The sequence below is a fragment of the Corynebacterium sp. MSK150 genome (assembly GCF_030229215.1).
Classification (GTDB): domain Bacteria; phylum Actinomycetota; class Actinomycetes; order Mycobacteriales; family Mycobacteriaceae; genus Corynebacterium.
In genome coordinates this window covers 1-46,791 of record NZ_JASPHM010000017.1, presented here as the reverse complement: position 1 = coordinate 46,791, position 46,791 = coordinate 1, and the positions used below count along the sequence as shown (strand labels likewise).

The window sequence follows — 46,791 nt, the reverse complement described above, 5'->3', positions numbered from 1 at the left end:
GCATATACTTTCCGGAAACCTACAGGTCAATCCGTGAAAATCCGCGATTCCGGACACACTTTTTGACCCTTAACCCGATAGCGATGCCCACGGCCGCGCCGCTGCCCATCGCTTGCGAGACTTGGTCCGGTGAGCTGACCACATTGCCGGCCGCCCACAGGCGCGATACCGAGGTCTGGCCATGCTCTACGCTGACCCACCCGTTGGCTGATTCGCAGCCAGCATCCTGCAGCAGTGCGTCATTGGGCAGAAAATCGGGCCCAGTAAAGCATGCTTCGTAGGCGTCTTCACCAGTAGTGCTTTGCACTACTACGCCGGTTGACGATGTCTCCTCTGGCCGGAGCTGTGTCACTTTCGCATCGTTTACCTTTACGCCTAATCCGGCGAGTTGAGTGCGATCAAGATCGGTGAGCTCAAGGCCGTTGGGGTAGAAGGTCAGTGTGCTCGTCCACGTGGACAGCAGCTTGCTGATCCGGATGGTAAAAGGCGGATTCGCGCCGCCGATGAGCGCAACCTTCTTTCCGGTGACTTCGTAGCCATGGCAGTAAGGGCAGTGAAAGACCCTGGTGCCCCACAAATCGCTGAGGCCGGGGACGGCAGGGAGCTTGTCCGTGAGCCCCGTCGCGACGAGAACGTGGCGGGATTCGAAAACCTCGCCGCTGCCAAGCTTTACCTGCCAAGGCTCGCACTCAGAATCCCGGGTGAGTTTCTCCACCGAGCCCTGGGTAAGGGTTCCACCGAATTTCTTGACCTCCGCGTGGCCGCGCTGAAGCAGTTCGGCGGGAGGCGCGCCATCGAGGCCAAGGATGCCATGGGCATGTTCGCTGAAGCGATTGCGGGGAGCCCCGGAATCGATTAACTGAATTTTTCGGTTAGCGCGGGCCAAGGTGATGGCCGCAGCGGTGCCGGCAAAGCCACCGCCGATGATGATGACGTCCGAGTACATTGCTCCTCCTTTATAGGAAGTGGGTAGCATGGTGCGCAGCCGAGTATATGCAGTCAACATCGAAGGGGCTCGCGCGCAGAATGACTGATGAATCCACAGGGTTCTTTACACGCGAAGCGCTCTATGGGGCGTCGCCTGTACAGGCGGTGGGCAGGTTCTTTGTAAAGTACTTCAACTTTCGTGGTCGGGCGTCCATGAGTGAGTTTTGGTGGGTTTTCGGTTTCCTGGTGCTGAGCTCTGTGGCAATCGGCATTATCGATCGGCACTTTGGCGTGGACATTGAGACTATCGCTGAGGCGGTACTTGTGATTCCAGTCGTTTCTTTGATGTGCCGGCGGCTGCACGATTCCGGGCGGACGGGGTTGTTATGCCTGATTGGGCTCATTCCGGTGTTCGGTGGAATCGCGTTGCTCTTTATGATGGCGCTGCCCACGCGCGAGCATGCGGCGCTTTAAAAGTTTCCTTGCCTGATTAGGCTGGGCGACATGCAGACTTTTTCAAAGCGAGTACGCGGCAGAGATCAAGCAGGTGCCGAGGCTGCCGGACTGCGGTGGCTCGGGGAGGCCACCGACGCGGTGGTCAACGTCGTAAGCGCTGACGGGCTAGAAATCGTTACCGAGCGCGTGGACGAGGTCATGCCCACGCCGGAGGCGGCGCGGACATTTGGTGCGGAGCTGGCGCGCATGCACGGTGCGGGAGCCGAAGCGTTTGGCGCGCCTCCTACCGGGTGGGAAGGCAAGAACTTCATCGGCAGTATCGAACAGGACTGCATCCCGACGGATAATTGGGGCGAGTTCTATGTTGAACAGCGAGTGCTGCCCTTTGCGGAACTGGCGGGGATCAGTGCAGCGCAGTTGAACCTGGTAAGGCGTGCCTGCGACGCCATCGCCGCGCGCAGTTGGGATGTGGCGCCGGCGCGCATCCACGGCGATCTATGGGCGGGCAATCTGCTTTTTGGAGCGGATGGCGGCATCATGATTGACCCCGCCGCCCATGGTGGGCACCCGCATACGGATTTGGGAATGTTGGCGCTTTTCGGGGCACCGTACCTTGAGGAGATTTTCCGGGGATATGGTGCGCCGAAGGACATCGAGAAGTGGATTCCCATGCACCAGCTGCATCCGTTGGCGGTGCATGCGCTGACGCACGGCGCCAGCTATAACCGGCCGCTGGAGCGCGCGGCGGCCGCTACCTTGGAGGCACTGGCCTAAAGATTCGGCCCTTGCGGCATGATGCGTTTGTGGGCGCCGCGGCGCCATAAGGTTTCGATGCGTTCGCGGGCGGCGTCGGGAATCGCTTTGCCCTCTAGGTAGTCATCGATGTGGGCGTAGGTGACGCCGAGGGCCTCTTCGTCGGGAAGCTGGGGCTTATCGTCCTCCAAGTCCGCGGTGGGGACCTTCTCCCAGGTAGAGCGCGGGGCGCCGAGGTGCTCTAGGAGGGCGGCGCCTTGGCGCTTATTGAGGCCGGCCAGGGGGAGAAGATCCGCCGCGCCATCGCCCCACTTGGTAAAGAAGGCGGTGACGTTTTCCGCCGCGTGGTCGGTGCCGATGACTAGCGCGCCTACCTCGCCTGCGATGGCGTATTGGGCGGTCATGCGCAGGCGCGCTTTGGTATTGCCGCGGTTGAAATCGGTGACGTCGGCAAGCTGCAGCGCATCCGTTACCTGTTCGTCGAGGGCCAGGGTAGCCGGCTTGATATCGACGGTGGGGCGGTGATCGGGCTGGATGAAATCCAGAGCAATCTGGGCATCGTCCTCATCGGCCTGCACGCCGTGGGGCAGGCGCACGGCCCAAAACTCCGCGCCGTCGACGCGGTCCACCGCCATCTGCGCGAGCTTTCCCGCCAAGGTGGAATCCTGGCCGCCGGAAATACCCAGCACGTAGCCTTTAGCGCCGGTGGTGCGCAGGTAATCAACCAGGAAATCCACGCGGCGCTGCACTTCGGCTTCTGGATCGATAAAGGGACGCACACCCAGGGCTTTTATGATGGTTTGCTGCAGTTTTTCGGCATCATTCGACATGACGTTCATGGTAGCCGCCTGACACAATATTGTGCTGTGAATAAGGAAGTTTATGTCAAGGTAGTAGCTGGCATAGCGGCCCTGGGTGGGCTGCTATTTGGATACGACACCGGCGTGATGTCAGGTGCCTTGCTTTTTATTAGCCCCGCATTCGACATGAGTGCCCACCAAGAGGGTTGGGTGACCTCGATGCTGCTCGTGGGTGCTGCAGTAGGTGCGCTGACGGCTGGGCGCATCGCCGATAGGTATGGACGCCGCTTCACGCTGATTGCAGGCGGCATCATTTTCGTGCTGGGTTCCATCTGGTGTGCGCTTTCCGGCTCGGTGGGAATGCTGGCCACGGCGCGCACATTTTTGGGCTTTGCCGTGGGTGCAGTGTCCATCGTGTCTCCCATGTACATCGCGGAGATCGTGCCCGCCAAGGTGCGCGGGCGCATGGTCTCGCTCAATACCCTCGCGATTGTGGTGGGTCAGTTGATGGCCTACCTGGTCAACTCCGCGCTGGCCTCCACCGGTAGCTGGGAGTGGATGCTGGGCCTAGCCGCCGTGCCGGGCCTAGCGTTAGCTCTCGGAATGGCTTTCCTGCCAGAGACGCCGGTATGGCTGGCAACCAACGGGCGCATGCCCCGCGCCCAAGAGATTGCCGGGCGCGCCGGGATGGATATCTCGGAGCTGACCTCGCAGGAGACCGCGCGAAAATCCAGCGGATCCGAATGGAAGGCGCTGAAGGCCAATCGGTGGATGCAGATTACGGTGTTGCTTGCCATGCTGATGGGCTTGACGCAGCAGATTACCGGCGTCAACGCCATTGTGTACTTCGCGCCGACCATGATGAACCAGGTGGGGATATCCACTGCCAACTCGGTTTATACCTCCATCGTTATCGGCACGGTATCCGTGCTGGCCTGTTGGGTGGGGCTCAAGGTCGTGGACCGCATTGGGCGAAAGCGATTGTTGTTGATCGGCCTGACCGGCAACGTGGTCTCGCTGTTTATCCTCTCCTTTGCCTATTCCCATGCGCAGGATTCCACCGCTATGGCGATGGTCTCGTTGGTGTTTATGGCGCTGTTTATCGCCTTTCAGCAGGCGGCAGTGTCGCCCACTACCTGGCTACTCATCTCCGAGCTGGTGCCGCTGCAGGTGCGCGGCCTAGGCATGGGCATTGCGGGGCTCTCGCTATGGGCCACCAACTGGGCCGTGGCGCAGTACTTCCTGCCGCTAGTGGAGTGGCTGACCGGCCCGGTGGCGTTTATCGTCTTCGGGGTCTTTGGTCTCATCGCCATCGGCTACACCAAGGTTTTGGTTCCAGAGACTATGGGACGTAGCCTGGATGAGGTAGGCGAGGAAATGAAGTCGCGCTACGAGCGCGAGTCCGCACCCGTGAAGCCTTAGTGTTTTGGTATTGACGGCCGTGTGAGGTAACATTTTTCCTCGTGTCATGGCTGGGGATTCCCAGTCCGTGCTTTACTTATTCAACCGCATGTAGATTGCGCATAACGAAAGGAGCGCCCGATGAAGGTCCGTAAGTCCCTTCGGTCGCTGAAGAAGAAGCCGGGCGCCCAGGTTATTCGCCGCCACGGTAAGGTCTTCGTGATCAACAAGAAGGATCCCCGTTTCAAGGCTCGTCAGGGCTAATTGAGACGCGATTCCATCCGCTCCCTCCGGACTCCCGGAGTGGGGCGGATTTTTTCATGCGTGAGCTCGCGCGCAAAGGATAAATTCTTTTAAATCCAAGTGAACATAAAGACAAATATATGAATATAATTATTTTGTCTATCCATGCCGTGAGAAAGAAGAATAATGTCCCAGCGAATCGTTGCCACACTCACTGCCGCCGCACTCGGATTTTCTGCCACAGTGGCTCATGCCACAGGGCCACAGTGGGAATCCTCTGCGCCGGAGTCCCTTGGTATCAATGACCCGTCCTGTGTGCCTTCAGGGGACATCACTGAGCCTGTTGTGTTGCTGCATGGAACCTCAAATAATGCTTCCGTATGGGGAAACTTGGTTCACCTCCTGCAAGATCAGGGGGCGTGCGTGTGGGCCTTTGACTACGGCGCCGATGATGTCACCTTGCAGAATATGATTCCAAGTGTCAAAGCCATCGCGGACCTGGATGATTCGGCCGCGGAAATTGCGGATCAGGTGGACTATGTCCGCGAGGTCACTGGCTCGGACAAGGTGAACTTGGTGGGCCATTCTCAGGGCGGTATGCACATCAAGACCTATACCCAGATGCACGATGGGGCGGACCATGTGTCCCATGCGGTGGCGCTGGGCGGCAACTTTCACGGCACCACGCTCAATGGGCAGGGGGAGACGCTTTCCAAATTCATTGCCTTCGCGCCGCACTTCGCTGCTTTCCTGGCAAGTACGGCCGGCATCCAGCAAGTGGTGGGGTCGGAGTTTATGCAACGGCTCAATGCGCTGCCAGATACCGCGCCAGGCGTGCTTTATACCTCCATTTATTCGCCGGGGGATACGACGGTGACTCCGAATAGTTCTTCGCAGCTGGCGCTTGGCGACGGCGCCGATGTGGTCAACCTAGACCTGGGCGAGGTCTGCGGCGTGGCCCCTCGTCACGACAAGCTGCCGACCGACCGGACGGTGTTGAGTCAGGTCATTTTTGGGCTGAAGCGTACCTCAGGGGAGGGTCCGGACCCGGCGACCTGCGCCTCTGGCGAGCCTTCGACAGTCGGCTCTTAAGGTGACGTACCAGCCCTAAAATGTGAACTTTGACACACAAAATGGTGAACTCCAGGTAAACCTGCAGGAATCCCATTGGTGTAGTTTCATGGCTGTCCGTTGGTGCGGACAACATGTGGGGCCTGGGGGTGTGCCATCCTGGGAATACCACGGCTGTAACTACTACATATTGTGTTAGTTGCGGGCGTTTCCCCCAAAGTATAGTGTCGTTGATGTTGCTCAGAGCGGCGCAGGAAGCGCCCGCATAGGCGGGAAAATGCTCCCCGTTCTGACGAGTTTTCAATGCAGGAGCTTTAAGGATCTAGATGTCTATCACCGTTTACACCAAGCCAGCGTGCGTCCAGTGCAATGCCACCAAGAAGGCCCTCGACCGTGCCGGCCTCGAGTATGACCTCGTCGATATCTCGGCCGATGAAGAGGCCCGCGATTACGTTATGGCCCTGGGCTACGTTCAGGCCCCAGTGGTTGAGGCTAATGGCGAGCACTGGTCTGGTTTCCGCCCTGACCGTATCAAGGGCTTGGCTTCCGTAGCGGCCTCTGCTTAAGAGAATAGGGGAGGCCAGTAGCGATGTTGGTCGTGTATTTTTCCTCCGCGACGGAAAATACGCACCGGTTCGTGCAGAAACTGGGCTTTCCTAGCGCGCGCATCCCGTTGCGCCGCACGGACGAGCCCCTCAAGGTCAACGAACCCTATGTTTTGGTGTGCCCCACCTATGGAGGGGGTGCGTCCATTAGCCACCAGAACTCCCGGCCCGTGCCCACGCAGGTAATCAAGTTCCTGAACGATGAGCACAACCGTAGTTTCATTCGCGCGGTAATCGCGGGTGGCAATAGCAATTTTGGTGCCGACTTTGGCAAGGCTGGTGACGTCATCAGCGCCAAATGTAAAGTGCCCTATGTATATCGTTTTGAGTTGCTGGGAAACGAAGACGATATAAAAATTTGTCGTGAAGGCTTATTGGCTAACGCCGCCGAGCTCGGGCTCGAGGCCGCGGCCTAGCGCCCACTACGACTTAAATAAAGATCCTAATTTTTAAGAAAGGCCTTGTCAGCTGTGAGTACGCAATTGGGGAAGACCGTCGCCGAGCCAGTAAAGCCAGAAGAGCAGTTGGACTACCACGCTCTGAACGCGATGCTGAATCTCTACGATGCAAACGGCAAGATTCAGTTTGATAAAGACCGCGAGGCCGCTAACCAATTCTTCCTGCAGCACGTTAATCAAAACACGGTCTACTTCCATGATCTGGAAGAAAAGATCGATTACCTGATTAATAACAAGTACTACGACCCGCAGGTTATCGAGCAGTATGAGTTCTCCTTTATTAAGGAGCTATTCAAGCGCGCTTATTCATATAAGTTCCGCTTCAAGTCCTTCCTGGGCGCGTATAAGTACTACACCAGCTACACGCTGAAAACCTTTGATGGCCGCCGCTACCTCGAGCGCTTTGAGGACCGCGTGTCCATGACCGCCCTGTTCTTGGCAGACGGCGACGCAGGCCTGGCCGAGCACCTCGTAGATGAGATCATGACCGGCCGCTTCCAGCCAGCTACCCCGACTTTCCTCAACGCTGGCAAGGCGCAGCGTGGCGAGCTCGTCTCCTGCTTCTTGCTGCGCATCGAGGACAATATGGAGTCCATCGGCCGCTCCATCAACTCCGCATTGCAGCTTTCCAAGCGCGGCGGCGGCGTGGCCCTGCTGCTGTCTAATATCCGCGAGTCCGGTGCACCAATTAAGCACATTGAGAACCAGTCTTCCGGCGTCATCCCCGTGATGAAGCTGCTGGAGGATTCCTTCTCCTACGCCAATCAGCTCGGTGCCCGCCAGGGTGCCGGTGCGGTCTACCTCAACGCGCACCACCCGGACATCATGAACTTCCTGGATACCAAGCGCGAGAATGCGGATGAAAAGATCCGCATTAAGACCCTCTCGCTGGGCATTGTCGTGCCGGATATCACCTTTGAGCTGGCTAAGCGCAATGATGATATGTACCTCTTCTCGCCGTATGACGTCGAGCGCGTCTATGGCAAGGCCTTCGGTGACATTTCCGTCACCGAGCACTATGAGGAGATGGTGGAAGATCCACGCATCCGCAAGAAGAAGATCAATGCCCGCCACTTCTTCCAGACCGTGGCAGAGCTGCAGTTCGAGTCCGGTTACCCGTACATCATGTTTGAGGACACCGTAAACCGCGCGAACCCGGTGAAGACCTCGTGGATCAATATGTCTAACCTGTGCTCGGAAATCCTGCAGGTCAACTCCGCATCCGAGTTCAACGCGGACCTGACTTATGAGGAGCTGGGCAGCGATATTTCCTGCAACTTGGGTTCCCTGAATATCGCGATGACCATGGATTCGCCGGACTTCGCCAATACGGTGGAGACCGCCATCCGCGGCCTGACCGCAGTGGCGGATAAGACCTCCATCGATTCCGTGCCGTCCGTGCGCCGTGGTAATGACGAGTCCCACGCCATCGGCTTGGGCCAAATGAACCTGCACGGTTACTTGGGCCGCGAGCACATCGAGTATGGCTCGGAAGAGGGCTTGGACTTCACCAATGCCTACTTCGCATCCGTGCTGTATGCGGCGCTGCGCGCTTCCAATAAGATTGCCCGCGAGCGCGGCGAGTACTTCACGGAATTCCCGCAGTCCGAGTATGCCTCCGGCGAATTCTTTGACCGCTACGATCCGGAAGAGTTCAAGCCGAAGACGAAGAAGGTGCAGGAGCTTTTCGACGCCTCTTCGATCCATACCCCGTCCGCCCAGGACTGGGAGGACTTGAAGCAGGAGGTGGCTAAGTACGGCCTGTATAACCGCAACCTGCAGGCGGTGCCGCCGACGGGCTCGATTTCCTATATCAATAACTCCACCTCGTCCATCCACCCGATTGCCTCCAAGATTGAGATCCGCAAGGAAGGCAAGATCGGTCGCGTCTACTACCCGGCGCCGCACATGGATAATGACAACCTGGAGTACTTCAAGGACTCCTATGAGATTGGCTACGAGAAGATCGTTGATACTTATGCCGTAGCCACCAAGTATGTGGACCAAGGCCTATCGCTCACGCTTTTCTTCAAGGACACCGCGACCACCCGCGAGGTCAACCGCGCGCAGATTTATGCATGGCGCAAGGGCATTAAGACCTTGTATTACATCCGCCTGCGCCAGATGGCGCTGGAGGGCACCGAGGTCGAGGGCTGCGTATCCTGCATGCTCTAAACCGCAGGTAGGGCGCCTCGCTGCACGTCGTGGGGAAGGACGTGCAGCGAGGCGTTTAGCCGTTTTCTGCCCGGGTGCGGTCGAGAATGGTGCGGGAGGTTTCTTCGGCGGCGTCGGCAAGCCCGGCATCAATGGCGCGGGCCAGTTCCCTGTGTAGCTGTGTGGTGCCGCCGATGGGGTCGCGCTTGCGGGAGCCGAAGACGGACTTGCCCTTGAGCATCGCCACCAGGGAGGGGGCGAGCGCGGCCAGCATTTCATTTCCAGAGGCCCGCAGGATGAGGGTGTGGAAGCGTAAATCGGTTTCTAATTCTTCGCCCACGCGCGGAGACGGAGTACATTCCAGCTCGGCCAATCGCGCGGCGAGGCGCAGCAATTCCGCCCGCTGCTGGGCGGTGGCATTGCCGGCAGCTAGGCGCGCGGCCACCGGTTCGATGCCTAGCCGCAGCTCATTGAGCCGGGCCACTTGCTGTCCGCGCGTTTTATCGTTGTTTAAGCGCCAGCTAATGATCGCTGGGTCATATACCGCCCACTTTTCCATCGGCAGCACCGTGATGCCCACGCGGCGCCCGGAGCTGACCATTCCGAGGTGCTCCAGGGTGCGCATGGCCTCGCGGGCCACGGTGCGGGAGATGCCAAAGCGCTTTTCGACGTCCCCCAGCCGGAACCGGTCGCCTTCCGCGAGGTCTCCGCTTACTATATCCGCGCCGAGTTGATCCACCACGGAGCCGAGTAGGGGAGGGGTGGCGCTCATGGTGGGTGAATCCTCTCTGTGCAGGCACTCGGTATAGCTGGGATCAGTATAGGCATGAGGCATTCACCACAATGGCAAAGAGGCCGGGCGAATTGGGTATGCTGGGGAGCTAAAAGTGTCCGTTTTTAGTATTGGAGTGACGCCGCGTGTCGCACGAGTACGATGACTACGTTTCTAGTCATGAAAAGCCAGTTAAAGCCATTAACTGGAATAGCATCCCGGATGAAAAGGACCTCGAGGTATGGGATCGCCTCACCGGTAATTTCTGGCTGCCAGAAAAGGTCCCTGTCTCCAATGACCTGCCCAGCTGGAAGACGCTGACGGAGAAGGAAAAGGAAACCACCATGCGGGTCTTTACTGGCCTGACGCTGCTGGATACCATCCAGGGCACAGTGGGTGCGATTTCCCTCCTTCCGGATTCCCAGACCCTGCATGAGGAAGCGGTCTACACCAATATCGCCTTCATGGAATCTGTGCACGCCAAGTCCTATTCCAATATCTTTATGACCCTGGCGTCCACGCCGATGATCAACGATGCCTTCCGCTGGTCCGAAGAAAACGAGAACCTGCAGAAGAAGGCCAAGATCATCTTGTCCTACTACAAGGGCGATGATCCGCTGAAGAAGAAGGTGGCCTCCACGCTGCTGGAGTCCTTCCTGTTCTACTCCGGCTTCTACCTGCCGATGTACTTCTCCTCCCGCGCGAAGCTCACCAACACCGCCGATATCATCCGCCTGATCATCCGCGATGAGGCTGTGCATGGCTACTACATTGGTTACAAGTTCCAGCAGGCGTATAAGCAGCTAGATGAAGAGCGCCAGGCAGAGCTGAAGGAATACACCTTCGACTTGGTCTATGACCTCTATGACAATGAGATCGACTACACCGAGGATCTCTACGATGACCTGGGCTGGACCGAGGACGTTAAGCGCTTCCTGCGCTATAACGCCAATAAGGCACTGAATAACTTGGGCTTCGAGGGGCTCTTCCCAGCCGATGAGACCCGCGTTTCCCCGGCTATCTTGTCCTCGTTGTCGCCGAACGCCGACGAGAACCATGACTTCTTCTCTGGTTCTGGTTCGTCCTATGTCATTGGCAAGGCTGAGGACACCACGGATGATGACTGGGACTTCTAAGCATTCCCGCTGATCAGCGTGGTCTAGCGGCACACCTTCTGCTCGAACTCAACCGAAAGGTTGATAACGAGCGGGGGTGTGTTTTTGCGTTTTGAGGGTGCAAAATTCGGCGCGGATGTGACATATAGCACGGTGTATCTCTGGCGAAAAGCGAAGCCGGAAATAGTGGCCGCGCCACGTGCAGGGGCAATGTGGCAGATGTGGTCAGTGGTGAGGCTTGTCTCTGCGGCGAAGTATTGGGGGAAGCTGGAAAGAACAGGGGAAAATGGCCTAATATAAGGCGAGTAAACCTAGGTGTAGGTGGAGTCTGTCCACAGACACTTTGTTATTCAGGAGGATTTTATGACCGCTGTGGCGCCACGGGTCGACGATTACGTCGCCCCCACACGTCCAGAGCCAACCGGTAACGCGAAGACCGGTTCAAAGGCTTGGGTATTTCTAACCACCACCGACCACAAGCAGCTGGGCATCATGTACTTGATCATGTCCTTCAGCTTCTTCTTCCTCGGTGGCTTTATGGCACTGTTGATCCGCGCGGAGCTGTTCACCCCGGGTCTCCAGTTCTTGTCCAATGAGCAGTTCAACCAGCTGTTTACCATGCACGGCACCGTGATGCTGCTGCTGTTTGCGACCCCAGTTGTGTGGGGCTTTGGTAACTACATCCTACCGCTGCAGATTGGTGCGCCGGACGTGGCTTTCCCTCGTCTCAACGCCTTCGGCTTCTGGGTTACCTTGCTGGGCGGCACCGTAATGCTGCTGGGCTTCGTTACCCCAGGTGGTGCGGCTGACTTTGGCTGGACCATGTACATGCCGCTGGCTGATGGTGTTCACACCCCGGGCATCGGCGCGGATATGTGGATTGTCGGCGTGGGCGCTACCGGTGTCGGTACCATTGCCTCCGCTATCAACATGATTACGACCATCCTGACCCTGCGCGCACCGGGCATGACCATGTTCCGTCTGCCGGTCTTCAGCTGGGCAGTGTTTACCGCATCCGCCATCGTGCTGATGATTTTCCCGCTGCTGACCGCTGCGGCACTGGGCGTTCTGTATGACCGCAAGCTGGGCGGCCACATCTACGATTCCGCTAATGGTGGCGGCATCCTGTGGCAGCACCTGTTCTGGTTCTTCGGCCACCCTGAGGTTTACGTCCTCGCGCTGCCGTTCTTCGGCGTTGTATCTGAGGTTGTTCCGGTCTTCTCCCGCAAGCCGGTCTTCGGCTACATCGGCCTGGTCTTCGCGCTGCTGGCCATCGGCTCCCTGTCCATGGCTGTGTGGGCACACCACATGTTCGTCACCGGCGCTATCCTGCTGCCGTTCTTCTCCTTCATGACGTTCCTGATTGCGGTTCCAACCGGCGTCAAGTTCTTCAACTGGGTCGGCACCATGTGGAAGGGCCACATCACCTGGGATACCCCGATGATCTTCGCCATGGGCTTCATGGCAACCTTCCTGTTCGGCGGTATGACCGGCGTTATGCTGGCATCCCCGGCACTGGACTTCCACCTGGCTGAGTCCTACTTCTTGATTGCACACTTCCACTACACCCTGTTCGGTACGGTTGTGTTCTCCGCCTTCGCTGGCCTGTACTTCTGGTTCCCGAAGATGACCGGCCGCATGCTGGATGAGCGTCTGGGCAAGATTCACTTCTGGCTGACCTTCATCGGCTTCCACGGCACCTTCCTGGTCCAGCACTGGGTAGGCAACATGGGTATGCCGCGTCGTTACGCTGACTACCTGGAGTCCGATGGCTTCACGGTCTTCAACCAGATTTCCACCATCTTCTCCTTCGTCCTCGGCGCTTCCGTTATCCCGCTGGTCTGGAACGTATTCAAGTCCTGGCGCTACGGCGAGATTGTCACCGTGGATGACCCATGGGGCTACGGCAACTCCCTCGAGTGGGCAACCTCCTGCCCGCCGCCGCGCCACAACTTCGTGTCGCTGCCGCGTATCCGCTCCGAGCGCCCGGCGTTCGAGCTGCACTACCCGCACATGGTTCAGCGCATGCGCGAAGAAGCACACGTGGGTAGCCACTAAAGCGATATAACTCGCTAAAGCACTCCTGACTTAAGCCGCCTCCCAACCCGCAACGGGCCGTGGGAGGCGGCTTTGGCGTATCTTATTTGCCCTACGTGCGATAATGGGCGGCGTGAGTACCCAAGCTGATACCTATGCCGTCATTACCACCACTGGGCCGGACAAGCCTGGGGTCTCGGCGGCCTTCTTCCGCGTGCTGGCGTCTTATAGCGCCGCGCTTATCGACGTCGAACAAGCCATCTTTTCCGGCCGCATCACCCTCGCCGCCCATACCCGCATTCCCGGTACGCGCGCCGAGCAGATTGCACAGGGGTTGCGCAATACCTTGAGCATCTACGGGCAGCAGGTATCCGTGGACGTGCGAGAGGAGGAATCTAGCGCGCGAGCTCGCTCCACGCATGCGGTGGTCCTCATGGGAACGGAAGTAACCGCCCACCACGTAGAGGAGGTCGCCCGCGTATTGGCCAACTTCGATGCCAATATCGATCGCATCCGCGGGCTTTCCACCTCTCCGTTGACAGGGCTGGAGCTTTTCTTGTCCCTCGATGGTTCCGCGGCACCCGTGCGCCAGGCGCTGGCAGAGCTGGCACAGCAGATTGGCATCGACATTGCCATCGAACCGGCGGGTCTGGGCCGGCGTTCCAAGCGCCTCGTCTGCTTCGACTGCGATAGCACCCTTATCCAAGGCGAAGTCATCGAGATGCTGGCCGCGCACGCCGGCAAGGAAGAAGAGGTTGCCGCCATCACGGCCCGGGCTATGCGCGGCGAATTGGATTTTGAGGAGTCCCTGCGCGAGCGCGTGGCCGTTTTGGCTGGCCTGGATGCTTCCATCATTGATGAGGTGGCCCGCGAGATTCAGCTGACCCCCGGTGCCCGCGAGACTATTGCCACGCTCAACCGCATCGGTTATCGCACCGCTGTGGTCTCCGGTGGGTTCATCCAAGTTCTGGAGGACCTAGCCGCAGAAATGCACTTAGATTACGTCCGCGCCAACACCCTGGAGATCGCCGATGGCAAGCTCACCGGCCGCGTAACCGGCAAGGTGGTTGACCGCAAGGCCAAGGAGGAATTCCTGCGGGAGTTCGCCGCGGATTCCGGAGTGGGCATGCGCCAGACGGTCGCCGTGGGCGATGGCGCCAATGACATCGATATGATTACCGCCGCAGGGCTGGGCATCGCCTTTAACGCCAAGCCGGCGCTGCAAGAAGTGGCGGATACCTCGGTAAATCACCGGCGGCTGGATGAGGTACTACAGATTTTGGGAATCCCGGCCGAGGAGGTTGTTCGTGAATAGGTTTGAAATCGCCCACCAGCGCTTGGTAGAAGCGTGTGATTCGCGCTCGTGGCGCGATGACCCAGAAAACCCCGACGAGCCCGCCACCATACAAGCGATGCAGATTGCGCTTAACCTGCCAAAGCAGGAGCCGCCCGCGCGCTCGGAGATACTGGAGGCGGCTGCTCGCGCCGTTGTGGCCGTGTGCTTGGACGAGCGCGCGGGGGAGGACGGGGCCTTCGCCCACGCCCTGGGACAGTGGTACGGCCACCGCATCCGCAAGATCGCCCGCCGGGCGCGCAATAAGGCCTGGCGCGATGTGCAAAGCCTGCCCGGCGTGACCGTGGCGGACCGTGCCCGGGCCTTCGCGCCTTCGGCCGTGGGGGAGGTGGATCCGCTCATCGCCAAGCTGCAGATCGGGCACACCGACTTGCCCTATGATGCGCCAGGAGCCCCGCTTGGCGATGCCCCCGTCATCTACGTCGACCGCAGCCTCGACATGTCTGCCGGCAAGGCCGCAGCGCAGGTCGGCCACGGTTCGATGATGCTCGCCGCGGCGATGTCGGTGGAGGAGGCTCGTGCTTGGGATGACACGGGTTTTGAGCTTTCGGTGCGCGAGGTGTCCGGCGAAGATTTTCGCGCCGCCTGCGCGCAGGATGGCGCCGTGGTCATCGTGGACGCCGGGTTCACGGAGATTGCGCCGGACTCGGCTACCGTGTGCGCCCTGCGGCGACCAATCGCTTAAGCGCGCCGCGCACCGTATCCGCGTCGGTGGTTTGCCAAAAGCGTGGCATGGAGGCCTTGAGGAAGCTGCCGTAGCGCTTATATTCTAAGCGGTTATCGAGCACGGCCACCACGCCGCGGTCGGTCACGTGGCGCAGCAGGCGGCCTGCGCCCTGTGCCATGAGCAAGGCGGCGTGGTTGGCGGAGACCTCCATGAATCCGGAGCGGCCCGCAGCATCGGCCGCCTGGGCGCGCGCCTGCATCAGGGGATCGTCCGGCCGGGGGAACGGAATGCGGTCGATGATGACCAGCGAACAGGCCGGCCCCGGCACGTCTACGCCTTGCCACAGGGTAAGCGTGCCGAAGAGGCAGGAGTTTTCTTTCTGGGAGAACTTCTCTACCAGTGCGCCGATGGAATCCTCGCCTTGCACGAAAAGGTCAAAGGGGATGCGCGGCTTGAGGGCGGTGGCCGCCTCTTCCGCAGCGCGGCGGGAGGAGAACAGGCCAAGCGTACGCCCGCCGGCGGCCATGATGAGCTCGTAGATCTCATCGATGGTTTCTTTGGGCAGGCCATCGCGGCCCGGCGCGGGCAGGTGCTTGGCGGTGTACAGGATGCCGGATTTGGCTGGGTCGAAAGGCGTGCCCGCGTCCAAGGTGTCGTAGGTGCCGCTCGGCATGCCCCACTGGGCGGCCATGGCATCGAAGCGTCCACCGAGGGCGAGGGTGGCCGAGGTCAACACCACCGTTTGCTCCCCAAAGAGGTTCTCGCGCAGCATGTGGGCGATGGATAGGGGAGCCACGGCGAGGGTCTCGGCGTCGCTGCGCGGATCGCGCTCGAGCCAGACGACGTCGTCTTGCTTGGCCGGGTCATCGGTGGCGAAAACCTCCAGCATGCGCGCCACGGCCTGCGCGAGGTCGGAGAGGTGGTTGCTCAAGTTTTGGCGCTCGGCGTTTTTCTCCGGATCGTCGGTGGCTTCGCCTTCTGGTGCGCGAGAAATGAGGGACTTAACTCGCAAGAATTCGTCGGCAAGCGCGCGCAGGTGGCCCTGTGAGGTTTCATCTAAGTCCGTCCAACGGCCTGGCTCTTGGATTTTCATCAGGTCATCAAATTCCTCGGCCAAGTCCGAGAGGTTGCCGGCATTACCCAGCGACTTCGCGCGGTTGGCGGCCATCTTGATGGCGCGGGTAGTAATCTCCGCGGTAGATACGGAGGTGATGCGGCCGTCGAGCTCGTGGGCCTCATCGATAATGGCGACGTCGTGCTCAGGCAAGATATTTGCCTCAGAAACCGCGTCGATGGCGAGCATGGCGTGGTTGGTGACCACTATGTCGACGTCGGCAGCCGCCCTGCGAGCCTCTTCCGCAAAGCAATCCGGCCCGTGCGGACAGCGCGAAGCGCCCAAGCACTCGTTGGAGGTTACCGATACCGCCCGCCACACCACGTCCGGCACGCCCGGCTCTAGATCATCGCGGTCACCAGTGTCAGTTTCCTGCGCCCACTCGTGGATACGACGCACGGCCTTGCCGCGGTGGGATATTTCGGATTCGTCGATAAGTGCTTCCGGATCATCCGGGGTAGCCGCAATCTTATTCATGCACAGATAGTTATTGCGTCCCTTCATGATGGCGAAGGTGGGCGTACGCTCCATAACAGGGGCGAGCGCCTCAGTAAGCCGCGGCAGATCGCGCTCCACCAGCTGGCGCTGCAAGGCTAGCGTCGCGGTGGAGACGATGACGGTCGACCCCGAGTTCATCGCATGCCGGATAGCCGGGACCAAGTAGGCCAGGGATTTACCGGTACCGGTACCGGCCTGCACTGCCAGGTGGCGCTCCTTTTCGAGCGCAGCCGAGACGGCGGTGGCCATGCGCACCTGGCCTTCGCGCCGGCTGCCGCCCAGCGCGTCAACGGCCTTGCCCAGCAGCGTTTCCGTGTCGAGGTTTAGGGGCTCATCTGCGTGCTCACTCACCCCACACAGTCTAGCGGCCTACTTTTTAAAGCCCACCATCCGCGTGGGTACGGCCGCCTCATCGCGCGAGAGCGCCAGGCCTTCCCATGGCAGGGTCTTGCGGGCCTGATCCAGATACTCGCGGGAGGCATGCAGATCCGGCAGTCCGTCGACGATGTGGCCATCGCGCATGAGCGGAATGGTCATCTCGCGGGTCTCGAGCTGGCCCGTATCTGGCGCGGGCGCGTCAAAGGGATAGACGATCTCTTCCACCGCCACGCCCGAGGAACGGTAGGTGCGTAGCGCGCGCTTGGCACCGCCGACGGATTGCTTGGAAGTAGAGCGCTTTGCCACCGGGATGCCGTCTACCTCCACTACCTTGTAGACCATGCCGGCTGTAGGCGCGCCGGAGCCGGTGACCACGGACGTGCCGACGCCGTAGACATCGACCGGATCGCCGCGCAGGCCGGCAATGGCGAACTCGTCGAGGTCGGAAGATACCACGATATTGGTGTTGTGATTGCCCAAATCATCCAGCTGCTTGCGCACGCGGCGGGTAACCGCACCCAGGTCACCGGAATCGATGCGAACCCCACCGAGCTTCGGTCCACCTACCTTCACTGCGGTCTCGACGCCCTTGGTGATGTCATAGGTATCGACCAACAGAGTGGTGTCTACGCCAAGGGTGTCGATCTGGGAGCGGAAGGCGGCCTCTTCGTTCGGCGTGCCATCCGGGTTGGTATGTGCCAAGGTCCAGGAGTGGGCGGCAGTGCCGGAGACCGGAATGCCGTAGCGGTAGCCTGCCTCCAGGTTGGAGGTGGCATCGAACCCGGCCAGGTAGGCCGCGCGGGCGGCGGTTACCGCCGCATACTCGTGGGTGCGGCGCGAGCCCATCTCGATGATGGGCCGGCCGTCGGCCGCCGTGACCATGCGGGAAGCGGCCGAAGCCACTGCGGAATCGGCGTTCATGATGGACAAGATGACGGTCTCCAAAACCAAGCACTCCCCAAAGGTGCCGCGCACCGTCAGGATGGGGGAGTTGGGGAAATAAAGCTCGCCCTCGCGGTAGCCGTCAATCTGCCCGGAAAAGCGATAGTGGCGCAGATACTCCTTGGTCTGCTCGTCCAAGAAGTCCATCTCCGCTAACTGATTGGCCGAAAAACGGAAATCCTCCACTGCGCGCAGGACGCGGCCGGTGCCTGCAACGACGCCATAGCGGCGCTCATTGGGCAGGCGGCGGCCGAATACTTCGCAGGTGACCTGGCGGTTTGCCGAGCCATCGCGCAGCGCGGCCTGGAGCATCGTTAGCTCATATTTATCCGTGAGCAGTGCAGTAGAGCGATCATTAGGGATAGCTTTGTCATTCACGGGAGTGATAATACCCACTGACTAGGTGCTTTTCAGGGGATTAGATTCTTTGCAGCCGGAATGTCTGAAGCCCGATTGCGCGGGCCCACAATAAATTCCCAAATATGGTTAGGCTAGAAGGCATGAAGGCGCAATTTCCTGTAGTCCGGATGAGCTCTCCGATGGCTACGCCCGAATTGGATGAAGAACTCGACGTAGACGTAGCCACGAGCGAGAACCTGCCGTGGATGTGCATCGTGTGGGATGACCCCGTCAACTTGATGAGCTACGTGTCCTATGTATTCCAAACCGTGTTGGGCTATGACAAGAAGCGAGCCAATGAACTCATGATGCAGGTCCACACCGAGGGCAAGGCCGCCGTGTCCAGCGGCGAGCGCGACAAGATTGAAGCGGACGTGAAAAAGCTCCAGATCGCCGGTCTGTGGGCAACGATGCAGCAGGCAGGTTAAATTGATGCAACCGTGGAAGAAAAAGAAGTCCCTTATGCGCGCGCCGAAAATCACGGCCGTATTCGAACCAATGGAGCGCGAGGTACTGGGCGATCTCACCGCCACCGTCTCCGAGGCGATCATTAAGCGCGCCCAGTCCGCGCCCAAGGACGAGCTGGCGGAAATGCTGGACATGCCTACCGGCCACACCGAAGCCCCGGACGATCCCTCGCTGGCCCGTCTCTTCCCGGACTTTGAAATGCCCGGCGATGAGGAATATGAAGGCGATGCATCATTGCTGCGTTCCCTGCATGAAAACGACATTGCGCGCGCCAAGCTGGAAAACCTGCAGGTGATTGGCTCTGCCCTCGGCCCTACCGGTGGGGTAGAGGTCACCATCAACGAGCAAGAGGCCCAGGCCTTCGTCGCTGGCCTGAACGACCTCCGCCTCTTTGTCGCGGCGGGCGATGTGGCCGATAACAACCTGATGTCTGACCGCGATAGCCTCGTGGAATGGCTGGCGTTCTGCCAAGATTCACTGCTGCAGGTGCTGATGGACTAATGCTGGACGGCATGAGCATCGGGCACTATAGCGGCACCGATACCGGAGTCACGGTGCTCTACTGCGGGCCGGGCGGAGCGCTCGGCAGCGTCGATGTGCGCGGCGGCGGCCCAGGCACCCGCGAAACGGATCTTTTACAGCCGCATAATACGGTCGAGCGCGTCCACGCCGTGGTGTTAGCGGGCGGTTCTGCCTTTGGCCTGGCCGCTGCCGACGGCGTGATGAATGAGCTGGCAGAGAGGGGGATCGGCTTTCCCGTCTTCGGCGAGGATAAGCCTGGGCCGCGCGTGCCCATCGTTCCCGGCGCAGTCATTTTTGACCTTTTGGTCGGGCCCTCCCGCCCCGGGCCGGAAGAAGGCGCGGCCGCGTTGCGAGCTGCCCTTGCGGGCAACGATGAATCCATGGGTTCGGTGGGAGCCGGAGTAGGAGCCACTGCTGGCAAACTACGAGGCGGCTTCGGGCTGGCCACGCGCCGGGTGGGGGACTACGAGGTCAGCGCCGCGATGGTTGCCAACCCTGTGGGCGAGGTAATCGAGCCGCAATCCGGCCGGCTGTACGGCGCGCCGGGGCGCACCGCGGTCAATGCTGCCGCCTACCGCGCCTTGCCGCACCCAGCGGAGTCCACGCTCAATACCACCATCGGCGCCGTGCTTACCGACGCCCCCGTTTCCACCGCCCAAGCCCAACGTCTGGCCATGACTGCCCACGACGGCATCGCCCGTGCGGTGCGTCCTGCGCATTCGCCGCTGGATGGGGACACGATCTTTGCCCTGTCCACCGCCAAGCGCCCAGCCGAACTCAGCACGCAGGTGGTGACCCAGCTGTGCGCCGCGGCCGCCGACGCCGTGGAAGAAGCCATCGTCAACGCGGTCACCGCCGCCAACCCCGGCCTAGGCTTGAGCGCGTACCGCGATCTGCTGGACTAAGATATAGCGCATTATGACTTCAGGTGGAACATCTAACTACCGGCCGGCCCCCACGGGCCAGGTCAACCGCGGCGATTCCAAGAACTACACCCGCAGCGGCCGCATCACCACCGGCTTTTCTATAGCCTTTGGCTTCCTCGTGGTGGAATGGGCGGTCCACATCATCAACGCCTTCCTCTTTGGCGGCCAACTTTCTAACTACGGCATTCGCCCGCTGGATTTCAATGGCATCTGGGGCATTGTCACCGCCCCGCTGCTCCACGCGAACTTTGAGCACTTGATGTCCAACTCGGTGCCCGGCGCTATCTTTTGCTTCCTCATCGGTCTGTCCGGCCGCAAAGCCTGGTGGGAGGTTACACTGATTACCACGCTGGTGGCGGGCCTTGGAACCTGGTTCATCGGCGGACCCGGTACCTCGCATATCGGTGCTTCCAGCTTGGTCTATGGCTGGTTGGCGTATCTGATTGTGCGCGGAATTTTTAACCGTTCGCTCATCCAGACCATCTTGGGCATCGTGCTCGGCTTTGCCTACTCCGGCTTGGTGTGGGGCGTGTTGCCCGTCTACGAGGGCGTGAGCTGGCAGGGCCACCTCTTCGGCGCCATCGGCGGCATTTTGGCCGGCATGACCATTACCTCGGACGACCCGGTTAAGGCAGTGAAGCGCTAATGCCAACTGCGACCTCTCCCATCGGCATCTTTGATTCCGGCGTGGGTGGCCTTACCGTGGCCCGTGCGGTGATGGAACAGCTGCCGCACGAATCCGTCATTTATACCGGCGATACCGCCCATAGTCCCTACGGCCCGCGGCCTATCTCCGAGGTGCGCGCCTTTTCCCAGGACGTAGCCGATAAGCTCGTGGAGCGTGGCTGCAAGATGCTGGTGATTGCCTGCAATACCGCAACCGCCGCCTTCTTACACGATGCACGCGAACGCTACGATATCCCCATCGTGGAGGTCATCCGGCCTGCGGTGCGCCGCGCCATGTCCACCACGCGCAACGGAAAAATCGGCGTCATCGGCACCGAAGGCACCATCAAATCCGGCGCCTACCAAGACTTATTCGCACTCAACCCCAAGGTGCAGGCCTTTGCCACCGCCTGCCCGGATTTTGTTCCCTTTGTCGAGCGCGGCATTACTGCTGGCCGCCAGATCCTCGGCGTGGCCGAGGGCTACCTGGCCCCGCTGCAGGCACAAGGGGTAGACACGCTGGTCCTGGGCTGCACACACTATCCGCTGTTAACCGGCATTATCCAGCTGGCGATGGGCGATAATGTTTCGTTGGTGACCTCCTCGGAGGAGACCACCAAGGACGTCATGCGAATTCTCACCGAGACAGATATGTTGGCGCCTGCGGATAATCAGCCGGTCCACACTTTTGAATCCACCGGCGATCCGGAAGCCTTTGCCCGCCTTGCCACGCGCTTCCTCGGCCCGCAGATTGTTTAAGTAGGCATAATTTCTCCCCCGTTTGCACGTTGAGTACGCATGCGGGGCGATTTCATGGAACTATTGAGCCCATGAAGCTGACCATCCTAGGCTGCTCCGGTAGCGTCCCCACCGCCCAAAATCCCGCCTCCGGCTACTTGCTGTCCTTTGATAATGCGCCGTCCATCGTCCTCGATATGGGCCCTGGCACCTTGGCGCAGCTGGAACAGCAGCAGGACCCTTGTGATGCGCACGTGGCCTTTAGCCATTTGCATGCCGATCACTGCCTGGATTTTCCCTCCCTGATGGTGTGGCGCCGCTTCCATCCCACGGCTCCTGCGGCTTCGCGCAATATGTGCTTCGGGCCGAAGGCTACGCCCACGCACTTGGGCCGCCTGTCTTCCGATGAGGTCGATGGCATCGATGACATGTCCGATACCTTCGCCTTTAGCGCCTGGGAGCCGGGCGAGCGCCAGCTCGTGGATGATGTCTATATCACCCCCTTTCCGGTAAACCACCCGGTAGAGGCCTATGCCTTGCGCGTGGAGCACACGAAGACGGGACAGACCATTACTTATTCCGGTGACTCTTCGTATACGCCCGCGCTTGTCGAAGCCGCCCGTGATGCCGATATCTTCCTCTGCGAGGCGGCCTGGGGCGAGACCTCGGAGGGCAAGGCGCCGGACATGCACATGTCGGGCGCGGAAGCCGGTAGGGCGGCGCGCGAGGCGGGTGTGAGCAAGCTGGTGCTCATCCACATTCAGCCGTGGGGCGATGCGCAAGCTACTTTGGAGGCAGCCCGCTCCGAATTCGATGGCGAGATTGTCCTCGGCGCCGCGGGGATGGAGTTCTAAGATACGCTGGACGGCATGACTGAATTTACTCGTGCCGATGGGCGCGCGCTGGACCAGATGCGCAGCGTCCGCATTACCCGCAATTTCACCACCAACCCGGCCGGCTCGGTGCTGGTGGAGTTTGGCAATACCCGCGTCATGTGCACCGCATCCGTGGAATATGGCGTGCCGCGCTTCAAGCGTGATTCGGGCGAAGGCTGGCTTACCGCTGAGTACGCCATGCTGCCTTCTGCCACCCACGACCGCATGCCGCGCGAATCCATGAAGGGCAAGGTCAAGGGCCGCACTCATGAGATTTCCCGCCTCGTCGGCCGCTCTCTGCGCGCTGCGGTGGACTTGGAGGAGCTGGGCGAGAACACCATCCAGCTCGACTGCGACGTCCTCCAAGCCGATGGCGGCACCCGCACTGCGTCTATCACCGGTGCCTATGTTGCGCTTGCCGACGCCATCGCACACCTCAAGACCGAGGGCGTCGTCCCCGGCGAGCCGCTGCTCGATCCCATCGCTGCGGTCTCGGTCGGCATCATTGATGGCGAAATCTGCCTCGACCTGCCTTATGAGGAAGACTCCCGCGCCGAGGTCGATCTCAACGTGGTGATGCAAGAATCCGGCGATTTCGTAGAAATCCAGGGCACTGGCGAGCATGGACTCTTTGGCCGCGAAGAGCTCAACGAGATGTTGGACGTAGCCCAGAAGGGCTGCCGCGAGCTCATCGCCGCACAGAAGGCGGCGCTGGGGTGGTAATTCTCGTCGCGTCCAATAACCCGAAGAAGCTCGCGGAGCTCGAGCGCATCTTGGCCGATGCCGGCATCGAGGGCGTCGAGCTGCGCCCGCTATCCGCAGTGGAGCCTTACCCGGAGCCGGTAGAAGACGGCCGCACCTTTGCCGATAACGCGCTTATTAAGGCCCGCGCCGGCGCGGCTGCGACCGGCTTTGCTACCGTCGCGGATGATTCCGGCCTGGCCATCGAAGAGCTCAACGGCATGCCTGGCGTGCTTTCCGCCCGCTGGTCCGGCCAGCACGGCAATGACCAGGCCAATAATGACCTGGTCTTGGCGCAGATGGCCGATGTCCCCGATGAACGCCGCGCCGCCGCTTTCGTCTCCGTCTGCGCGCTCGTGACTCCCGATGGCACCGAGCACGTGGCCGAGGGCCGCTGGGAGGGCAGCTTCCTGCGCGAGCCGCGTGGGGACAACGGCTTTGGCTATGACCCGCTCTTTCAGCCAGAAGGCGAGTCCCGGTCGGCTGCGGAGATGTCCCCAGATGAAAAGAACGCGGTCTCGCATCGCGGCCGCGCTCTTACTCAACTAGTCCCCGCCATCGCGGAGTTGGTTCGCAGTTCCTAAAGCTGGAACTCCTCCTTAATCTCCTTGCGGCGCTTGTGCTCCATCCAGAAGGACAGGAAGGGCACCACGCCGGCAAGGGCGGTGGTAAAGAGCTTGCCCACCGGCCACAGCGCGCGCGGGCCGAGGATGAGGATGGACAGCAGGTAGGTCATGTACGCGATGCCGTGCACGATCGCGATATAGGTGGCCCACTCTGGGATCTCCATACCGATGAGGTACTGGCAGACCATGCGGATAACCAGGATAATCAGGAAGACACCGGTCACGGTGGCCGCGATGGAGAAAAACTTCAAGGGGCCGCGGATACGGGCCTGGCGGGCGGGGTGAACTTTATTGGTCATAATCAGCTTTCTTCATTCTCGCCGCGCCGGCGGCGCGGAGTATTCATGGCGTTGAACGTTTCCACATCTATCTGCGGCCGCTGGGGCAGGAAATCCTCATCGATTTTGGTTTCCGCCTGCGGCTGTGCGGGAGATTCAGCCGGGGCCTCAGTGACGGTGCTATCCATGTCGCGGGCTTCTTCCTCGGCCGCGAGGCGCTCATTTTCATAGCGCAGCGTGGTGCGATAGGCGTAGACCACGAATACGGCAAACAGCGGCCACTGGAAGGCATAGCCCAAGTTTTGGAAGGTACCCGAGCCGGACCGGAAACGCGTCCATTGCCAATAGGCCAGGAATAGGAAGAGCACGACGAAAAACGCGATGAGGAGGATGTGCCACCACCGCACCTGCACGCGCTTGTTCTTCTTTTCCTCTTGAGTGCTCACGCGATCCACCCTACCCACCAGTGGCCGGAAAACAGAACACCCCTGGTTTCTGGATTTCCGGCGTGCCGTGTACACTATGGCAAGTCCCCCGCGCCCGTGGCGGAATTGGCAGACGCGCTAGATTTAGGTTCTAGTGTCTTATGACGTGTGAGTTCAAGTCTCACCGGGCGCACAATCGGCGCCGCTGGCTCTCGAAGCCGGCGGCGCTTTCGCATATCACCGCCCGCATAGTCGCCCTAAGATAGTCATCATGAAAAAGCTGCTTTCCACCCTTATCGCCGTCATTCTCATTGCCACCGTGGCTGCCGCCGCGGTGTTCATTTGGCAGGTACGGGAACCGGTGGAGGTGGAGACCGAATCGAGCAATACCAAGGTCATCAAGGCCGTGGAACGCGAAGAGCAGGTGGTGCTCGTCTCGCTGGGTATCGAGGGCCTATCGGAGGAATCCGCTACCAGCAAGCTGTGGAATTGGCAGGTCCCGGGCAGCGAGCGCACCCAGTACATCAAGTACTCCTACCGCGCGAAGCTCGGCATCGAAGGTTCCCAGGTGCGAGTGGAAGAAGAATCCCCGCACCACTTCCGCGTGCAGATCCCAGAGTTCATTTTCATCGGGCACTCGGATGAGAATTTCGAAACCGCAGTGGAGCACAACGGCGCGTTGAGCTGGATTACCCCGGATATTGATAAGGCGGAAACCATCACCAAAATCCTCAATGAGGACAAAAAGAAAGAGGACATCGCGGATAATCGCGATGTCCTCCAATCCCAGGCCAAGCAGTTCTACACCGGCATTATTTCCGGCGTGGACCCAGAGGCCGAGGTGGACTTTTCCTTTCGCTAACTAGTCCACCTCGGTGAACTTGCGGTCCCACGAGGAGCGGACCGGGTTGGCATCGGCCAGCAGGATATCGAAGCGGTCGTTGGCAATTTCTACGATTTCGCCCAGCGCGGTGCGGTACTCCTGCTCCGGGGAGTTGGCTAGGCGGCGCACGCCGGCATCAATGACGCGGTCGACGGTGTCATTGGTATCCAAATAGGCCACAAACGGCATGTCAAAGCGTTCGCGGTAGGCGGCGGAAAGCTCGGTGATGCGCTCGGTCTGTACATCATCCAGGTCGGTCAGACCGAGGGAGCCGCGGTCGGCGGAGATGGTGGCGGCCTCGTCGGCGTCGGCAAGCAGCAGCTTATCCATGGCCGGGTAATCGTGGATGAGGGCGGCGCGGCGGGAATCATCCGCGGTCAGCACGGCCACCTGAATGGCCGCGCGCAGTTCATTAACATCGCCGAAGGGCCGCGACTCCCACGCCAGCTCCAGCGGCCAGGTCTCGTTATTAAACAGAGGGCGCAGCGCGGAGACAAACTCTTCACGGGAGGCGGCATTGAGCTGCTGCAAGCTCACGCTCTTGCCGACGGCCCGAGACACCTGCGTTCCCTGCTTGCCCCCTGTGTGGAAGAACAAAAGGTTGAGCACGATGGCGGTAATGGCGCCGATTGACATGCCAGAAGAGACGAAGGTTTGCGCCCACTCCGGGAAGGCGGTGGCGATATCCGGTTTGAAAGTCACCAACATAGCCAGCCCCAGCGCGGAGGTGACGATAACGGAGTTGCGACCATCGGAAAGATCGGCCTTGGCGATGGTCTGTAGGCCCACCCACGCCACGTTGGCAAAAAGTGCCAGGGAGGCGCCGCCGAGAACGGGGGAGGGGATGGAGGCCACGACCGCGCCGGCCTTAGGCAAAATGCCCAGCACCATCATGAACCCGGCGGCGGCAACGGCCACCCAGCGCGACTTCACGCTGGTCAGGCGCACCAGGCCAACGTTTTGGGCAAAGCAGGTATAGGGGAAGGAGTTCATTACGCCGCCCACCAGGGTGGACAGGCCATCGGCGCGAATCGCACGCACGACGTCATCGCGGCGGATGCGCTTTTTTACAATCTCACCAGTGGCAAAGACGTCACCGGTGGTTTCCACCATGGTGATGATCATGACGATGATGAGCGAGAAAATCGCTACCAGGTCAAACTTCGGCATGCCGAAGTAGAACGGGGTAGTAATGCCGAGGGCGGGGGCGGAGGAGACCTCGTCAAAGGAGGCGTCGCCAAGCACGAGCGCCACGCCAGTGCCTAAGACTAGGCCGATGAGCACGGCCAGGGTACCCAGGAAGCCGGAGGAAAAGCGCTGCACCAAGATGATGACCGCGAGCGTGCCAAAGCCATAGAGCAAGTCGCGGGTGGCCGGCACGCCCTCGGCGTAATTGACAAAGTCATTGGCCGACACCCCAAGTAGCGACGTACCCATGACCAGTAGGACCGAACCGGTGACCACCGGTGGGAAGAAGCGCAGCACCTTGCCAAAGACCGGCGCCGCAAAGAAGGTAAAAAGGCCGGCGACAATAATGGCGCCATAAATGGTTGGCAGCGAGGCCACCCCGCCCGCGCCGTCGGTCGCGCCCAAGCCAATGGCAATAATCGGGGAGACGGCCGTTGTAGTCACGCCCTGCACGATGGGCAGGCGCACGCCAATGCGCTTGCCGACGCCCAGGGATTGAATGATCGTTGCTATGCCACAGGTCAACAGGTCCGCATTAATGAGGTGGATGGTGGTTTCCGCATCCAGATTGAGCGAGCCGGCAATAAGCAGCGGGACGATGACTGCGCCGGCATAAAAAGCCAGCACATGCTGTAAACCCAAGGCAGCTAGTTTGGGAGCGGGTGGGACGATATCTACTGGATGCTTGGGCTGCGAAGCCACGAAGTCCTCCTTTGTGCGGAAGCGAAGCTGAACGGGATTAACAGTAGAGGTTCGTGCAGGTAGGGGCCAAAATCTTAAGGTGATGAGGGACACGTTCGGGGCTAGTTCACCCCCGATAAAAGACGTACGTGCGTTCTGCATGAAATCACTAACCAGCTAAACAACACGACCGGTTTATTACTTGGCTTTCAAACGTTTGCGAGACTTGTTATTACCAGGGAATTGGTCAACAATTGAGGCCAGAGGGGCTTGGTGCTGTGGCTCGAAGAAAGCGGCATTTATCCCCTGCTAGAAATTCGCCCGAAAGAAGGGAATTATGACTACCGCAACGCAGCCTCAACAGTTTGAAGCTTGGAAGGGATTTGAGTCCGGTCCGTGGACCGAGGGCATCAACGTCCGCGACTTCATCCAGCGCAACTACACGCCGTACGACGGCGACTCCAGCTTCCTGGCGGGCCCGACCGAAAAGACCAAGCGCGTCTGGGAGACCCTGGAAAAGAACTACCTGTCCGTCGAGCGCGAAAAGCGCGTTTACGACGTCGACACCCACACCCCGACCGACATTGACGCTTTCCCGGCCGGCTACATCTCAGAGGACGACGACGTCATCGTCGGCCTGCAGACTGATACCCCGCTGAAGCGTGCCATGATGCCATTCGGTGGCTGGCGCATGGTCAAGCAGGCTATCGGCGAAGCGGGCAAGGAAGTAGATCCTGAGGTGGAGAAGATCTTCACCCGTTACCGCAAGACCCACAACGATGCGGTCTTCGATATCTACACCCCGCGCATCCGCGCTGCTCGTTCATCACACATCATCACCGGCCTGCCGGATGCTTACGGCCGTGGCCGCATCATCGGCGACTACCGCCGCGTTGCACTTTATGGTGTGGATTACCTGATCGAGGAGAAGCAGGCTTCCCGCGATTCCGTCGCAGATGCTGGCTTCTCTGAGCACTGGGCACGCTTCCGCGAGGAGCACTCCGAGCAGATTAAGGCCCTGAAGAAGCTCAAGAAGATGGCCGAGTCCTACGGCTTCGACATCTCCCAGCCGGCTAAGACCGCTCACGAGGCAGTGCAGTGGACCTACTTCGGCTACTTGGCTTCCATTAAGTCCCAGGATGGCGCCGCAATGTCCATCGGCCGCCTGTCCGCCTTCTTCGATTGCTACTTCGAGCGCGACCTTGCCGCAGGCATCATCACCGAGGAAGACGCCCAGGAAATCATCGACTCCCTGGTTCTCAAGCTGCGTATCGTTCGCTTCCTGCGCACCATCGATTACGACCAGATCTTCTCCGGCGACCCGTACTGGGCAACCTGGTCCGACGCTGGCTTTGGCAATGACGGCCGCCACATGGTCACCAAGACCTCCTTCCGTCTGCTGCAGACCTTGGTGAACCTTGGCCCATCACCTGAGCCAAACATCACCATTTTCTGGGATCCGAAGCTGCCAGAGGGCTACAAGGAATTCTGCGCCCACATCTCCATTGAGACCTCCTCCATCCAGTACGAGTCTGACCGCCAGATTCGTGAGCAGTGGGGCGACGACGCCGCAATTGCTTGCTGTGTCTCCCCGATGGAAGTTGGCAAGCAGATGCAGTTCTTCGGCGCTCGTGTGAACGCCGCAAAGGCACTGCTCTACGCCATCAACGGCGGCCGCGATGAGGTATCCGGCAAGCAGGTTGTCGAAGGCTACGAGCCCATCAAGGGCGATGGCCCGCTGGACTTCGATGAGGTCTGGCAGAAGTACGAGGAGATGCTGGACTGGGTTGTTGGCACCTACGTTGAGGCCCTCAACATCATCCACTACTCCCACGACAAGTACGCCTACGAGGCAGTCGAGATGGCGCTGCACGATTCCAATATCGTCCGCTCCATGGGCTGCGGCATCGCCGGCCTGTCCATCGTTGCCGACTCCCTGTCCGCCATCAAGTACGCCAAGGTCACCCCGGTACGCGACGAGACCGGCCTGATTACGGACTACGTCACCGAAGGCGACTTCCCGTTCTACGGCAATGATGACGACCGCGCCGATGATATCGCCGCCACCATTGTCCACACCGTGATGGAAAAGATTAAGGCCATCCCGATGTACCGCAATGCCATCCCAACCCAGTCCGTGCTGACCATTACCTCGAACGTGGTCTACGGCAAGGCAACAGGCGCCTTCCCGTCGGGCCACAAGGCCGGCACGCCGTTCTCCCCAGGCGCTAACCCTGAAAACGGTGCTGACAGCCACGGCATGGTTGCCTCCATGCTGTCCGTCGGCAAGCTGGATTACAAGGACGCCTTGGACGGCATCTCGCTGACCAACACCATTACTCCTTCCGGATTGGGCCGCACCCCAGAAGAGCGCATCACTAACCTGGTGGGCGTTCTGGATGCCGGCTTCATCATGGAGAAGTAAAAACCACCAACCCTCAACCATCCCGAAAAGGAGAAAATCATGGCAACCCCAACTTTCGAAGACCGCATGTCAGCAATGAAGGCAAACCGCGATGCACACCAGATGAACTCTGGTCTGTACCACGCAAACATCAACGTGCTGGACAAGTCCACCCTCGAGGACGCCGTTGAGCACCCAGAGAAGTACCCGAACCTCACCGTTCGCGTCTCTGGCTACGCTGTCAACTTTGTCAAGCTGACCAAGGAACAGCAGCTCGACGTTATCTCCCGCACCTTCCACCAGGGTTCCTAATCATGGCAGATGGCGTTACTGGTGTCGTTACCCTCTCTCCTGAAGAAGGAGAGCGAGTCCGCGGCGCGGCCGCGGGCCTGGGAAATGACGCTCAATTCGATGACATTACCCGCCCCGAACTCATGGAGGCGCGCCGTACCGGCGATATTGCCCTCGTGCACTCTTGGGAGCTCGTGACCGCCGTCGATGGCCCGGGTACCCGCATGACGATGTTCATGTCCGGCTGCCCACTGCGCTGCCAGTACTGCCATAACCCAGACACCTGGGAGATGAAGACCGGCACGCTGGAGCGGGTCGAGGATGTGGTCAAGCGCATTAAGCGTTATAAGCCAATCTTCAACGCTTCCGGTGGCGGTCTCACTATCTCCGGTGGTGAACCCCTCTTCCAACTTTCTTTCACGCGCCGCGTGCTCAAGGAAGTTCACGATGCGGGCATCCACACCACCATCGATACTGCCGGTTATCTCGGTGCGCGTTTGCGTGACGAGGACCTGGATAATATCGACCTCGTGCTTCTCGACGTCAAGTCGGGTGACGAGGAAACCTATCGGAAGGTCACTCAGCGCGAACTCCAGCCCACGCTGGACTTCGGCGACAGGCTGAACAAGATAGGCAAACCGGTGTGGATCCGCTTCGTGGTGGTGCCAGACCTCACGGACTCGCCAGAGAACGTGGAAAATGTGGCCAATATCGTGGCGCGTTGGAAATCCAACGTTGAGCGCGTTGAGGTCCTGCCTTTCCACAATATGGGCAAGGACAAGTGGGATAGCTTGGGCATGAACTACCAGCTAGCTGACACGAAGCCACCAAAGCCGGAGGATGTGGAGAAAATCCGCGACGTCTTCCGCTCGAAGGGCTTGGAAGTCTACTAGCCTGGGAGGACATGACCTCCTATCGCCGCTTCGGCCACACAATTAAAGAGCACCACCTAGAAGTCCCGTGGGATTATTCCAATCCCCACGGGACTTTTGGGCTTTACGCCCGCGAAATTATCCCGCCCGGCGGAGAGGACCTGCCCGCATTGCTCTACCTGCAGGGCGGTCCTGGTTTCCCGGCGCCCCGGCCATTGGCGCCTACGGGGCTGATTGGCAAGGCGCTAGAGCGCTACCGCGTGATCCTCATGGATCAGCGCGGCACCGGCCGCTCGCACCGCATTGATGCGTTTAGTCCGGCGGCTGAGCGCACAGCCAAGCACCTGGCGTTGCTGCGCCAGGACAATATCGTCCGCGACGCCGAGCGCCTGCGCGAGCACCTCGGACTCGAGAAGTGGTCGCTATTTGGCCAATCCTTCGGCGGCTTTTGCATCACCGCCTACCTATCCCAGGCACCCGAGCGCGTCGAGCATGCTTTCTTCACCGGCGGCATCCCCACGTTGAAGGGGGCGGACGAGCTCTATCGCGCTACCTTTAGCAAGCTTAAGGCCCGCCAGCAGCGTTTCTACCGCGAATTCCCGTGGGCACAGGGCCGTATCGAGGAGATCATTTCCCACCTGGACAATTCAGATGAGCGGCTTCCAACTGGCGAGCGCCTGTCCGCGCTGCGCTTTCGTACCATCGGCATCGAGCTCGGCCGCGGTACCGGCTTTGATTCGCTGGCCTATCTGCTGGAAGAGCCTTTCCGTACCGTGGCGGGGGAGAAGCGGTTGCGGGGTGATTTCCTGGTGGACGTCGGCCAGCGCGTGAGCTTTGCGGACGCTCCGTTGTACGCCGCAATACATGAGTCGATTTATGGCGGCGCCGGTGGCCAGGCCGCTACGAACTGGGCGGCGCACCGCGTGCGCGAGGAATTTCCGGAGTTTGCAGAGGCGGGCACCTGGCTGACCGGCGAGCACATTTTCCCCTGGCAGTTCAACGAGGACCCGGCCTTGCACGCGTTTGCCGATGCCGCCCATGACCTCGCCCGCCACGAATTCTCCCCGCCCTACGCGTTGGGCGAGGTGCCGTCTACGGCCGCGGCCATCTACGTCGATGATATTTTCGTCCCGCTCGAGGAGTCCTTGGCTACGGCCGCGCACCTGGGAGATCTGCGGCCGTGGATTAACAATGAATTCCAGCACAACGGCATCCGCGAGGATGGTGCGACCATCTTGGGGAAGCTCTTTTCGCTTATCGACGATCACTAGCATTTCGCTATTTCCTATGCGAAAATATTAGTGATCATCACGACTTTTAGGGAGACTCAATGATTGCCACCATAGTAATAGTCCTTATCCTGCTGATTATCTTGGGAACGCTCTTCGATGGTTATTTCATCGTTCGTACTCGCGAAGCTGCCATTCTGGAGCGCTTGGGCAAATTCCAAAAGGTGGCGCATGCTGGCCTGCACTTTAAAATGCCGTGGATAGACCGCGTGCGCGATAAGATTTCGCTGCAGGTGCGGCAGCTGGACGTGATGGTGGAGACCAAGACGAAGGATAATGTCTTCGTGCAAATCCCTGTTGCCGTGCAGTACGAGGTAGTCCAGGGCCGCGAGCGCGAAGCGTACTACATGCTCTCCAATCACGAGCAGCAGATTGTGGCCTACGTCCAGGACAATGTTCGTTCCTCCGTAGCGAATATGAACCTAGATGATTCCTTCTCCTCCAAGGACACCATCGCCCGCAATGTTGCGGCCTCCCTGCGCGACAATATGGCCGAGTATGGCTGGAACTTTGTCAATACCTTGGTCACCGATATCCGCCCTGACTCCCGGGTGCGCGAGTCCATGAACTCCATTAACGCTGCGCAGCGCGAGCGCGAGGCGGCCGTCGCCCAGGCGGAGGCTGAGAAGATCCGCGTGGTCAAGGAAGCTGAGGGTGCAGCCGAGGCGAAGAAGCTGCAGGGCCGCGGCGTTGCCGACCAGCGTAAGGAAATCGTCGAGGGTATTGCCCAGCAGTACGAGATGCTTCGCGACGCCGGCGTGGAAGAATCCCCCGAAGCTCTCATGCTGGTCTCCCAGTACCTCGACGCTATGGTCGACGTCTCCCACAATGGCCAGGCGTCCGTTCTTTATATGCCCTCTAACCCGCAGGGGATGGGCGATCTTTTCAGCGGCATGCGCGACGTGCTCATGGCCAACCGTGCCCTCGACTCCGCCGAGGAGCCGTCCCAACGCCGTCGCCCGCAGCCTAAGAAGCCTTCCCGTGCCGAGGAAATCGAGCGCGAATCTAAGCGTCAGGCCGAACGCGCTAAGCGCGAAGCCATCGCTGCTTCCCAGCGCGCTGAGCAGCAACGCTCTGAGAACCAGCAGGCAGAGCCGCACCCGCAGCAGGGCCAGCACTCCACCGCGCAGCCTCAGGCTGCCCGCGAGTATTTCCAGCAGCTGCGCGAGCAACTGAAAAACGAGGACTAGTCCTGAGCATCGATAACCTCTTTGATGCCTATACCGCTCAGCGTGGCATAACCCGCCGCGCGGAGGTGATCCCCGATCACGAGTGTCAGGTCTTCGCCACCGACGACCATCCTGACTCCGACCGTGATGCGTTAAGCGCCGCGCGCGACCTTGTCCACGACGTCCTTGTGGTCGATGACACGCCGAGTAGCGCTACCTCGCAGAGGCAGCGCTAACGAACCCAGCGGACCTTGCCATTGACTCGGGCAAGGCGTCCGCGCAGCGGCGGGGCATTTGGATCATCTTGGTTGACCCCGTTGTGGTAGGGGCAGCACACGGTCAGGTTTTCCATGTTGGTCAACCCGCCGTGTTTCCACGCCTTGAGGTGATGGATCTGGGCCTTGTCCGCCGGATGGTTGCACGGCGGCCACGGGCAGGTGGGATTTTCGGCCGCGGCCATCTGCCGCTGTTTCTCGGTGGCGTAACGAGATGTGCGATACAGGTTGACTGGGCCCTTGACGGGGTGGATAAGCGTCGCGAGGCCGTGCTCGGTGAAGGTGCGCTCGACGAGCTCGGCGCCGGTAATGGTGGCGCCATTGCTAAGGCGTAGCGTGACTTCGTCGCCGTCGCCGTCCAGGATTTGGTCTAGGGCGTTGAGCGGGATGATGACGTTAGTGGTGGTGCGTGCGGAAGGCGCGCCGGTGCCGCGAAGGAGGTCGCGGAGGGAATCGAGTGGGCGGTCGGGGTCGAGCGCTGCGTCGAATTCAGCAAGGAAGGCCGAGGGAGCGGTAATCCGCATTGTCCACGGGCCGTTCGGCCGGCGAAGGAGCTGGACGCCTTCGCGGGGTGGCATGCGGCGCGGGCGAAGTTCGCGCAGGCGCTGCTTGGCGCGGCGGGCGATGTCAGAAGCCGGCCCACGCAGGCGGCACAGCTCCACGCGTAGGTTCCACGCCTCACGCTTAGTGCGTACCCGGGAGACGTACTTTTCAATCAGCTTGAGCGTTACGAGGTCGTGGTGTCGGGCAGCCGCGGCTGCGTGGCGTTGCTTGCGGCTGAAGCCGGTCGGGCCGAAGTAGACTGCGGCCAGCGCGCGGAGGTCGCGGGCCTCGACATCCGGCAAGCCCAGCTCGACAAGGGCGCGCTCAGACGCGCCGTGGGCCTCGGCGAGGATGTCCATCGCCGAGGCAATATGGGTGGCATAGGCCTGTAGTGCGCTCATGGCTGCAACTTTAAGCAGAGCCGGCGGGCGAGCCGAGGCGAAGACGTCCGCAGCTGTGGATAACTTGTTTAAGCGTCAACTGCCCCAGTGAGCCGCAATGGCAAATAGATACGAAACGAGCATGCGCTTAATCTCTACGACCACGGCGTCAAAGTCGCCTGGGTCGCCCGCAGTTGCGTAATTGAGTTGCGAGACCACGCTGTGGATAAGGAAGCCGGCCAGGTCAATGCGTTCGTCATCGCTCATGGACGGCGCGAGTGGGGAGAGGATTTCTGACAAGGGGAAAAGCAGCTGCCGCTCGGTATCTGCGGCCGTCGCGCGGGTGGCGGGGGTGGATTGCACGGCATGCCACACGGCGCGCCGGGAGGGATCGTCGCGCCACATGCGCGCCAGGTGATCGATGGTTTCATCCAACACATCGGGCCATTGCACGTCCGGGGCGCGGCGGGAGAAACGTTCGATTTCGGCCCGGCTGGCGGCCGTGTCTTGGCGGTCGAGCTCGCAGACGAGCACGTATTTATTGGCAAAGTACTGATACAGCGTGCCGATGGGCACCCCGGCGCGGTGGGCGACCTCGTCGACGGTGAAGGATTCAAAGCCGACGTCGACAAGCACGGCGCGTGCGGCCTGCAGAATGCGCTCGAAGCGCTCGCGACTGCGCGCCTGCGCTGGCCGACGCCGCGGTAGCAGAATCTCTCCCACGTGCTAGCTTAGCCCCTTCATCACGCGGGCGACGTGGCCGGTGGCCTTGACGTTGTAGTGCGTTTGGCCGATGGTGCCATCCGGCTCGACCAAGAAGGTGGAGCGGATTACGCCCTGGACGACCTTGCCGTAGTTCTTCTTCTCACCAAACGCGCCGTAGGCGGTCATGACAGACTTATCCGGATCCGAAAGCAGCGGGAAGTTCAGCTCGTGGTCCGCGCGGAACTTCGCCAGCGCCTCCGGCCTATCAGGCGAGATGCCTACGACGGCAATATTGAGATCATTGAGCTGTTCCAGGGAATCGCGGAAATCGCAGGCTTCCTTGGTGCAGCCTGGGGTATTGGCGCGGGGGTAGAAGTAGACCAGTACGCGCTGGCCTGCGTAATCGGCGAGGGAAACGGTGTTTCCGGCGTCGTCGGCAAGCGCAAAAGCAGGGGCGGTATCTCCAACGTTCAAACGGTTTTCAGTCATGGTTCCCACCTTACTTACCGCCCGGGCTGCACGCTTTTGGGCCGGCGGGGTAGAATGACCCCGTTAAGAGCGAACCTAAGTTAAGAGGAGAACTTCGTGGCACGCAATATTGAAGACATTCAGCGCGATATCGAGCGCACCCGCCGCCAGCTGGCCGGCACCCTGGACGAGCTGGCACAGCGCAGCAAGCCGCAGAACTTTGCCAACGAGGCTAAGACCGCGGCCACCGATAAGTTGCAGGACCGCAACGTGCAGATGGCCCTGGGCGGCGTCGGCGCTGCTGTGGTTGGCCTCATTGCTTTCTCGGTCTTCCGCTCTCGCCGCCGCAAGAGCGACTTGAAGGAACTGCAGCGCCTGCTGTCCGAGCGCCACTAATGATGGAGGTCCCCGCACACCGCGGGGACTTTTTTCGTAGGCTGGGTTGGGATGAAGACACCAATCCCTTTTTATTTGCAGGAAATCCTCACCAAGGTGCGCGATAATCGCGACGGCGCCGTGGCGGATTATATTCCGGAGCTGGCCAAGGCGGAGCCCGAATACCTCGGCGCCGCGATGTGCACCACCACCGGCCACGTCTATTCCGCGGGCGATGATGAGGTGGAATTTACCCTTCAGTCCCTGTCCAAGCCTTTTGTCTACGCACTAGCGCTACAGGAGCTGGGACTATCTGCGGTGCGCGAGATTGTGGGTATGGAGCCTTCGGGCGAGGCCTTCAACGAGCTTTCGCTCAACCGAGATGACCATCGGCCGGTCAACCCGATGATTAATGCGGGCGCGATTGCGGTCACGCAGCTGATTAATGGCGTGGATTCGGAGCCTGCCGCGCGCGTAGAGCGTCTGCGCACCTATTTTTCGCGGCTGGCGGGACGCGATTTGCTTATCGACGACGCTATGCGTTCCTCCGAGCTGGAAGTCAGCGAACGTAACCTCTCGCTGGCGCACATGTTGCGCAATTACGACATCATCCAGGACGAGGCACACGATGCGGTGTCAACATATATTGAGCAGTGCTCGATTGTGGTGACGGTACGGGACCTGGCCGTGATGTCGGCAACGCTGGCCAATGGCGGCGTGCAGCCGGTGACGGGCGACAAAATTTTGGACGCGGACGTGTGCCGGTTGACGCTTTCGGTGATGAGCTCGGCCGGCATGTACGACGGCGCCGGCCGGTGGATGGCCGAGGTGGGTATCCCGGCGAAGTCGGGTGTTTCGGGTGGCCTGCTGGGCACGCTGCCGGGCCAGTTGGGCGTGGCGACATTCTCGCCGCGGCTTAATAAAGAAGGTAATTCGGTACGCGGGGTGGATGCGTTCAAGCTGTTGTCGAAGGACATGGGCCTGCACTTGATGTCTACAGACGAGCGCTATGGCGTGAACCCGGTGCGCAAGGTGGAGCAGGATGCGGAGCTGACCGTGATCTATCTGCAGGGCTTGATTAACTTCAACGCGGCCGAGACTATCTTGTACGAGCTGATGGAGTCAGATTTTGGCGAGGGCACGGTGGTGCTCGAGCTATCACATATTACGGGCACGAACCGCATGGGTCGACGCATGCTGAAGGAGGGGCTGCGCCGAATTCGCGAGTCTGGCTTTGATATCGCCATCGTGGATCCGGATGGGGAGCTGGAAGATCGCACCATGTCGGACGGCACGGAGGTGCCGAAGGGCGAGCCGGAGGACTATGCCATTAACGGCGAACCCGTATAGGTTTGGGTTGCCTTACTTAATCAGGTTAGGATGTCCTATGTAAGGCCCTTTGCGTTAACTGCGAGGGCATCCAACGACCAAGGACTAAAAATGGCTCATACCCCCTTCAAGGTGATGGCGGTTGTGGCGGCATCGGCAGCCGCACTCGTCGGCTGCGGCGCAGCTGAGGAAGTAACTGGCGGCTCCAGCGGCGATGCTGAGTTCTCCTTCACCGATATCACCGGCCGTGACGTGGAACTGGATAAGGCTCCCGATCGCGTGATTTTGGGGGAGGGCCGATCGCTTTTTGCTACCGGCGTACTCAATACCGATAATCCGCTGGACAAGGTCGTTGGTATCGGCACGGACCTCAAACAAAACGTGCCGGATTACTACAACGCGCTGGAAAAGGAGCTGCCCTCCGTCAACGAGGTGCCAGAAATCGGCGGCTTTACCAAGGGCGATGTCACCGTGGAAAAACTCGTGAGCCTAGACCCGGACCTCATTGTCCTCTCGCTGGATCAATATGATGCCTCCCGCGAAGCTGGTCTGACCGACAAGATGGACCAAGCTGGCTTGAAGTATGCGGTCACCGATTTCCGCCGCGACCCGCTGGAGAATACGCCCAAGACCATGGACATCTTCGGCGAGATCTTTGGCCAAGAGGATCGCGCTGAGGAATTTAACTCGGATTGGCAAAAGACCGTGGATTTGGTGGAGGACCGCGCAGAGAAGGTAAAAGATAAACCAAAGACTTTCGTTTGGAGAGCAGCAGGTGTGTCCGATTGCTGCGGTTCCTGGAACGATTCCAATATCTCCCAGCTGGTCAACGCGGCCGGTGGTGAGAATATCGGCGATAAAGTCATTCCGGGCGAGTCCGGCACAATCACCCCGGAAAAGGTCCTGGAATCTGACCCGGATATGATCATCGCCACCGGTGGCGATTGGTCCGAGATGAAGGACGATGAAGGCCACCCTGTCGGATACGCTGCAGTGGGTTACGGCATTGATGAAAAGGAAGCCAAGGGCAGCATCGCGAAGCTTCCGGAGAAGCAGGCCGGCTTCGATAAGCTGCGTGCGGTTAAGGAGCATCACCTGCACAGCATGTGGCACCAGTTCTATGATTCGCCGTTTAACTACCTGGCACTGCTGCAGGTGGCCGAGTGGATCGACCCGGAGGCGTATGCCGATATGGACGTCGCCAAGCAGTGGATGGATGCGCAAGAAAAGTACTCGCCGGTCTCTGGTGAGGGAACCTTCTTTAGCACCAACTAATGGAGGGTGCAGAGGTAGCCGCCCTCGCGCGGCAACATAAGAAGTTAACCTGGCAACGCATAGGCATCGTTGCGGGCCTGACCCTGATTGCGGCCGCCGCATTTGTCATTAGCAACTTCGTCGGTGCAATTGATATCAGTCCTGGCGAGGTAATAAAGGGCATTGTGAATCCCGCGGGTCTGGAGGACCAGACGCGCACGGTGCTGTGGCAACTGCGCCTGCCTATGGCCGTGATGGCCGTGCTTATCGGTATGGCCTTGTCCTTGGCCGGCGCGGAGATGCAGACCATCCTCAATAACCCGCTAGCCGAGCCGTTTACCCTCGGCATTTCTGCGGCCGCCGCGTTTGGCGGCGCCACCTCCATCGTGCTCAAGTGGCAGCTGATTGCGCAGCCGCAGTTCAACCTGGCGCTGATGGCGTGGCTTGCTGCCGCGGTGGCTACGGCCATTATTGTTATCGCGGCCGTCATCCGTGGCGCGAAGGCAGAAACCATGGTGCTGCTGGGCATCGGCTTGGTGTTCTTCTTCCAGGCCATGCTGGCGCTTATCCAGTACCAGTCCTCGGCCGAGGCGCTGCAACAGATCGTCTTTTGGTCCATGGGCTCTCTTACCCGCGCCAATTGGGCGGCCAACGGCGTGCTGGCGGCCGTGCTGATTATCGCCCTGCCCATTCTGTGGGCGCTGGGCTGGCGCCTTACTGCCTTGCGGCTTGGCGATGCCCGCGCCACCGCCATGGGCGTTAATACCTCCCGCCTGCGCATCGTGGTGCTCATCGTCGTGTCGCTCGTCGCGGCGACGACCGTGGCCTTTGCCGGCATCATCGGTTTCATTGGTCTGGTCGGCCCGCATATTGCCCGCATGCTGGTGGGCGAGGACCAGCGCTACTTCTTGCCGGCCTCCATGGCGGCGGGCGCGGCCGTGATGTGTGCCGCGCATGCGGTCAGCCTGATGATTAAGCCGGGCCTGGCTATTCCCATTGGTATCGTTACCTCGCTTTTGGGCGTGCCATTCTTCATTGCCATCGTCATGACCCGAAGGAGGGCACTGTGGACGTAGAACTGACTATTTCCGGGCTGAGTGCGGCCTATGGCAATCACCGCGTACTGGAGTCCGTGGGTGTGGAAAAACTCCACGGCGGGCAATTGGTGGGCCTGCTGGGACCGAATGCCTCCGGCAAGACCACACTTATCAAGTCCCTGGCCGGCGTCCACCGCGGCTGCCAGGGCGAAGTGGATTTTCGCGTCGATGGCACGGCACCGCGCGGCAAGCGCCGCCGGCAGCTCATCGGCTACGTGCCGCAGGATCTCACGAGCACGGCCGCTTTGCGCGCCTTTGAGGCCGTGCTGATCTCTGCGCGCCGTGAAGCCTGCGAGGACCCGATTACGCGCACCGGTGAGGTGCTGCACTCGCTGGGGCTGGATGCGATTGCCTCTCGCTACCTCAACGAGCTTTCCGGCGGCCAGCGCCAGCTGGTGGCGGTGGCGCAGATGTTGGTGGGCAACCCAGGCCTGATGCTTCTCGACGAACCCACGTCCGCCCTCGACCTGCACCACCAGATCTTTGTATTGGATGAGGTGCGTGCCAAGGCGAAGCGCGACGGCAGCCTAGGCCTAGTGGCCATCCACGACATCAACCTGGCTGCGCGCATGTGCGATCAGCTGGTGGTGCTGAAGAAGGGCCATATTCGCGCTCAGGGCGCGCCGTCGGACGTTCTCACGGGGGAGCTCGTGGAAGGCGTGTATGGGGTAGAGGCGGACGTCGTCCAGCATGGCGGCGCTCCACTCATTGCCCCGCTGCGGGTGAGATAACAAAAAGGCCGGGCGATTGCCCGGCCTAATTTTTAATTTAAATTTTTAAGTGGTGCGCCATCAGGGAATCGAACCCCGAACCCACTGATTAAGAGTCAGTTGCTCTGCCAATTGAGCTAATGGCGCATTGTTGACTTCCTGCCGTGTGGCTCTCTGTGCAACGAGTAGATACTCTAGCAGCCATTCTTGAAAAGTGTAAAATCGCCTGGTCATCGCATGTTTTTAGGGGTGTATAACGAATTGGTTAATGCCTGAAGTGGCTTCTGGTAATTGCTGGAGCGAGACGCTAATCTAAGTTGGTCTTTGAAAGCAGCAATTACGTGTCTAAGGGCAACTCAGTGAAACATTCCCTCCCTATTGCGCGCCGCCTCATCGCGGCCGCGGGCGTTGCGTGCATTTCCCTAGCCGCCGCCTCCTGCTCCTCTGATTCCTCTGCCGAGAATCAGGCCGCCGACCAAGAATCTACCGCCGCCGCAAACGCGGGCGGGGAGAAAGACAGCGGCAAAAAGGGCAAAGAGTCTGACAAGAAAAAGGGCGGCCTCTCGGCTTCCGTGAAAGACGGGGCACAGAATGTGGATCCGTCTAAGCCTGTGACCGTGGAGACCACCGGCAAGCTCAAGAGCGTCACCATGACCAATGAAATGGGCGTGGAAGTTAAAGAAAAGCTCTCGAAGGATGCCAAGACGTGGTCTACGGCGGAGGACTTGGGCTATAACCACACCTATTCCATCGTGGCCTCCGATGTGGATGGCAACAAGAAGAATCTCAGCTTTTCCACCCCGCAAGCAGCGGGCGTTGCCGAAGTCTCGCTTAGCCCAATCCCGGATTCTGAGGTCGGCGTAGGCCAGGTCATTGGTGTGAATTTCGGCGTGCCGATTACGGACCGCAAGGCGGCCGAGAAGACCATTACTGTGACCACCAACCCTGAGGTTAAGGGCGCTTTCTACTGGGTCAACAACCAGGAGGTGCGCTGGCGTCCGAAGGAGTACTGGGAGCCGGGCACCAAGGTTGAGGTGAAGGTGGACCAGTACGGCAAGGACCTAGGCGGCGGGATCTATGGCGGCGAGAACGCCAAGACCAATTTCACCATTGGGGACCGCACCGTGGCGATTATTGATAACGCCACCAAGACCATGAAGGTCTTCAAGAATAAGAAGTTCTTGCGCGCCATCCCGGTCTCGCTAGGCCGCGACTATCAGTACGATACGCCGAACGGGCGCTACATCATCGGTGACGAGCACCCGCAGCTAGTCATGGACTCGGAGACCTTTGGCCTAGCCCATGAGGCAGGCGGCTACCGCACGATGGTGGACTGGGCTACCCAGATGTCCTATTCCGGCATCTATGTTCACTCCGCTCCGTGGTCCGTATGGGCGCAGGGCAATACCAATACCTCGCACGGCTGCATTAACGTGACGCCGGAGGCTGCCCAGTGGTTCCAGGAGACGATGAAGCGCGGCGACGTGGTGCGCGTGTTCAATACCTACGGTGAAACGCTTAATGCGATGGATGGCCTAGGTGACTGGAATATGTCCTGGGACGAGTGGTCCAAGGGCAACGCGGACGCCAATCAGTAGCGCCCACGAGCGGCGCGGGCGATGAGCGCATGGCTACAGTGGTGGCCATGCGCTTTTCTGTTTTAGACCGCGGGGCGGCCGGGCTGTTGGACCAGGTAGCTGAGCACGCCCGGCATGTGGAGAGGCTTGGTTTCCGGCGCTTTCTGGTGGCCGAGCACCACGGTGTGCCGGGAATTCCGGCGGGGCAGCCGGGGATGTTGGCAGCCCACGTGGCGGCGCGCACGCAGCGCATTCGGGTAGGCACGGCCGGCGTCATGCTGTTGAATCATCCGCCGTTTCTGGTGGCCGAGCAGATTAATCTTCTCGAGGCGCTGTATCCCGGGCGAATCGATATTGGAATTGGTTCCTCTGTCGGCTTTACCGGCCCGGTGCGGCGGGCACTGCGCCAGGGCGAACCGGCTGAAGTGAAGCAGCGCTTTGAGGCGGAGCTGGCGACGCTGCTGCGCTACCTGCGCGGCGGGGAAGCGGTGACGGTGCGGCCGGAGTATGCGGGCACGCCGATCTACGTGTTGGCGGGCTTTCGCTCAGCCATGGTTGCGGCCAAGATGGGGCTCGGCGTCATCTTGGGTGGTCCGGTGGCCACGCAGGAGGCGGCCGCGCGGGTGTATCGGGAGCATGCGCTTGCCGACGCCCCACCTATCATCTCCTCGCTCAATATCGCCGTTGCCGATACGTCCGCGGCCGCCCGTGATCTGTTGTTACCGGAGGCCTATGCCAAGGTACTCGCGCAATCCACCGGCGAGTTCGCGGCCCTGCGGCCTGTGGGAGAGCTGGACATGGATGCGCTGACGGGGCAGCAGCGCCGGCGCATTGAGGAAGCGCTGGCCCATGACGTGTGGGGAACGGTAGGGGAAGTGGGGGAGGGACTTAGGGACGTCGGCAAGCGGCTGGGCGTGAGCGAGTTTGTGGTGACCGGAGACATGCCAGATGTGGACGGTCGGGCCCGTTCGGAGGAGCTGCTGGCGAGCCTGCAGGTGGAAAACTGAAAAAGCCCGAGCGCAAGGCTCGGGCACTTGGGGTGGCTGACGGGACTCGAACCCGCGACACCCAGGATCACAACCTGGTGCTCTACCAGCTGAACTACAGCCACCATCGCTGCGTGAAAGCAACGAAATATAGGTTAACTCACGCCGCCTAAATTACAAAAACGCCTGGTAATCTGCGGTGGTTTCGGCCTTGATCTCCTCCGCTTCGGGGGAGGTGGGGCCCTCGTCGGTGCGGAAGACGCTGCGGCGGTAGAAGTCCAACTCGCGGATGGATTCGATGATGTCCTGTAGCGCGCGGTGGGCCATGCCCTTATCGGGCTGGTTGAAGTAAGCGCGCGGGTGCCACCGGCGAGCAAGCTCCTTGATGGTGGAGACGTCGATCATGCGGTAGTGCAGGGCGCTGTCGAGCCGCGGCATATAAGCGCGGATGAAGGTGCGATCCGTGGCGATGGAATTGCCGGCTAGGGGAGCGGGGTGCTCAGGATCGCAATGCTCATTGATGAGCGCGAGTACGGCATCCTCGGCTTCTCCGATGGAGGTGGTGGACTCGCGGATTTCCTTATCCAGCCCGGACTTAGCGTGCATCTGCGTGACAAAGGAATCCATCTGTGCCAGCTCATCCTCGGTGGCGTGGACGACGAGGTCGATGCCTTCGCCCAGGATGTTGAGGTTGCCATCGGTGATGACGGCAGCGACCTCAACAATGACGTGGCGCTCGGGATCGAGGCCCGTCATCTCCAAATCGATCCAGACGAGGCGGTCGTGTTTTGCGGCTATCTCGGAATGTGGCATGCGGCCCATTCTACGCCCGCGTGCTTTTACCCCTGTATGGGGTACGAGCCGGGCTGCCCTGGAGGGGTGATTACTACTGGACAACGCGACCTTTCGGAAAGTGTGGCACTGTGCTGCATAAAATTTATCGGTGATTTGCCTCACTTGAAGATGTGAGTTAGGGCATACTCTGGTTAATCGCTCTTCATTCGGGAGGTGCGACAGACTTAGGAGAGACCAGATGGCAAACTTTCTCGATGCCCTCAATACCGCAATTTGGTCCCCCGTCTTGGTGTTTTTATGCCTCGGCGCGGGTATTTATTTCACCGTGGTGACACGCGGCCTGCAGGTGCGCTGCATCCCGGACATGCTCAAGCAGATAGTTAACGGAGAAAAGTCTGCAGATGGCGTTTCTTCCTTCCAATCCTTGATGGTCTCGCTCTCCGGCCGCGTGGGCGTGGGCAATATCGCTGGCGTGGCCACAGCCATCGCCTTCGGTGGGCCAGGCGCCGTGTTCTGGATGTGGGCAGTGGCGCTTTTGGGCTCGTCCACCTCGTTCATCGAATGTACGTTGGCTCAGATTTACAAGGAAAAGGATCAGGACACCGGTGAGTACCGCGGAGGGCCCGCGTACTACATCGAAAAAGCCTACAAGCACACTAAGGCCGCGCCTTTCATGGTGGTCTATGGCATCGTGTTCGCCGTCGCCATGATCTTGGCTACCAGCTACTTCTTGCCTGCCATCCAGGCCAATGCGGTGGCCGCCGCGGCCGATACCGCGTGGGGGATCAACTCCACCTGGGCGGCCGTCGTCCTCGCGGGCATCCTGGCCATCATCATTATTGGTGGTGTCAAGCGCATTGCGAACTTCGCCACCATTGTCGTGCCCTTTATGGCGCTCATTTATATCGTGATTTCCGTGGTGGTCATGTGCATGAACTTCTCCCAGATTCCGGAGGTCTTCGGGCTCATCTTCAGGTCCGCATTCAATATGGAAGCCGGATTCTCCGGCATGTTGGGCGCAGCCATCATGTGGGGTGTTAAGCGCGGCATCTACTCCAATGAGGCCGGCCAGGGTACCGGCCCGCAGTCCGCTGCGGCCGCCGAGGTTTCCCACCCCGCTAAGCAGGGCTTCGTGCAGTCTTTCGCGGTGTACGTCGATACGCTTTTTGTCTGCTCGGCTACCGCGTTCATGATTATTTCTACGGACATGTACACCGTCTTCCGCGGCAGCTCCGAGGATGGTGAAGTGGTCTACAACGGCTCGCTTCCTGATGGTGTCGAGGTCGGCCCTGGCTACGTGCAGTCCGGCCTCGATAGCGTCTTTGCCGGTTGGGGCCCAACCTTCATCGCCGTCTCCATTGCCTTCTTCGCCTTTACGACGGTCCTGGCGTACTACTACATGTCCGAGGTCAACTTGACCTACTTCAACCGCTGGGTCCACTCCCGCACGGCCCGCCGTGGCCTGATTTGGGTGCTGCGCGCGCTGATTATTGTTTCCGTCGTTGTGGGCGCCACTACCACTCCGGGTGCGGCGTGGACCCTGGGCGATATCGGCGTCGGCACGACGGCATGGCTCAATATCATCGCCATCCTCTTCCTGCAGGTTCCTGCCATCAAGGCACTCAAGGACTACGAAAAGCAGAAGAAGGCCGGCAAGGATCCGCAGTTCGACCCAGAAGCTGTGGGCATTAAGAACGCGGACTTCTGGGTCGAGCGCAAACGAGCGCGCGGCGAGGGCAGCGTGCTCAAAGGCAAGGACTTAGAAGGCGCCGGGGCCTAGCCCATCTTGGCGTAGAAGCTGCCTACCAGCGGTGCAATCACCGGGGTGGGCAGCACCTGGCTGAGGGTATTCATCGCCTTAGAAAGCGGGCCGGGCACCACGCGGCGCTGATTGCGGCGCATGGCCTCGATGGTTTCCTGGGAGCACGACTCGTAGGTGGTCCACAAAAAGTCCGGGACCACCTTGTCCACGATCGATTGGTCTTCCTCTGCGATGGTGGCTTCGCGCACGGGGCCGGGGGCGAGCAGGGTGCACGAGACGCCGGAGCCCTTCAGCTCATAGTGCAGGGCCTCCGTAAACGCATTGACGCCCGCCTTGGTGAAAACGTAGGTGGCGTTATTAGGGATGGGGATATTGCCCGCTGCAGAGCCGACATTACAGATGGCGCCGCTGCGGCGAGGCAGCATCTGCTCCAAGGCGGCTCGCGTGAGGTGGTGGACGGCAGTACCGTTGAGCTCGAACTGTGTCGTCTCGTACGACCAGTCTTGGTCCATGAAGGGGCCGAAGCTGGCGATGCCGGCGGAGTTGACCAGGATCGACACCTCGCGGGTGGCGATGGTCTCGGCCACGCGGGCGACGTCGTTAGCCACCGCGAGGTCTGCCGGCAGGGCAATAGCCTCGATATTATGGCGCTGTTCGAGCTCAGCGGCGATGGACTCCAGGACCTCGCGGCGGCGGGCCACAAGGATAACGTTATAGCCCAGGGCTGCGAAATCCTGCGCCATGGCCTTTCCAATGCCTTGGCTGGCGCCCGTAACGAGGGCGTAGGACGTTCGGGAAGGAGCGGGAAGTGACATGGTTAAGCCTTTCCGGAGTGGGGGCATGGTGAGTCCTAGCGTAAACAAAAAGCCCTGAAGCGGCGAGAAACTCGGCGCCTCAAGGCTTTCGCGCGGTGCCCCCAGCAGTGTCTGAGTTCATGACATATTTGACAGTCTGTGCCTGAGGGAATCGTCGTGATGCTTGACAGATCAGCCGCGACATATTTGACGCTTAGGGCTACCTTACCGTGTTGGGTGATGCTTGACTGGTGAGTCGGGACATGTTTGACACTATGAACAGTCCTAACCGCAATACGGCCGTCGTCAAAGCTGTACGCCGTGAAGGTGGCAATCCAGTGGCGTCGAAATAAAGTGCGGCCATTCAGGGATGAAGGCACCTTCTAGAGCCCTAGAGGGAAATGGCTCCGCCCGTCACGCATAGGTGTTCTTTACGGCGTCTTAGTACTGCTGCTTGGAACAATGCGCCCTGGCACTGCGGCCTAAACGACACGATGTGTTGGTGAGGTTGTACGGCTAGCCGGTCTGGCGTGCTGATATTAGGACTATTTCACT

General features: G+C 60.2%; 45 protein-coding genes, 3 tRNA genes and 1 pseudogene. 34 read left to right on the top strand and 15 right to left on the bottom strand.

Annotated features, from left to right (window positions below; translation table 11 throughout):
- Positions 1–19: 19 nt before the first annotated feature.
- Complete coding sequence (locus QP941_RS10270; RefSeq protein ID WP_284868851.1) at positions 20–946, bottom strand: NAD(P)/FAD-dependent oxidoreductase; 927 nt, start codon at positions 944–946, stop codon at positions 20–22.
- Positions 947–1,026: 80 nt separating this feature from the next.
- Here QP941_RS10270 and QP941_RS10265 point away from each other — a divergent pair, with 80 nt between their 5' ends.
- Both QP941_RS10265 and QP941_RS10260 read left to right on the top strand, forming a co-directional pair.
- Entirely contained in the window at positions 1,027–1,401 is a 375-nt protein-coding gene (locus QP941_RS10265; RefSeq protein ID WP_284868850.1) for a DUF805 domain-containing protein, read from the top strand.
- A 30-nt stretch (positions 1,402–1,431) separates the two neighbouring features.
- Entirely contained in the window at positions 1,432–2,157 is a 726-nt protein-coding gene (locus QP941_RS10260; RefSeq protein ID WP_284868849.1) for a fructosamine kinase family protein, read from the top strand.
- Here QP941_RS10260 and nadE read toward each other — a convergent pair.
- Positions 2,154–2,975, bottom strand: coding sequence for an NAD(+) synthase (nadE, locus tag QP941_RS10255; RefSeq protein WP_284868848.1), 822 nt, complete (start codon positions 2,973–2,975; stop codon positions 2,154–2,156). The genes QP941_RS10260 and nadE overlap by 4 nt on opposite strands.
- Positions 2,976–3,002: 27 nt before the next feature.
- On the opposite strand from nadE, the gene QP941_RS10250 reads away from it, so the two are divergent.
- The 6 genes from QP941_RS10250 to nrdE all read left to right on the top strand — a co-directional run bounded on the left by QP941_RS10250 (position 3,003) and on the right by nrdE (position 8,889).
- Positions 3,003–4,358, top strand: coding sequence for a sugar porter family MFS transporter (locus QP941_RS10250; RefSeq protein ID WP_005327336.1), 1,356 nt, complete (start codon positions 3,003–3,005; stop codon positions 4,356–4,358).
- Between the two features lie 120 nt (positions 4,359–4,478).
- Positions 4,479–4,601 carry a type B 50S ribosomal protein L36 gene (ykgO, locus tag QP941_RS10245; protein WP_003847162.1) on the top strand — a complete coding sequence of 41 codons (123 nt, stop codon included), beginning with the start codon at positions 4,479–4,481 and terminating at the stop codon, positions 4,599–4,601.
- Between the two features lie 165 nt (positions 4,602–4,766).
- Positions 4,767–5,672 (top strand): alpha/beta fold hydrolase, encoded by a 906-nt coding sequence (locus tag QP941_RS10240; protein ID WP_284868847.1) that lies wholly within the window; start codon positions 4,767–4,769, stop codon positions 5,670–5,672.
- Between the two features lie 305 nt (positions 5,673–5,977).
- Positions 5,978–6,217: a glutaredoxin-like protein NrdH gene (gene nrdH / locus QP941_RS10235; RefSeq protein WP_204611069.1), complete on the top strand. Its 240-nt coding sequence runs from the start codon at positions 5,978–5,980 to the stop codon at positions 6,215–6,217.
- Positions 6,218–6,240: 23 nt separating this feature from the next.
- Complete coding sequence (gene nrdI / locus QP941_RS10230; protein WP_204611071.1) at positions 6,241–6,672, top strand: class Ib ribonucleoside-diphosphate reductase assembly flavoprotein NrdI; 432 nt, start codon at positions 6,241–6,243, stop codon at positions 6,670–6,672.
- A gap of 54 nt (positions 6,673–6,726) precedes the next feature.
- A complete protein-coding gene (gene nrdE / locus QP941_RS10225) occupies positions 6,727–8,889 on the top strand; it encodes a class 1b ribonucleoside-diphosphate reductase subunit alpha (RefSeq protein WP_284868846.1) in 2,163 nt (720 codons plus the stop codon).
- 55 nt (positions 8,890–8,944) lie between these two features.
- On the opposite strand, the gene QP941_RS10220 is transcribed toward nrdE, so the two are convergent.
- On the bottom strand, positions 8,945–9,640 hold the full coding sequence (locus QP941_RS10220) for a FadR/GntR family transcriptional regulator (protein ID WP_284868845.1): 696 nt from the start codon (positions 9,638–9,640) through the stop codon (positions 8,945–8,947).
- Between the two features lie 146 nt (positions 9,641–9,786).
- On the opposite strand from QP941_RS10220, the gene nrdF reads away from it, so the two are divergent.
- The 4 genes from nrdF to QP941_RS10200 all read left to right on the top strand — a co-directional run bounded on the left by nrdF (position 9,787) and on the right by QP941_RS10200 (position 14,831).
- Positions 9,787–10,776, top strand: coding sequence for a class 1b ribonucleoside-diphosphate reductase subunit beta (gene nrdF / locus QP941_RS10215; RefSeq protein WP_179386927.1), 990 nt, complete (start codon positions 9,787–9,789; stop codon positions 10,774–10,776).
- A gap of 342 nt (positions 10,777–11,118) precedes the next feature.
- Positions 11,119–12,813, top strand: coding sequence for an aa3-type cytochrome oxidase subunit I (gene ctaD / locus QP941_RS10210; RefSeq protein ID WP_238801113.1), 1,695 nt, complete (start codon positions 11,119–11,121; stop codon positions 12,811–12,813).
- 103 nt (positions 12,814–12,916) lie between these two features.
- Entirely contained in the window at positions 12,917–14,107 is a 1,191-nt protein-coding gene (serB, locus tag QP941_RS10205) for a phosphoserine phosphatase SerB (protein ID WP_284868844.1), read from the top strand.
- The gene (locus QP941_RS10200; protein WP_284868843.1) at positions 14,100–14,831 is read left to right on the top strand and encodes an aminoacyl-tRNA hydrolase; all 732 of its coding nucleotides are present in this window, start codon (positions 14,100–14,102) and stop codon (positions 14,829–14,831) included. Before serB ends, QP941_RS10200 begins: the two co-directional genes overlap by 8 nt.
- Here the strand turns inward: QP941_RS10200 and QP941_RS10195 are convergent.
- Both QP941_RS10195 and QP941_RS10190 read right to left on the bottom strand, forming a co-directional pair.
- On the bottom strand, positions 14,797–16,776 hold the full coding sequence (locus QP941_RS10195) for an ATP-dependent DNA helicase (protein WP_284868842.1): 1,980 nt from the start codon (positions 16,774–16,776) through the stop codon (positions 14,797–14,799). The genes QP941_RS10200 and QP941_RS10195 overlap by 35 nt on opposite strands.
- 18 nt (positions 16,777–16,794) lie before the next feature.
- Positions 16,795–18,123 (bottom strand): nicotinate phosphoribosyltransferase, encoded by a 1,329-nt coding sequence (locus tag QP941_RS10190; protein WP_284767073.1) that lies wholly within the window; start codon positions 18,121–18,123, stop codon positions 16,795–16,797.
- Between the two features lie 122 nt (positions 18,124–18,245).
- Between QP941_RS10190 and clpS the strand changes: the two genes are divergently transcribed.
- The 8 genes from clpS (at position 18,246) to rdgB (ending at position 23,664) form a co-directional block, all read left to right on the top strand.
- A complete protein-coding gene (gene clpS / locus QP941_RS10185) occupies positions 18,246–18,572 on the top strand; it encodes an ATP-dependent Clp protease adapter ClpS (protein ID WP_005323948.1) in 327 nt (108 codons plus the stop codon).
- A gap of 4 nt (positions 18,573–18,576) precedes the next feature.
- The gene (locus tag QP941_RS10180) at positions 18,577–19,113 is read left to right on the top strand and encodes a DUF2017 domain-containing protein (RefSeq protein WP_005327313.1); all 537 of its coding nucleotides are present in this window, start codon (positions 18,577–18,579) and stop codon (positions 19,111–19,113) included.
- Positions 19,113–20,039, top strand: coding sequence for a P1 family peptidase (locus tag QP941_RS10175; protein ID WP_284868841.1), 927 nt, complete (start codon positions 19,113–19,115; stop codon positions 20,037–20,039). Before QP941_RS10180 ends, QP941_RS10175 begins: the two co-directional genes overlap by 1 nt.
- A 13-nt stretch (positions 20,040–20,052) precedes the next feature.
- Complete coding sequence (locus tag QP941_RS10170) at positions 20,053–20,706, top strand: rhomboid family intramembrane serine protease (protein ID WP_005323951.1); 654 nt, start codon at positions 20,053–20,055, stop codon at positions 20,704–20,706.
- Positions 20,706–21,485, top strand: a complete 780-nt coding sequence (gene murI, locus QP941_RS10165) for a glutamate racemase (protein WP_239278392.1) — start codon at positions 20,706–20,708, stop codon at positions 21,483–21,485. Before QP941_RS10170 ends, murI begins: the two co-directional genes overlap by 1 nt.
- Before the next feature lie 71 nt (positions 21,486–21,556).
- The gene (locus tag QP941_RS10160; protein ID WP_284868840.1) at positions 21,557–22,318 is read left to right on the top strand and encodes an MBL fold metallo-hydrolase; all 762 of its coding nucleotides are present in this window, start codon (positions 21,557–21,559) and stop codon (positions 22,316–22,318) included.
- A gap of 15 nt (positions 22,319–22,333) precedes the next feature.
- Positions 22,334–23,062 (top strand): ribonuclease PH, encoded by a 729-nt coding sequence (rph, locus tag QP941_RS10155; RefSeq protein WP_284868839.1) that lies wholly within the window; start codon positions 22,334–22,336, stop codon positions 23,060–23,062.
- The gene (rdgB, locus tag QP941_RS10150; RefSeq protein ID WP_284868838.1) at positions 23,056–23,664 is read left to right on the top strand and encodes an RdgB/HAM1 family non-canonical purine NTP pyrophosphatase; all 609 of its coding nucleotides are present in this window, start codon (positions 23,056–23,058) and stop codon (positions 23,662–23,664) included. The genes rph and rdgB overlap by 7 nt, the downstream gene beginning before the upstream one ends.
- Here the strand turns inward: rdgB and QP941_RS10145 are convergent.
- Positions 23,661–24,005 carry a DUF3817 domain-containing protein gene (locus QP941_RS10145; protein WP_204611086.1) on the bottom strand — a complete coding sequence of 115 codons (345 nt, stop codon included), beginning with the start codon at positions 24,003–24,005 and terminating at the stop codon, positions 23,661–23,663. The two genes, rdgB and QP941_RS10145, sit on opposite strands and share 4 nt — an antisense overlap.
- 2 nt (positions 24,006–24,007) lie before the next feature.
- On the bottom strand, positions 24,008–24,430 hold the full coding sequence (locus QP941_RS10140) for a hypothetical protein (protein ID WP_225746501.1): 423 nt from the start codon (positions 24,428–24,430) through the stop codon (positions 24,008–24,010).
- Positions 24,431–24,520: 90 nt separating this feature from the next.
- On the opposite strand from QP941_RS10140, the gene QP941_RS10135 reads away from it, so the two are divergent.
- Positions 24,521–24,602: transfer RNA gene (locus QP941_RS10135), tRNA-Leu, on the top strand.
- A 78-nt stretch (positions 24,603–24,680) separates the two neighbouring features.
- Positions 24,681–25,271, top strand: coding sequence for a hypothetical protein (locus tag QP941_RS10130; protein ID WP_284868837.1), 591 nt, complete (start codon positions 24,681–24,683; stop codon positions 25,269–25,271).
- Here QP941_RS10130 and QP941_RS10125 read toward each other — a convergent pair whose 3' ends face one another.
- Positions 25,272–27,182 (bottom strand): solute carrier family 23 protein, encoded by a 1,911-nt coding sequence (locus tag QP941_RS10125; protein ID WP_284768747.1) that lies wholly within the window; start codon positions 27,180–27,182, stop codon positions 25,272–25,274.
- Between the two features lie 316 nt (positions 27,183–27,498).
- Between QP941_RS10125 and pflB the strand changes: the two are divergent.
- From pflB to QP941_RS10105, 4 genes and pseudogenes are all read left to right on the top strand, one after another.
- Positions 27,499–29,877, top strand: a pseudogene (gene pflB, locus QP941_RS10120) (formate C-acetyltransferase).
- Positions 29,878–29,879: 2 nt separating this feature from the next.
- Entirely contained in the window at positions 29,880–30,749 is an 870-nt protein-coding gene (gene pflA, locus QP941_RS10115) for a pyruvate formate-lyase-activating protein (protein ID WP_269953638.1), read from the top strand.
- Between the two features lie 11 nt (positions 30,750–30,760).
- Complete coding sequence (locus QP941_RS10110; RefSeq protein WP_284868836.1) at positions 30,761–31,999, top strand: alpha/beta fold hydrolase; 1,239 nt, start codon at positions 30,761–30,763, stop codon at positions 31,997–31,999.
- A 59-nt stretch (positions 32,000–32,058) separates the two neighbouring features.
- A complete protein-coding gene (locus tag QP941_RS10105; RefSeq protein ID WP_239278379.1) occupies positions 32,059–33,207 on the top strand; it encodes an SPFH domain-containing protein in 1,149 nt (382 codons plus the stop codon).
- Between the two features lie 211 nt (positions 33,208–33,418).
- Here QP941_RS10105 and QP941_RS10100 read toward each other — a convergent pair whose 3' ends face one another.
- The 3 genes from QP941_RS10100 to bcp form a co-directional block, all read right to left on the bottom strand.
- A complete protein-coding gene (locus QP941_RS10100) occupies positions 33,419–34,405 on the bottom strand; it encodes an HNH endonuclease signature motif containing protein (RefSeq protein WP_284868835.1) in 987 nt (328 codons plus the stop codon).
- A gap of 75 nt (positions 34,406–34,480) precedes the next feature.
- On the bottom strand, positions 34,481–35,107 hold the full coding sequence (locus QP941_RS10095; protein WP_284767081.1) for a TetR/AcrR family transcriptional regulator: 627 nt from the start codon (positions 35,105–35,107) through the stop codon (positions 34,481–34,483).
- Positions 35,108–35,110: 3 nt separating this feature from the next.
- Complete coding sequence (gene bcp, locus QP941_RS10090; protein WP_284868834.1) at positions 35,111–35,578, bottom strand: thioredoxin-dependent thiol peroxidase; 468 nt, start codon at positions 35,576–35,578, stop codon at positions 35,111–35,113.
- Positions 35,579–35,674: 96 nt separating this feature from the next.
- On the opposite strand from bcp, the gene QP941_RS10085 reads away from it, so the two are divergent.
- The 5 genes from QP941_RS10085 to QP941_RS10065 all read left to right on the top strand — a co-directional run bounded on the left by QP941_RS10085 (position 35,675) and on the right by QP941_RS10065 (position 40,343).
- On the top strand, positions 35,675–35,953 hold the full coding sequence (locus QP941_RS10085; RefSeq protein WP_005323988.1) for a DUF3618 domain-containing protein: 279 nt from the start codon (positions 35,675–35,677) through the stop codon (positions 35,951–35,953).
- A 51-nt stretch (positions 35,954–36,004) separates the two neighbouring features.
- Positions 36,005–37,282 (top strand): glutaminase, encoded by a 1,278-nt coding sequence (locus QP941_RS10080; RefSeq protein ID WP_049361009.1) that lies wholly within the window; start codon positions 36,005–36,007, stop codon positions 37,280–37,282.
- Positions 37,283–37,372: 90 nt separating this feature from the next.
- Entirely contained in the window at positions 37,373–38,536 is a 1,164-nt protein-coding gene (locus QP941_RS10075) for an ABC transporter substrate-binding protein (protein WP_284868833.1), read from the top strand.
- Entirely contained in the window at positions 38,536–39,591 is a 1,056-nt protein-coding gene (locus tag QP941_RS10070; protein WP_049377258.1) for a FecCD family ABC transporter permease, read from the top strand. Before QP941_RS10075 ends, QP941_RS10070 begins: the two co-directional genes overlap by 1 nt.
- Complete coding sequence (locus QP941_RS10065) at positions 39,582–40,343, top strand: ABC transporter ATP-binding protein (RefSeq protein ID WP_284868832.1); 762 nt, start codon at positions 39,582–39,584, stop codon at positions 40,341–40,343. Before QP941_RS10070 ends, QP941_RS10065 begins: the two co-directional genes overlap by 10 nt.
- A gap of 50 nt (positions 40,344–40,393) precedes the next feature.
- On the opposite strand, the gene QP941_RS10060 is transcribed toward QP941_RS10065, so the two are convergent.
- Positions 40,394–40,469, bottom strand: a tRNA-Lys gene (locus tag QP941_RS10060).
- A 212-nt stretch (positions 40,470–40,681) separates the two neighbouring features.
- Between QP941_RS10060 and QP941_RS10055 the strand changes: the two genes are divergently transcribed.
- Both QP941_RS10055 and QP941_RS10050 read left to right on the top strand, forming a co-directional pair.
- A complete protein-coding gene (locus QP941_RS10055; RefSeq protein WP_284868831.1) occupies positions 40,682–41,920 on the top strand; it encodes a L,D-transpeptidase in 1,239 nt (412 codons plus the stop codon).
- Positions 41,921–41,949: 29 nt separating this feature from the next.
- Positions 41,950–42,906: an MsnO8 family LLM class oxidoreductase gene (locus tag QP941_RS10050; RefSeq protein ID WP_284868852.1), complete on the top strand. Its 957-nt coding sequence runs from the start codon at positions 41,950–41,952 to the stop codon at positions 42,904–42,906.
- 28 nt (positions 42,907–42,934) lie between these two features.
- Here the strand turns inward: QP941_RS10050 and QP941_RS10045 are convergent.
- Together QP941_RS10045 and orn are read right to left on the bottom strand one after the other, a co-directional pair.
- Positions 42,935–43,010 (bottom strand) — tRNA-His (locus QP941_RS10045).
- 49 nt (positions 43,011–43,059) lie between these two features.
- A complete protein-coding gene (gene orn, locus QP941_RS10040) occupies positions 43,060–43,707 on the bottom strand; it encodes an oligoribonuclease (RefSeq protein WP_250411916.1) in 648 nt (215 codons plus the stop codon).
- Between the two features lie 211 nt (positions 43,708–43,918).
- Here orn and QP941_RS10035 point away from each other — a divergent pair, with 211 nt between their 5' ends.
- Entirely contained in the window at positions 43,919–45,460 is a 1,542-nt protein-coding gene (locus QP941_RS10035) for an alanine/glycine:cation symporter family protein (protein ID WP_284868830.1), read from the top strand.
- Here QP941_RS10035 and cmrA read toward each other — a convergent pair.
- A complete protein-coding gene (gene cmrA / locus QP941_RS10030) occupies positions 45,457–46,257 on the bottom strand; it encodes a mycolate reductase (protein ID WP_284868829.1) in 801 nt (266 codons plus the stop codon). The genes QP941_RS10035 and cmrA overlap by 4 nt on opposite strands.
- Positions 46,258–46,791: the final 534 nt, after the last annotated feature.

Coding starts and splice junctions, on each gene's coding strand:
- QP941_RS10270 (WP_284868851.1), bottom strand. CDS start 946: ATGTACTCGGACGTCATCATCATCGGCGGTGGCTTTGCCGGCACCGCT.
- QP941_RS10265 (WP_284868850.1), top strand. CDS start 1,027: ATGACTGATGAATCCACAGGGTTCTTTACACGCGAAGCGCTCTATGGG.
- QP941_RS10260 (WP_284868849.1), top strand. CDS start 1,432: ATGCAGACTTTTTCAAAGCGAGTACGCGGCAGAGATCAAGCAGGTGCC.
- nadE (WP_284868848.1), bottom strand. CDS start 2,975: ATGAACGTCATGTCGAATGATGCCGAAAAACTGCAGCAAACCATCATA.
- ykgO (WP_003847162.1), top strand. CDS start 4,479: ATGAAGGTCCGTAAGTCCCTTCGGTCGCTGAAGAAGAAGCCGGGCGCC.
- QP941_RS10240 (WP_284868847.1), top strand. CDS start 4,767: ATGTCCCAGCGAATCGTTGCCACACTCACTGCCGCCGCACTCGGATTT.
- nrdH (WP_204611069.1), top strand. CDS start 5,978: ATGTCTATCACCGTTTACACCAAGCCAGCGTGCGTCCAGTGCAATGCC.
- nrdI (WP_204611071.1), top strand. CDS start 6,241: ATGTTGGTCGTGTATTTTTCCTCCGCGACGGAAAATACGCACCGGTTC.
- QP941_RS10220 (WP_284868845.1), bottom strand. CDS start 9,640: ATGAGCGCCACCCCTCCCCTACTCGGCTCCGTGGTGGATCAACTCGGC.
- ctaD (WP_238801113.1), top strand. CDS start 11,119: ATGACCGCTGTGGCGCCACGGGTCGACGATTACGTCGCCCCCACACGT.
- serB (WP_284868844.1), top strand. CDS start 12,917: ATGGGCGGCGTGAGTACCCAAGCTGATACCTATGCCGTCATTACCACC.
- clpS (WP_005323948.1), top strand. CDS start 18,246: ATGAAGGCGCAATTTCCTGTAGTCCGGATGAGCTCTCCGATGGCTACG.
- QP941_RS10180 (WP_005327313.1), top strand. CDS start 18,577: ATGCAACCGTGGAAGAAAAAGAAGTCCCTTATGCGCGCGCCGAAAATC.
- QP941_RS10175 (WP_284868841.1), top strand. CDS start 19,113: ATGCTGGACGGCATGAGCATCGGGCACTATAGCGGCACCGATACCGGA.
- QP941_RS10170 (WP_005323951.1), top strand. CDS start 20,053: ATGACTTCAGGTGGAACATCTAACTACCGGCCGGCCCCCACGGGCCAG.
- murI (WP_239278392.1), top strand. CDS start 20,706: ATGCCAACTGCGACCTCTCCCATCGGCATCTTTGATTCCGGCGTGGGT.
- QP941_RS10160 (WP_284868840.1), top strand. CDS start 21,557: ATGAAGCTGACCATCCTAGGCTGCTCCGGTAGCGTCCCCACCGCCCAA.
- rph (WP_284868839.1), top strand. CDS start 22,334: ATGACTGAATTTACTCGTGCCGATGGGCGCGCGCTGGACCAGATGCGC.
- QP941_RS10145 (WP_204611086.1), bottom strand. CDS start 24,005: ATGACCAATAAAGTTCACCCCGCCCGCCAGGCCCGTATCCGCGGCCCC.
- QP941_RS10130 (WP_284868837.1), top strand. CDS start 24,681: ATGAAAAAGCTGCTTTCCACCCTTATCGCCGTCATTCTCATTGCCACC.
- pflA (WP_269953638.1), top strand. CDS start 29,880: ATGGCAGATGGCGTTACTGGTGTCGTTACCCTCTCTCCTGAAGAAGGA.
- QP941_RS10110 (WP_284868836.1), top strand. CDS start 30,761: ATGACCTCCTATCGCCGCTTCGGCCACACAATTAAAGAGCACCACCTA.
- QP941_RS10105 (WP_239278379.1), top strand. CDS start 32,059: ATGATTGCCACCATAGTAATAGTCCTTATCCTGCTGATTATCTTGGGA.
- QP941_RS10100 (WP_284868835.1), bottom strand. CDS start 34,405: ATGAGCGCACTACAGGCCTATGCCACCCATATTGCCTCGGCGATGGAC.
- bcp (WP_284868834.1), bottom strand. CDS start 35,578: ATGACTGAAAACCGTTTGAACGTTGGAGATACCGCCCCTGCTTTTGCG.
- QP941_RS10080 (WP_049361009.1), top strand. CDS start 36,005: ATGAAGACACCAATCCCTTTTTATTTGCAGGAAATCCTCACCAAGGTG.
- QP941_RS10075 (WP_284868833.1), top strand. CDS start 37,373: ATGGCTCATACCCCCTTCAAGGTGATGGCGGTTGTGGCGGCATCGGCA.
- QP941_RS10070 (WP_049377258.1), top strand. CDS start 38,536: ATGGAGGGTGCAGAGGTAGCCGCCCTCGCGCGGCAACATAAGAAGTTA.
- QP941_RS10050 (WP_284868852.1), top strand. CDS start 41,950: ATGGCTACAGTGGTGGCCATGCGCTTTTCTGTTTTAGACCGCGGGGCG.
- orn (WP_250411916.1), bottom strand. CDS start 43,707: ATGGGCCGCATGCCACATTCCGAGATAGCCGCAAAACACGACCGCCTC.
- QP941_RS10035 (WP_284868830.1), top strand. CDS start 43,919: ATGGCAAACTTTCTCGATGCCCTCAATACCGCAATTTGGTCCCCCGTC.
- cmrA (WP_284868829.1), bottom strand. CDS start 46,257: ATGTCACTTCCCGCTCCTTCCCGAACGTCCTACGCCCTCGTTACGGGC.